Source organism: Bacillus sp. 491mf (assembly GCF_900112415.1).
In the GTDB taxonomy this organism is placed as follows: Bacteria; Bacillota; Bacilli; order Bacillales; family Bacillaceae_G; genus Bacillus_A.
Genome location: NZ_FOLV01000024.1, coordinates 1 through 54,034 on the forward strand (window position 1 = coordinate 1; position 54,034 = coordinate 54,034).

At 34.1% G+C, this 54,034-nt stretch carries 51 protein-coding genes, 8 pseudogenes and 1 other annotated feature; of the genes and pseudogenes, 42 read left to right on the forward strand and 17 right to left on the reverse strand.

The window, feature by feature from the left end:
* Nucleotides 1-572 precede the first annotated feature (572 nt).
* From BM211_RS17950 to BM211_RS17980, 7 genes are all read left to right on the forward strand, one after another.
* Nucleotides 573-1,994 carry a zinc dependent phospholipase C family protein gene (locus tag BM211_RS17950; protein ID WP_035430766.1) on the forward strand — a complete coding sequence of 474 codons (1,422 nt, stop codon included), beginning with the start codon at nt 573-575 and terminating at the stop codon, nt 1,992-1,994.
* Between the two features lie 51 nt (nt 1,995-2,045).
* Nucleotides 2,046-2,882, forward strand: coding sequence for an endonuclease I family protein (locus BM211_RS17955; protein ID WP_035430765.1), 837 nt, complete (start codon nt 2,046-2,048; stop codon nt 2,880-2,882).
* A 199-nt stretch (nt 2,883-3,081) separates the two neighbouring features.
* On the forward strand, nt 3,082-3,951 hold the full coding sequence (locus tag BM211_RS17960; protein ID WP_090998869.1) for a helix-turn-helix domain-containing protein: 870 nt from the start codon (nt 3,082-3,084) through the stop codon (nt 3,949-3,951).
* 45 nt (nt 3,952-3,996) lie between these two features.
* Nucleotides 3,997-4,377: a VOC family protein gene (locus BM211_RS17965; protein WP_090998870.1), complete on the forward strand. Its 381-nt coding sequence runs from the start codon at nt 3,997-3,999 to the stop codon at nt 4,375-4,377.
* Between the two features lie 109 nt (nt 4,378-4,486).
* On the forward strand, nt 4,487-5,116 hold the full coding sequence (locus tag BM211_RS17970; protein WP_090998872.1) for a LysE family translocator: 630 nt from the start codon (nt 4,487-4,489) through the stop codon (nt 5,114-5,116).
* A gap of 284 nt (nt 5,117-5,400) precedes the next feature.
* Complete coding sequence (locus BM211_RS17975; RefSeq protein WP_090998873.1) at nt 5,401-5,838, forward strand: MarR family winged helix-turn-helix transcriptional regulator; 438 nt, start codon at nt 5,401-5,403, stop codon at nt 5,836-5,838.
* Between the two features lie 325 nt (nt 5,839-6,163).
* Nucleotides 6,164-7,339, forward strand: coding sequence for an MFS transporter (locus BM211_RS17980; protein WP_371261889.1), 1,176 nt, complete (start codon nt 6,164-6,166; stop codon nt 7,337-7,339).
* A gap of 130 nt (nt 7,340-7,469) precedes the next feature.
* On the opposite strand, the gene BM211_RS17985 is transcribed toward BM211_RS17980, so the two are convergent.
* The 3 genes from BM211_RS17985 to BM211_RS17995 all read right to left on the reverse strand — a co-directional run bounded on the left by BM211_RS17985 (nt 7,470) and on the right by BM211_RS17995 (nt 9,458).
* The gene (locus BM211_RS17985) at nt 7,470-8,204 is read right to left on the reverse strand and encodes an alpha/beta fold hydrolase (protein WP_035431022.1); all 735 of its coding nucleotides are present in this window, start codon (nt 8,202-8,204) and stop codon (nt 7,470-7,472) included.
* A 353-nt stretch (nt 8,205-8,557) separates the two neighbouring features.
* Nucleotides 8,558-9,022, reverse strand: a complete 465-nt coding sequence (locus tag BM211_RS17990; RefSeq protein WP_035430760.1) for a DMT family transporter — start codon at nt 9,020-9,022, stop codon at nt 8,558-8,560.
* 13 nt (nt 9,023-9,035) lie between these two features.
* Entirely contained in the window at nt 9,036-9,458 is a 423-nt protein-coding gene (locus BM211_RS17995) for a DMT family transporter (protein ID WP_035430759.1), read from the reverse strand.
* A 96-nt stretch (nt 9,459-9,554) separates the two neighbouring features.
* Here BM211_RS17995 and yeiL point away from each other — a divergent pair, with 96 nt between their 5' ends.
* Together yeiL and pssA are read left to right on the forward strand one after the other, a co-directional pair.
* Nucleotides 9,555-10,253 (forward strand): transcriptional regulator YeiL, encoded by a 699-nt coding sequence (gene yeiL, locus BM211_RS18000; protein ID WP_035430758.1) that lies wholly within the window; start codon nt 9,555-9,557, stop codon nt 10,251-10,253.
* 371 nt (nt 10,254-10,624) lie between these two features.
* Nucleotides 10,625-11,116, forward strand: a complete 492-nt coding sequence (gene pssA / locus BM211_RS18005; protein WP_090998877.1) for a CDP-diacylglycerol--serine O-phosphatidyltransferase — start codon at nt 10,625-10,627, stop codon at nt 11,114-11,116.
* A 263-nt stretch (nt 11,117-11,379) separates the two neighbouring features.
* On the opposite strand, the gene BM211_RS18010 is transcribed toward pssA, so the two are convergent.
* The gene (locus tag BM211_RS18010) at nt 11,380-12,558 is read right to left on the reverse strand and encodes an MFS transporter (protein WP_090998879.1); all 1,179 of its coding nucleotides are present in this window, start codon (nt 12,556-12,558) and stop codon (nt 11,380-11,382) included.
* Nucleotides 12,558-13,124, reverse strand: coding sequence for a PadR family transcriptional regulator (locus BM211_RS18015; protein WP_090998881.1), 567 nt, complete (start codon nt 13,122-13,124; stop codon nt 12,558-12,560). The genes BM211_RS18010 and BM211_RS18015 overlap by 1 nt, the downstream gene beginning before the upstream one ends.
* A 225-nt stretch (nt 13,125-13,349) precedes the next feature.
* Nucleotides 13,350-13,605: a binding site (T-box leader), on the forward strand.
* 83 nt (nt 13,606-13,688) lie between these two features.
* Here BM211_RS18015 and lysS point away from each other — a divergent pair.
* The 4 genes from lysS to BM211_RS18035 all read left to right on the forward strand — a co-directional run bounded on the left by lysS (nt 13,689) and on the right by BM211_RS18035 (nt 16,588).
* Nucleotides 13,689-15,239, forward strand: a complete 1,551-nt coding sequence (gene lysS / locus BM211_RS18020; RefSeq protein ID WP_090998883.1) for a lysine--tRNA ligase — start codon at nt 13,689-13,691, stop codon at nt 15,237-15,239.
* A gap of 229 nt (nt 15,240-15,468) precedes the next feature.
* On the forward strand, nt 15,469-15,675 hold the full coding sequence (locus BM211_RS18025; RefSeq protein WP_035430753.1) for a helix-turn-helix transcriptional regulator: 207 nt from the start codon (nt 15,469-15,471) through the stop codon (nt 15,673-15,675).
* Nucleotides 15,672-16,103, forward strand: coding sequence for a hypothetical protein (locus BM211_RS18030; protein WP_035430752.1), 432 nt, complete (start codon nt 15,672-15,674; stop codon nt 16,101-16,103). Before BM211_RS18025 ends, BM211_RS18030 begins: the two co-directional genes overlap by 4 nt.
* Nucleotides 16,104-16,348: 245 nt before the next feature.
* A complete protein-coding gene (locus BM211_RS18035; RefSeq protein WP_035430751.1) occupies nt 16,349-16,588 on the forward strand; it encodes a DUF3977 family protein in 240 nt (79 codons plus the stop codon).
* 220 nt (nt 16,589-16,808) lie between these two features.
* On the opposite strand, the gene BM211_RS18040 is transcribed toward BM211_RS18035, so the two are convergent.
* Nucleotides 16,809-18,578 (reverse strand): M3 family metallopeptidase, encoded by a 1,770-nt coding sequence (locus tag BM211_RS18040; RefSeq protein ID WP_035430750.1) that lies wholly within the window; start codon nt 18,576-18,578, stop codon nt 16,809-16,811.
* Nucleotides 18,579-18,773: 195 nt separating this feature from the next.
* Here BM211_RS18040 and BM211_RS18045 point away from each other — a divergent pair, with 195 nt between their 5' ends.
* Complete coding sequence (locus BM211_RS18045) at nt 18,774-19,679, forward strand: winged helix-turn-helix domain-containing protein (protein ID WP_051957225.1); 906 nt, start codon at nt 18,774-18,776, stop codon at nt 19,677-19,679.
* A 784-nt stretch (nt 19,680-20,463) separates the two neighbouring features.
* Here BM211_RS18045 and BM211_RS18050 read toward each other — a convergent pair.
* The gene (locus tag BM211_RS18050; RefSeq protein WP_035430748.1) at nt 20,464-21,042 is read right to left on the reverse strand and encodes a TetR/AcrR family transcriptional regulator; all 579 of its coding nucleotides are present in this window, start codon (nt 21,040-21,042) and stop codon (nt 20,464-20,466) included.
* A 212-nt stretch (nt 21,043-21,254) separates the two neighbouring features.
* Between BM211_RS18050 and BM211_RS26545 the strand changes: the two genes are divergently transcribed.
* From BM211_RS26545 to BM211_RS18080, 7 genes and pseudogenes are all read left to right on the forward strand, one after another.
* Nucleotides 21,255-21,419: a hypothetical protein gene (locus BM211_RS26545; protein WP_218160816.1), complete on the forward strand. Its 165-nt coding sequence runs from the start codon at nt 21,255-21,257 to the stop codon at nt 21,417-21,419.
* Nucleotides 21,412-22,602: an MFS transporter gene (locus BM211_RS18055; RefSeq protein WP_035430747.1), complete on the forward strand. Its 1,191-nt coding sequence runs from the start codon at nt 21,412-21,414 to the stop codon at nt 22,600-22,602. Before BM211_RS26545 ends, BM211_RS18055 begins: the two co-directional genes overlap by 8 nt.
* Nucleotides 22,603-22,956: 354 nt before the next feature.
* Entirely contained in the window at nt 22,957-23,400 is a 444-nt protein-coding gene (locus BM211_RS18060) for a MarR family winged helix-turn-helix transcriptional regulator (RefSeq protein WP_035430745.1), read from the forward strand.
* 231 nt (nt 23,401-23,631) lie between these two features.
* Nucleotides 23,632-24,510: a LysR family transcriptional regulator gene (locus tag BM211_RS18065; RefSeq protein ID WP_035430743.1), complete on the forward strand. Its 879-nt coding sequence runs from the start codon at nt 23,632-23,634 to the stop codon at nt 24,508-24,510.
* Nucleotides 24,511-24,568: 58 nt separating this feature from the next.
* Nucleotides 24,569-24,652: pseudogene (locus tag BM211_RS27595) on the forward strand (DDE-type integrase/transposase/recombinase); the annotation flags it as partial.
* A gap of 92 nt (nt 24,653-24,744) precedes the next feature.
* Nucleotides 24,745-24,930 (forward strand): annotated as a pseudogene (locus tag BM211_RS27600) (IS6 family transposase); the annotation flags it as partial.
* A pseudogene (locus BM211_RS18080) lies at nt 24,923-25,117 on the forward strand (DDE-type integrase/transposase/recombinase); the annotation flags it as partial. The pseudogenes BM211_RS27600 and BM211_RS18080, both read left to right, overlap by 8 nt.
* A 51-nt stretch (nt 25,118-25,168) precedes the next feature.
* On the opposite strand, the pseudogene BM211_RS18085 reads toward BM211_RS18080, so the two are convergent.
* The 5 genes and pseudogenes from BM211_RS18085 to ycaC form a co-directional block, all read right to left on the reverse strand.
* Nucleotides 25,169-26,252, reverse strand: a pseudogene (locus tag BM211_RS18085) (low temperature requirement protein A).
* A gap of 441 nt (nt 26,253-26,693) precedes the next feature.
* Nucleotides 26,694-28,529, reverse strand: coding sequence for an amidohydrolase (locus BM211_RS18090; RefSeq protein WP_141771666.1), 1,836 nt, complete (start codon nt 28,527-28,529; stop codon nt 26,694-26,696).
* A gap of 13 nt (nt 28,530-28,542) precedes the next feature.
* Nucleotides 28,543-29,136, reverse strand: coding sequence for an antibiotic biosynthesis monooxygenase (locus tag BM211_RS18095; RefSeq protein WP_035430737.1), 594 nt, complete (start codon nt 29,134-29,136; stop codon nt 28,543-28,545).
* Nucleotides 29,133-29,777 (reverse strand): hydrolase, encoded by a 645-nt coding sequence (locus BM211_RS18100; RefSeq protein ID WP_035430735.1) that lies wholly within the window; start codon nt 29,775-29,777, stop codon nt 29,133-29,135. Before BM211_RS18100 ends, BM211_RS18095 begins: the two co-directional genes overlap by 4 nt.
* 147 nt (nt 29,778-29,924) lie before the next feature.
* The gene (ycaC, locus tag BM211_RS18105) at nt 29,925-30,569 is read right to left on the reverse strand and encodes an isochorismate family cysteine hydrolase YcaC (protein ID WP_090998886.1); all 645 of its coding nucleotides are present in this window, start codon (nt 30,567-30,569) and stop codon (nt 29,925-29,927) included.
* A 485-nt stretch (nt 30,570-31,054) separates the two neighbouring features.
* On the opposite strand from ycaC, the gene BM211_RS18110 reads away from it, so the two are divergent.
* A complete protein-coding gene (locus BM211_RS18110; protein WP_035430731.1) occupies nt 31,055-31,891 on the forward strand; it encodes an alpha/beta fold hydrolase in 837 nt (278 codons plus the stop codon).
* Nucleotides 31,892-32,142: 251 nt separating this feature from the next.
* A pseudogene (locus BM211_RS18115) lies at nt 32,143-32,412 on the forward strand (IS4 family transposase); the annotation flags it as partial.
* Nucleotides 32,413-32,710: 298 nt separating this feature from the next.
* Here the strand turns inward: BM211_RS18115 and BM211_RS18120 are convergent.
* A pseudogene (locus tag BM211_RS18120) lies at nt 32,711-33,908 on the reverse strand (condensation protein).
* 473 nt (nt 33,909-34,381) lie between these two features.
* Between BM211_RS18120 and BM211_RS26795 the strand changes: the two are divergent.
* The 8 genes and pseudogenes from BM211_RS26795 to BM211_RS18150 all read left to right on the forward strand — a co-directional run bounded on the left by BM211_RS26795 (nt 34,382) and on the right by BM211_RS18150 (nt 39,821).
* The gene (locus BM211_RS26795) at nt 34,382-34,531 is read left to right on the forward strand and encodes a hypothetical protein (protein WP_218160817.1); all 150 of its coding nucleotides are present in this window, start codon (nt 34,382-34,384) and stop codon (nt 34,529-34,531) included.
* Between the two features lie 167 nt (nt 34,532-34,698).
* Nucleotides 34,699-35,318, forward strand: a pseudogene (locus tag BM211_RS18125) (recombinase family protein).
* A 149-nt stretch (nt 35,319-35,467) separates the two neighbouring features.
* The gene (locus BM211_RS27235) at nt 35,468-35,602 is read left to right on the forward strand and encodes a hypothetical protein (RefSeq protein ID WP_256217141.1); all 135 of its coding nucleotides are present in this window, start codon (nt 35,468-35,470) and stop codon (nt 35,600-35,602) included.
* A gap of 1 nt (nt 35,603) precedes the next feature.
* On the forward strand, nt 35,604-36,302 hold the full coding sequence (locus BM211_RS18130; RefSeq protein ID WP_035430730.1) for a response regulator transcription factor: 699 nt from the start codon (nt 35,604-35,606) through the stop codon (nt 36,300-36,302).
* Nucleotides 36,295-37,401, forward strand: coding sequence for a HAMP domain-containing sensor histidine kinase (locus BM211_RS18135; RefSeq protein WP_035430729.1), 1,107 nt, complete (start codon nt 36,295-36,297; stop codon nt 37,399-37,401). Before BM211_RS18130 ends, BM211_RS18135 begins: the two co-directional genes overlap by 8 nt.
* 82 nt (nt 37,402-37,483) lie before the next feature.
* Nucleotides 37,484-38,344, forward strand: coding sequence for a M15 family metallopeptidase (locus tag BM211_RS18140; RefSeq protein WP_090998887.1), 861 nt, complete (start codon nt 37,484-37,486; stop codon nt 38,342-38,344).
* 483 nt (nt 38,345-38,827) lie between these two features.
* The gene (locus BM211_RS18145) at nt 38,828-39,181 is read left to right on the forward strand and encodes a hypothetical protein (RefSeq protein WP_090998888.1); all 354 of its coding nucleotides are present in this window, start codon (nt 38,828-38,830) and stop codon (nt 39,179-39,181) included.
* 193 nt (nt 39,182-39,374) lie between these two features.
* Nucleotides 39,375-39,821, forward strand: coding sequence for an aminoacyl-tRNA deacylase (locus BM211_RS18150; RefSeq protein WP_090998890.1), 447 nt, complete (start codon nt 39,375-39,377; stop codon nt 39,819-39,821).
* 492 nt (nt 39,822-40,313) lie between these two features.
* Here BM211_RS18150 and BM211_RS18155 read toward each other — a convergent pair whose 3' ends face one another.
* Nucleotides 40,314-41,567, reverse strand: a complete 1,254-nt coding sequence (locus tag BM211_RS18155) for an MFS transporter (protein ID WP_090998892.1) — start codon at nt 41,565-41,567, stop codon at nt 40,314-40,316.
* Nucleotides 41,560-42,168 (reverse strand): ArsR/SmtB family transcription factor, encoded by a 609-nt coding sequence (locus BM211_RS18160; protein WP_090998894.1) that lies wholly within the window; start codon nt 42,166-42,168, stop codon nt 41,560-41,562. The genes BM211_RS18155 and BM211_RS18160 overlap by 8 nt, the downstream gene beginning before the upstream one ends.
* A 154-nt stretch (nt 42,169-42,322) precedes the next feature.
* Here BM211_RS18160 and BM211_RS18165 point away from each other — a divergent pair.
* Nucleotides 42,323-43,753, forward strand: a pseudogene (locus tag BM211_RS18165) (IS4 family transposase).
* Nucleotides 43,754-44,006: 253 nt separating this feature from the next.
* Entirely contained in the window at nt 44,007-44,930 is a 924-nt protein-coding gene (locus BM211_RS18170; protein ID WP_090998897.1) for a choline-binding protein A, read from the forward strand.
* Between the two features lie 513 nt (nt 44,931-45,443).
* Here the strand turns inward: BM211_RS18170 and BM211_RS18175 are convergent.
* On the reverse strand, nt 45,444-45,887 hold the full coding sequence (locus BM211_RS18175; protein ID WP_035434719.1) for an Lrp/AsnC family transcriptional regulator: 444 nt from the start codon (nt 45,885-45,887) through the stop codon (nt 45,444-45,446).
* 154 nt (nt 45,888-46,041) lie between these two features.
* On the opposite strand from BM211_RS18175, the gene BM211_RS18180 reads away from it, so the two are divergent.
* Nucleotides 46,042-47,340 carry an APC family permease gene (locus BM211_RS18180; protein WP_256217142.1) on the forward strand — a complete coding sequence of 433 codons (1,299 nt, stop codon included), beginning with the start codon at nt 46,042-46,044 and terminating at the stop codon, nt 47,338-47,340.
* A 189-nt stretch (nt 47,341-47,529) separates the two neighbouring features.
* A complete protein-coding gene (locus BM211_RS18185; protein WP_090998901.1) occupies nt 47,530-48,195 on the forward strand; it encodes a DUF1349 domain-containing protein in 666 nt (221 codons plus the stop codon).
* 289 nt (nt 48,196-48,484) lie between these two features.
* Here the strand turns inward: BM211_RS18185 and BM211_RS18190 are convergent, their stop codons facing one another.
* Complete coding sequence (locus tag BM211_RS18190) at nt 48,485-48,892, reverse strand: ribosomal maturation YjgA family protein (protein ID WP_090998903.1); 408 nt, start codon at nt 48,890-48,892, stop codon at nt 48,485-48,487.
* Nucleotides 48,893-49,309: 417 nt separating this feature from the next.
* On the opposite strand from BM211_RS18190, the gene BM211_RS18195 reads away from it, so the two are divergent.
* From BM211_RS18195 to BM211_RS18220, 7 genes are all read left to right on the forward strand, one after another.
* Nucleotides 49,310-50,374, forward strand: a complete 1,065-nt coding sequence (locus tag BM211_RS18195; RefSeq protein WP_090998905.1) for a DmpA family aminopeptidase — start codon at nt 49,310-49,312, stop codon at nt 50,372-50,374.
* Nucleotides 50,375-50,551: 177 nt separating this feature from the next.
* A complete protein-coding gene (locus BM211_RS26125; RefSeq protein WP_256217143.1) occupies nt 50,552-50,695 on the forward strand; it encodes an aminoglycoside 6-adenylyltransferase in 144 nt (47 codons plus the stop codon).
* Nucleotides 50,689-51,219 carry a class I SAM-dependent methyltransferase gene (locus BM211_RS18200; protein WP_256217144.1) on the forward strand — a complete coding sequence of 177 codons (531 nt, stop codon included), beginning with the start codon at nt 50,689-50,691 and terminating at the stop codon, nt 51,217-51,219. Before BM211_RS26125 ends, BM211_RS18200 begins: the two co-directional genes overlap by 7 nt.
* A 39-nt stretch (nt 51,220-51,258) precedes the next feature.
* Nucleotides 51,259-52,155 (forward strand): PhzF family phenazine biosynthesis protein, encoded by an 897-nt coding sequence (locus BM211_RS18205; RefSeq protein WP_090998909.1) that lies wholly within the window; start codon nt 51,259-51,261, stop codon nt 52,153-52,155.
* Between the two features lie 42 nt (nt 52,156-52,197).
* Nucleotides 52,198-52,701: an NUDIX hydrolase gene (locus BM211_RS18210; RefSeq protein WP_090998911.1), complete on the forward strand. Its 504-nt coding sequence runs from the start codon at nt 52,198-52,200 to the stop codon at nt 52,699-52,701.
* Between the two features lie 20 nt (nt 52,702-52,721).
* Nucleotides 52,722-53,141, forward strand: coding sequence for a GNAT family N-acetyltransferase (locus BM211_RS18215; RefSeq protein WP_090998913.1), 420 nt, complete (start codon nt 52,722-52,724; stop codon nt 53,139-53,141).
* A gap of 753 nt (nt 53,142-53,894) precedes the next feature.
* A partial coding sequence (locus BM211_RS18220; protein WP_177206962.1) for a helix-turn-helix domain-containing protein occupies nt 53,895-54,034 on the forward strand: 140 nt, incomplete at its 3' end.

Consider the following 54,034-nt stretch of genomic DNA (forward strand, 5'->3'; position numbering starts at 1 on the left):
GCTGCGGCTAATATTTTACGAAAAGTAGTCCCGAATGCATGGACAAACGGGATAGAGGGGTTAGGCGTGGAACAGCTCGCTAGTGTGTTAACTCCACTGACGTTAATCGTCCGTTAGGTCGAAACGTTAGAAACCTTCACTTCAAGCTTTGCTAAGTGGGGGAGTATTCATAAAGAAATCTTATCAGATATTTTGATGAAAATTTATTAGTGACTATTTCCATAAAACACCTCAATTTACAACACCTTGTTCCTCTGTTTTATAAAAAGTTGGTTTTAACAAAAGACTTGCCAACAAAAGTTAATAATAGTGAAACTTTAATCATCAATTCACCTCATAACATGAAAAACGAGAGTTACTCTCGTTTTTATTATTTCGGTTCTAAATGATATACGTTTTGTTGTGTGGTTTTCTCTGAAGGTTTTTAACTAACAACTAAATATGTATAATTGCATAAATAAATTGAGAAATATAGGTTATTATTAAACTACATTTTTAATGTAGATGAGTATTCTCACTTAAATGTGAAGTCGTTTGCATTTTTGATGAAACTTTTGTATAGGAGAATAAATATGAAAAAGAAATTATGTACATGGGCTCTCGTAACAGCGATATCTTCTGGAGTTGTTGCGATTCCAACCGTAGCATCTGCTTGCGGAATGGGTGAAGTAATGAAACAGGAGGATCAAGAGCACAAACGTGTGAAGAGATGGTCTGCGGAGCATCCGCACCATTCTAATGAAAGCACGCACTTATGGATTGCTCGAAATGCGATTCAAATTATGAGTCGTAATCAAGATAAGACGGTTCAAGAAAATGAATTACAATTCTTAAAAATACCTGAATATAAGGAGTTATTTGAAAGAGGGCTTTATGATGCCGATTATCTTGATGAGTTTAACGATGGAGGTACAGGTACAATCGGTATTGATGGGCTAATTAAAGGAGGCTGGAAATCTCATTTCTATGATCCTGATACGAAAAAGAACTATAAAGGAGAAGAAGAACCAACAGCCCTTTCGCAAGGAGATAAATATTTTAAATTAGCAGGAGATTATTTTAAGAAAGAAGATTGGAAACAAGCTTTCTATTATTTAGGTGTTGCGACGCATTACTTCACAGATGCTACTCAGCCAATGCATGCTGCTAATTTTACAGCTGTCGACATGAGTGCAATAAAGTTTCATAGCGCTTTTGAAAATTATGTAACGACAGTTCAGACACCGTTTGAAGTGAAGGATGATAAGGGAACATATAATTTGGTCAATTCTGATGATCCGAAGCAGTGGATACATGAAACAGCGAAACTCGCAAAAGCAGAAATTATGAATATTACTAGTGATAATATTAAATCTCAATATAATAAAGGAAACAAAGATCTTTGGCAACAAGAAGTTATGCCAGCTGTCCAGAGGAGTTTAGAGAAAGCGCAAAGAAACACGGCGGGATTTATTCATTTATGGTTTAAAACATATGTTGGCAAAACTGCAGCTGAAGATATTGAAACTACACAGGTAAAAGATTCTAATGGAGAAGCAATACAAGAACAAAAAAAATACTACGTTGTGCCTAGTGAGTTTTTAAATAGAGGTTTGACCTTTGAGGTATATGCTTCGAATGACTACGCACTATTATCTAATCACGTAGATGATAATAAAGTTCATGGTACACCTGTTCAGTTTGTTTTTGATAAAGAGAATAACGGAATTGTTCATCGGGGAGAAAGTGTACTGCTGAAAATGACGCAATCTAACTATGATGATTATGTATTTCTTAATTACTCTAATATGACAAATTGGTTACATCTTGCGAAACGAAAAACAAATACTTCACAGTTTAAAGTGTATCCAAATCCGGATAACTCATCTGAATATTTCCTATATACAGACGGATACCCGGTAAATTATCAAGAAAATGGTAATGGAAAGAGCTGGATTGTGTTAGGAAAGAAAACGGATAAACCGAAAGCGTGGAAATTTCAACAGGCGGAATAGGATTTTCTATTATATATAGAGAAAATTAAATTTTAAAGGGGATTGGTGTATATGATGTTCCGAAATACAAAACTTGCTATTTTTACTATTTCTTCATTTTTTATTTTAGGTTCTGCATCCTTATCATTTACAGATACCGTGTATGGTGAAGGAGCTTCTACATCTTCAAAAGTAACTCAAGGGATAACTTCAACTAATTATGATGATACATATTATAATAGTGTGAAGGGGAAAACAGGCCTAGAGCTAAAAAAGGAACTTCATAATATTATTGATAATCATACAAAGATATCATACAGTGCAGTTTGGGAAGCGCTAAGAGATACTGATGAAGATCCAAATAATAAAAATAATGTACTTCTCTTATATACAGGGCGTTCGCAAGGGAAATTTACAAATGGTTCAGGGGTCGATAATTGGAACCGAGAGCACGTTTGGGCAAAATCTCATGGTGAATTTGGAACGGCTGCAGGACCTGGAACAGATCTTCATCATTTAAGAGCTACAGATGTATCTGTAAATAGCTCACGTGGAAATTTGGATTTTGATAACGGTGGTGTGAATCATTCAGAAGCAACAGGATGTAAATATGATAGTGATTCCTGGGAGCCTCGTGATAGTGTAAAAGGTGATATTGCTAGAATGTTATTTTACATGGCTACTCGTTATGAAGGGGATAACGGTGAAGTAGATTTGGAACTAAATGATAAAGTAAATAATAACAAAGCTCCGTATATGGGGAAACTATCTGTATTATTAAAATGGAATGAACAAGATCCTGTTGATGATATTGAGAGAAAGCGTAATGAAATCATTTATACAAAGTATCAACATAACCGGAATCCATTTATTGATCATCCGGAATGGGTAAATGCAATTTGGAAATAAGTAAAATCATAGTTTGAAAAAAATAAAGTGGAAAGGAGTGGTCATTTTGATCACTCCTTTCCACTTTATTTTGTAACTATTTATGATAGGTTTTAATAAAATTCATTAGGAAAGTAAAAGATTTTTATACTTAACTTTCATTATTATGTATAATTGAATTGTCTGAAAGTTATAATTGCATGCTAATGGAGACGGTATTATGAATGGTATGGATTCTACTAATTTTGCTTTACATGAAAAAAGTAAGCAGTTCTATTGGGAAGGGAATGGCCAATTATCTATTAAAACATTTTCTAATGGAAAAGCACATTACAAGACTACTAAAGGTTTTTTTGCTGTCGAGGAAAGCAGATATTTACTTCTTAATGAAGGGTCTTATACAATTTCAATTGATGAAAATAAGGAAGTTGAATCTTTTTGCATCTTTTTTAAAGACGGATTTGCAGCGGGAATTTTAAACTCATTACGAGAATCAAATAATAGGCTTCTTAACGATCCTTTTAAGGATAGGAACGATATCGGATTCTTTGAAAAAACTTATGATACAAGTAAAGCTTTATTGTATCAAATAACAAAATTTAAAGAGAAATTACCTATTCTTGAGAATGACCCAGTTGGTTATGAAGAACAATTTCACAAGTTAATGCAAATCATTCTCTTTGAACATTTTGACGCATGGAAAGAAGTTGAATCATTAAGTGCAATACGTAATTCGACAAAAGAAGAATTGTATAGAAGGATTAGTATTGCACATGAATATATAAGGGCCTATTATGACAAACCGATTAAATTAAATGAAATTGCCCAAGTTGCTTGTTTATCGCCAAACCATTTGTTAAGAACATACTCACAAATATATGGTAAAACACCTCATCGACATATATCAGAGTTTAGAATTCAGAAAGCGAAAAAGCTTTTAACACAACTAGATTTCAATATGACTGATATAACATTTGAACTAGGATTACAAAATCCTGTATCTTTTAGCAAAATGTTTAAACAACATGTTGGGATTTCTCCTATTGAATTTCGAAAAAAGGTGATTTTGGATAAGAAATACAAAGTATAATCGTATATTCTGAGAATGAAATGATATTTGAAAGGGGAACTCTCATTGAAAACTACTATGATTCAAAAAATCGGACAAATTGGGGTACCGGTTAAAGATTTAGATAGGGCAATTCATTTTTATAAAGACAAGCTTGGGTTATCACTTCTATTTAATAATGATAGTATGGCATTCTTTGAATGTAACGGGTTACGTCTCTTTTTAAGCCTTCCAGAAAAAGAGGAATTTGCTCAATCTAGTTCAGTCATTTATTTTCAAGTTGAAAACATGAAAGAGACTTACGAAGATCTATTAAGCAAGGAAATTATTTTCATCGATGAACCACATATTGTAGCGAAAATGGGACAATTAGAAACATGGATGACATTCTTTAAAGATATGGAAGGTAATACACATGCTTTAATGAGTGAAGTACAATGTCAATGAAAGAGGCCGTTGATAACGGTCTCTTTCATTACTTTCAGTTTTATAGCTTTTCACAGTAATGAGAATAAGACATATAAAAGGATAGTATTAAAATCGGAGGGAGAATAAGTTGGCAATTGAATTGTTTGTCAAAGGATTAATCATTGGGCTCAGTATCGCTGCTCCTGTTGGACCTATTGGAGTTTTATGTATACGACGCACATTGGAGTACGGAAAATTTATCGGTTTTATGTCAGGTTTAGGTGCAGCGACAGCTGATGGTCTATATGGGCTGATTGCTGGACTTGGTTTAACATTTATAACTAATTTTTTAGTTGAACAACAAGGATGGATTCATTTAATTGGTAGTGTGTTTTTATTATATCTAGGATTAAAAATTTTCGTTTCGAAACCGTCAAAAATAGCAGCTAAAGCCAATGGTAATAATGTTTTTAGTGCATACGCTTCAACCTTTTTTTTAACCATTACAAATCCAGTAACCATATTGTCTTTCTTGGCCATTTTTTCTGGACTTGGAATATCTAATTCGAATGATGATACGATAACTAACTTGGTCGTAGTATTAGGAGTATTTTTAGGTTCTGCATTATGGTGGTTCTTTCTTAGCGGTGTAACAGGAATATTGATGAATCGAATGGGAAATTTCCCTTTTAATATTGTGAATCGTATTTCTGGATTTATTATATTAATGTTTGGTTTATGGTCTATGTACAATTTAATGAAGGACCTTTTTACATAAAATAAGAGGTTTTAAGCTACTGGTTCTTGTTTTTGCTAGATTTTAATATATGAGTTAGTTAAAGATAGATAAGTTTGTAAAGAGTTATATTACAATATAACGAATTATTGACAGTTATGTATTGGTAACATATAATTCATATATGAAATATTTGTCAACTTTTAGAGAAATAAGGAAGATACATAGAAATAGTTGTATAACTTCAGATGAACGATTAGGAATAAATTTATTTCTATCTGACTTGTTTAGTGTAGAATTTGTTCTCTGCAGAAAGGGTGTTTAATATGCAAATAACAGCAAGGGAATTATATGCTTTAATTAGAGATGTATATCATCAATTACAAAATAATCTCGAGAATCAATTGAAACAATTCGATATTAGTATAGTTCAATTTGGAGTTATACAAGTGTTATCAGAATCAGAAAAAACTTCGATGTCTGAATTAAAACAAAAAATTGGTTGTGCTCCTAGTAATGTTACTACTATGATTCAACGGATGAAGAGAGATGGCTTTGTAACAACTACTAAAAACCCAGCAGATCAAAGAGAAACATTCGTATATTTAACTAAAAAAGGTAAAGAAACGAAAGAAAAAGTAAATGTTCAATACAAAGCATTTCTTAAAGAAAATTTTTCTTATTTTGATGAAGAAAAATTTATAACATTATCAGAAATTCTTGAAGACTATAAACGTCATTTATTAAACGTTGAAAAGAAATAACAAAAGTGTAACTATATAAATCCAAATTAAAAAAACGCCATAAAACCATTCTTTTTAGGTGGAAGAAAGCATCTGGCCATGCATAGAAGTTCTGCCACATGCGAAGTAAAAATAAAGGGAGAAAGCAAGTGTGGGCTCTTTTTTTTCTGCATAGCAGCAATGTATATGCTGAAAAATCAAAATGGATTTATATAATATAATAGTTGTATTTTTGTTCACATAAATATTTCATATATGAAGTATATTTTCGGGAATTTATTTCATATATGAAATAAAATTAGAAGCTAAGGGAGAGATTTAAGTGAGTGATAATGGAATGAGACCTATGTTAATTCTACTAGCAATTGTAGCATTTTTTATTGGAATGGATTCTTTAGTGGTATCACCTTTAATTCCTGATATTGCTAAAGCTACTGCAACACCAATGGAAAGGGGAGGGTGGTTAATTACCTCTTATGCGTTATTCTATGGATTAACTGCTCCATTTTTTGGCCCGATTTCTGATAAATTTGGGCGCAAACAAATGATTGTGACAGGAATGATTATATTTTCAATTGGAACTTTTTGTACAGGACTATCAGAAAATTTTAATACAATCTTAGTTTTTCGTGCATTAACAGGCTTATCAGGGGCTATGGTGATGCCAAGTATATTTGCGTTAATAGGTGATAAAATACCTTATAACATGCGGGGCAGTGCAATGGGAATGATTATGGGGGCTATGGTTGGTTCTACCGTGTTAGGTGTACCAATTGGGGCTTTTTTAACTTCTGTTGGTAATTGGCAGTGGACTTTTTATGGTATAGGGGTTTTAGCAATGTTGGTTGCCTTTATTATAATGGGCATCTTGCCTAAAACGCCACCAACAAATGAAATTCCAGTTTCTGCACCAGCGGCAATGGTTTCCGGGATAAAGACAGCCTTTACAAATACATCTGTGTTCTTTGCATTATTATCTACTTTCTTATGGACTGTTAGTTTACAAGGTATATTTTCTTATATTGGAGTTTACTACAAAGAGAATTTTGATTTTAGTGTAGAAAAAACAGGAATGGTAATTTTTTTGGCAGGAGCCGGTAGTATTATAGGCAACGTCATAGGTGGTAAATTAGCGGATCAAATCGGTAAAAAAGCAGTTGTTTCAATTGCTACTATTATTGCAGCAATTGGAGTTGTTAGTTTCACTTTGTTAACTGAACATGTAATATTTGTAATGATTGTACATGTATTATGGAGTACATCAATTGGGTTTGGTCAATCTTCATTAACAGCATTAATTTCAGAATTAAGCCCCAAAGTAAGGGGGACCGTAATGGCTCTGAATAGCTCAGCAATGTATATGGGAATGATGTTTGCCTCTGCAGGTGCTTCTTGGCTATTGGTAGGCGGACAAACATTTTTAGATATTGGTATATTGTGTGCAATTGCTAGCTTCTTAGTACTGCCAATTATTCATTTCTCAATAAAAGAGAATTCGATTATGAGGGAAAGAAGTTATTAAATAAGAAAGAGTAAATTTTTTTTGTTAAAAAAATAAAAGGAGAGCGTATATTATTTCATGTATACTATGTGTTCTCCTTTTACTAAACTAAAGAGCCTGAGAGATTAATAAAAAACATAACCAATTTAAGTTAGAAGTTATTAATTAATCGTTTTATTGCATCAATTACTACAAATGGTTCATCATTTTGTATATAGTGGGCACTATCTTTTGCTATTATAAGCTCACTTTTTGTAGATATCTCAAGAATCTCTTTTTGCATTTCATTCCATAATTCTTGAGATTTTTTAGAATAATGATCTTTTTTTCCTGCTGATAAAACAATTAAGGGAACATTTAATTGTTGTTTTGTTTGTTTTAGCTGCTTTAGACTTGCGGTGAATTCATCGTATGTACTTTCATAAATAAATTGGTTGTTATATGCTTGTTGAAATTCTTTTGACATTGTTGGAAGAAATCTTTCTTTATAATCTTCTGGTGTAGAATCAATTAAAAGTAATGCAGCGACGTTGTTAGGATGCTTTGTAGCATATATCCGCATGTTTACTCCACCAAAAGAATGGCCTACTAATATGTATGGGGGGTGTATCTTCATTTTTATTAGAAGTTGGTTCAATTCTTCTACCATCTCTTGGCTCGTTCTAGGATTAGGACTTTTCTCGCTTTTTCCTAATCCGGCTCTATCATAGACAAGTACTTCCGTTAGCATAGAAATTTCAGTAATTATGGAACTCCAGGCTTTAGAATAGTCTCCATACCCAGCATCCATTACAATAGTAGGTTTGTCTGTTTTCTCCCCATACAACTTTGTAAATAATTTGAAACCACTAAATTGAACAAACTGCTCTTTCTCTTGAATAGACATTTTTTCGCTACGTTTCACATTAATCCCCCTAGTAATTAACAGTATATTTTTTCTTTCTAAGACAGTATTAAAAATAAATGCATTTGACTAGAATCTCTAAATAGAATTGTAGCATATGCAAAAAAGATGTTAATTTTTATACTGGTTTAATCCTTCTTTAATAATCGTTGTTCAAGTCATTTGGAAAAATTAAACTGTTTGTAAGAAGAGGAGAATTGGAATTACTAAAGGACGTCTCTGTTATGATTTAAATTTAGAACGATTGAGGACAGAGAATTTGGATAGCGGTCAGTTGGTGTTATCCAGTTCAGATTTAGAAAATATTATGCAAATAAATTAATAAGAAACAAGCCTCAATAAGCTTGTTTCTTATTTTGAACAGGTATATCCGCCCGATCAATGACTAAATTATATGTCAGTCCCATTAATACTAACAGTCCACCTATTATTTTACCAATTGATATTTCATGTGAATTGAAAAAATCAAGGATAACACCCATACCTAATTGACCGATAAAAATGAGTAATGTCAAATAGAAGGAAGATATTTTAGGAATAATATAGTTCGATAACCCAATTACTACAACACCTACTAAACCACCTAAATAAGCAAGAAACGGTATGGACTGCAATGTGGTGTAGGACATGTTAAAAGATTCATTACTAAAAACTAAAAACAGCAGCGAAAAAGCGAGACCAGTAACATAGTTGAAAAAAGTACCTTGGAAAATTCCGATTTGAGTTGCTAAATTTGCATTTATCACTCTAGCAATTACAATAGAGCAGCCAGCTAAAATCGCAATACATATATATAACATCTTTTCTCCTCCATTAATAAATATTCATTACAATAATTCCAAAAGCGATCAGTAATAAACCGACCATTTTCTTTTTTTCAAACTTCACAGCCTTCATTCCTAATAATCCGAAATGATCGATGACAATAGAAGTAATCGACTGGCCGAGTAAGCCTAAAGCGATTGTTAAGGATACACCGAGTGTTGAAAAGCTAACATTGGTAAACAATACGGTGAATACACCGATAGCTCCCGCGCTATATAAGTAAAGCGGAATTCCTTTACGAATCTTAATTTTAAATTTACCCACTAATAAAATGATAATAACCGCAATTAATCCAACGATATGAATGAGAACACTAGCGTTATAATTTCCTATAACTTCTGCTAATATGCCATTTAGTGGAATCATCAGCGCGATGAGAGCACCGATAAATGCGGAAAGTAATTTATACATAGCATTTCCCCCTTGCATTTTTAAAGTTAATTTATCATGATTGAAGTATCGTGTATTATGACATATGTCATAGTAAAGAGGGGATTTGGAGAATTTATGAAAAAAATATATGATTCAAAGAAGTTAGATGAGTATATTCAAAAGAATAATATTGAAGATTTTTTTAGTCATGACATAAAGTCTGTGATGGAGTTGCTGTTATTTAAAAAGAATGAATATATATGTAGAGAAAATGAAACGCTTCATCATCTTTACTTTTTTGTAGATGGAAAAGCAAAGGTATATACGACTTTAAGTAACGGTAAATCGTTATTATTAACTTTTTATAATGGGTTTGAAGTTATGGGAGATGTTGAATTGGTTCGTTCTCAAAAAACGTTTTCGAATGTCCAAGTAATAAAGGACTCTTATTGCATTGGAATTCCATTAGAAAAAATTAGATTGCGTTTACTTCATGATGCAACCTTTTTAAGTTTTATTTGTGACTCTTTAGCACATAAACTTGCAAGACTTGCTCAAAATAGCTCCATTAATTTACTTTATCCACTTGAGAATCGCTTAGCGAGTTATATTCTTGCGACAGGTGAAAGTGTTGAAAATGAAAAGAATACAATGGTATTTCAAGGGAATTTAACCGAGATATCCGAGTTGTTAGGAACAAGTTACCGACATTTACTGCGAACATTAAATATTCTTTGTGATAAAGGAGTGTTAGAAAAGAAGGGGAGTTATTTTGAAGTAATAGATAAGCTTTTACTACAAGAGTTGGCGGCAGATGTTTATAAACAAAATTAAACATACAATGGAAGTTTTTAGTTTGTAAGGAGTCGTCACTTTTTTACCTAGTCAGTGAATCTTGAATTGCTGTTTTAAACGGGGCTAATTAGTTATATTTTGAAAAACGTTATGAGTCAAGACAAAAATGAGATCAAAGTCGTTAGAGGTTTACTAAAAGCCGGCCATTACCGATGTTAGTACTAACCTTTAAAAGAGGAATACAACAATTAGAATAATAAAAAGCCGATTTTCCTTAATGTACAGAAAGTCGGTTTTTTTCTTGTCAAATATGCTTAGCGTACACTAGTCATGTATTTTTCAGAATAACAGGAGAATATATAGAAAATGCTACATAAATAGGAAGTTTGATCAACTTAGGAGGGACAACTTTGTACAATTGGATAGTAAAATCTGTACCTAATTTATTTACAATTGGAAATTTATTGTGCGGTGTTTTTTCAATTACCTTAAATATGAGCGGCTTTTTGGAAACGGCCTCCATTTTTATTTTCTTTTCGGCTGTTTTAGATCTCTTAGATGGAAGGATTGCAAGAAAATTAAAAGTGAATAGTGAGTTTGGCGTAGAATTGGATTCTTTAGCTGATATTGTTAGTTTTGGAGTTGCTCCTGCACTTTTATTTCATTCGATAGCGGCACCATCTATTTTAACTTCTTTGGCATTTATCCTTTTCCCAACGATGGGTGCTTTAAGATTAGCTAAATTTAGTGTTAAACCAACCATTGGATATTTTAAGGGGTTACCTATTCCAGCTGCTGGATTACCATTGGCTGGTATGGCATTTTTTTCATATAGCAATGCGTGGATTACCTTAATCCTCGCTTTCTTAATGGTGAGTCCAATTAGGTTTAAAAAATTTTAATAGGGGTACAGTCCCATGCCGATTGAGTTAAGAGCTTTTAATACCCCAAACCTTTGGGATAACTCGTTCTTTTAGCTTGATGGCAATATGGCAGACCCCCTATAAGCAAACCAAAGATGTAGCCATGTTATAAGAAATATTGAATCGTAGTACATCCCAAATTACACTTAAATATACTGTTAATGAACAAAGAAGAAAAAGATAATTTCTTGGCTACATTTTTAATCTAACGTTAAAGCTTTTAAAAATACGTAATAGGATAGTCATGCTTGTTTTTTTGTTTTCCAAAAATACAGTCCAAGATAACATAGGAGAATAAGACTAAAGATGTATAGTGTGTTTGTTAATCCGAATAAATCCGATAGACTGCCGCTTAACGTTGGACCGCAGAACATGCCAATTGAGTATGCCGTATTATAGATTGCAAAGAGTGTACCGTATGCACGAATTCCATTTTTGTCTGCGATGTATGTCAGTTCTGGCAAGGCAGGTGCTAGTAAGAAACTGAAGCTAATTCCTAGGACAGCCAAAACAATTATTTCAGTGATTATATTAGGAGCAAGTGTTGTAAATGGAAAGCAAAGAGCAGCAATTATAAGTCCAATAATCATTGTTTGATTTCTGCCAAGCTTGTTTGAAAGTGTTCCTATTACAGGAGCAGTAAATCCATAAGCGAGTGTGGGAACAGCAAATAAAAGTCCGATTGTTCCTGAATTTGCGTTTAAAACATTATGTAAATATAAAGGAAGAGTCGGCTCTAAAGCGCTAGGCAAGGCAGATCCAATTATAATAATTCCGATAATCATAAATAAAGAGTGCATCTTTAAGATGGAACGATAAGAAATGCGTTGGTCAGTATCCTGTTTCGGTTCATCATGAAGCAATGTGATTCGTAATATACCATCAATAAGTGCGATTCCTGCTGCGAAGATAAATGGTAAGTGATAGCCACCCCATTGGTAGAGAAAACCACCGATAGTTGGACCTAATAGCATTCCAATTGCTTGGCCAGATAGAGCAATCCCCATTGCTTTCCCGCGCTCTTGCAGTGGGAATACATCAGCAAGAAGGGCTAACCCAGCTGTCCATGTTGCAGCGGCTGATATACCTTGTAGCATTCGTGCTAGAACCAATAACCAAAAATTGTTCGCAAATCCAAATAACAAAGTTGCAGCTGCTAATCCAAATAAACCTAGAATCATAGGGAGTCTTCTTCCTACTTTATCAGAGAGTACCCCTAATATTGGAGTTGCAAGAAGTAACGTAATGGCATAGCTGCCGAATAAAAAGCCAATTTCAGCTTGTGTGGCCCCAAGTGTTTTTGCATAGCTTGGAATGATCGGCACGATCATTCCGTAAATAAGCATGTCAGTAAAGACAGCTACTGCGACAACCCATAAAGCAGCTTTTTGTATTCGAGACATTTTTATTTGAGATTCCATCATTTTTCCTCCTCTCTGTTCTTTTCTTCTAATATAGATAACTTCTTTTCTAGCTTTTCGATAAAATGAAGCTGCATCTCACATTGTTCATAAATATTTTCAAAAATAAGAGTTACATGCTCAGGAACGTCGATCATTTTCTCTTTAATCGATTGTCCTGCTTTCATATTTTCGTACACGTCTACAATTCCTTTTTTTTGCTCCTGCAAAGCAACTATGATTTTCTCGACAGAAACTGCATCAGCTGTGAAAAAAGTTAGTGCTGTGTATAGATGAGTTGGGAAAGTTACCGAAGATTGCTGAAAAGATTCAATCATTAGCTTGTGAAATTCATCTTTTCCAGCAGGTGTGACACTATAAATTGCCTTGGAACGATTTCCTGTTTTTTCAACAGTATCTAATTCTACTAACCCTTCTTTGTCCATTTTTTTTAAAGCGTGGTAAATAGAAGCGGGGAAAACACCTGCCCACGTATCAGTTTGCGCAGATTGCATTGCTTGCTGTAATTCATAGCCGGACATAGGACCGTACTGCATTAATAAACCAAGTACCATTAATCTTGTCATTAGTATCCCTCCGTTAAAATAGAAAACATTTAATACTAAACGTTTAGTATTGATGTAAGCATATTGAATAAGTTCTGTTTTGTCAAGATTTGGTACGTAATTTTTTATTCAACTTAAGTACGCCACTGGTGAAGCGATGCAGCTTGATACAAATAATAATCAGAAAGATGATTGACAATAATCATTTTTCTGATTATTATTAATGCAATTAAAAAAATGAAAATATTAGCAGCAATGAAGAGAAGAGTAATTAAGAATTGATATGTAACAGAGAACTCCGATAGCTGAGAAGGAGAGATAGCGATCTTAATGAAAAAAGACTTGGAGCTTCGTATGGAACTAAGTTGATTAGGGATAATACGACGGATTCTCCCGTTATAGAGATAGGGTATACGCAATTTGCCGTACCCGAAGAGATTGGTATGGTGACATATCAATAAACTGAGGTGGTACCACGATGAGCACAACTCTCGTCCTCAAGATGTATAGTCTTGGGGGTGGGAGTTTTTTTATTTGGGAAAAAGGAAAAAGAGAATTGAAATGATTTTATGAAGAGGTGATAGTATGCACTGGGCATATAAAATAGCAAATGAATTAATTAATACGTATCCAAATAAAGATACTTTTGTGTGTGCGTCAGGAATTAGTCCTTCGGGATCAGTTCATATAGGGAACTTTCGGGAGATTGTAACAACACATTTTGTAGTGAAGGCGCTGCAAGACTTAGGGAAGAAAACACGTTTTATTTTCTCTTGGGACGATTATGATCGTTTTAGGAAAGTTCCTAAAAATGTTGATCCCTCTTTTGAAAAATATATTGGTTTGCCGTATTCAGATATTCCGGATCCTTTTGGGTGTCATACGTCGTATGCAGAACACTTTGAAAAAGAATTTGAAAAGTCTCTAGCAGCCTTTGGGATTGAAGTGGAGTTTCTATATCAGAGTAAGGAATATAGAACTGGTAGATATAACAAACACATTCTTCATGCATTACAACAAAGAAAAGAAATATATGACATAGTCATGAAATTTAAAACGAGTGATATTTCAGAAGAAGAGAAAAATGCTTTCTACCCAATTGCACTATATTGCGAGAATTGCGGAAAAGATCATACAGAAATAAAAAAGTTTGATGAAGAAAATAAAACGATTGAATATGTTTGTAGTTGTGGAAACCATTCAATATTATCAGTGATGAGTGCAAATAATATGAAACTGAATTGGAAAATAGATTGGCCAATGAGATGGATGGTTGAAGATGTCATTTTTGAACCTGGAGGAAGAGATCACTCATCAGAAACAGGAAGTTATAACGTATCAAAAGAAATTGCTAGGAGGATTTTTAACTATGAAGCCCCTAGCTATGTAGCTTATGAATTTATAGGAATAAAAGGCGATCATAAAAAAATGTCTAGCTCAGCTGGAAATATTATAACGCCAAATGAGCTACTGAACATATACTTACCTGAAATCATTCTATTTATGTTTTCGAAGTATAAGCCCAATGCACCTTTCAATATTGGCTTAGATGAAGATGTGATTAGAAATTACTCTGAATATGAAAGATTTAGAGACAGTTACCGAAATGGAACGTTACAAGATAAAGATATATGTTCGGCACTTAAGTTATCAAAAGTGAACGATGAAAATGAGATGTTACCGAAATTTAACCAAGTAGCAGGTGTCTTACCATTAGTAAACTTTCATGTGCAGGCATTACAAAGTGTGCTTAGTAAAACAGATGAAGAATATACCGTCACAGACATCAAGCAAATAAGCGATCGAGTAGAATTTTGGATTAAAAATTGGTATCCACAAAAAATGATTCGTATAAATGATAGGAAAGATAACGAATACTATGAAACATTAAATGAGATTCAGAAAAATTGGTTAAAAGAATTTTGTGACGTAATTCGTAAAAGTTGGCAGGCTGATCAATTAATGGAGAAAATATATGCAATTTGTCATGATGATGACAAGAAAACTATGAGAGCGAATCAAAAAATATTATTTAATATGATATATAAACTCGTTTTGAATAGTTCAAATGGACCGCGGTTGCCGATGTTGATTCAAGCGGTGGGGGTTGAGCGAATGCTTACTTTATTGGATTAGTAATACAAAGAAGGTTTGAATAGATAAGGGTGTATCTAAAGATATTTTTTTCAATTTATAATGATTGCTGGAGATTATTCCCCAGTTTCGGAAAAACTTTTATGAAATTAATACAATTCAAAATGACAGTTCCACCTATCTCGCGAGATATGGAGGAACTGTCATTTTTATGTAACTTATACTTTACATAAAGGAACATATATATTACATTTTAAGTGGAGGGTGTTAAATGAAAAATCATGTAAAGGTTGCTCGTGTAAAAGCAGACTTGACACAACAACAGCTTGCTGATGCAGTCGGTATTACAAGACAAACGGTTAGCCTTATTGAAAAAGGGAAATATAATCCGTCATTAAAGCTATGTTTACAAATTTGCTATACCGTAAATGCCAAACTCGATGAAATATTTTGGGTGGATAAGGAGGATTTTGAATGAAAAAAATTACAGATGAAAGACTGATTGTAAGGAATTTGCAAAATATTAAAATTGCATATATCGTCCAAACAATAGGGGTTTTATGTATTCTTGGCTACGACTTCATTCAAGGGGGAATGGAGAGAATGCGTGAAAATCCCCTTTGGATGGTATTTATGTTAACCGCTATTGTAGCTGCCTATTTATCGATGAGTATTAGTGTAGAACACGAAAAAGAAATAAAAGATCCTAAGAAATCATTTATTATTAGCATGGTAGTACTAACTGTATTTGGAACAGGTGTTGCATATCTTACTTCCATTACACCAAACTTTGGCTGGAAAGATGGTCTATTATTAGGAGCTATTCTATTTATTTGTGGTTTAATACCAGTTTACTATGTGTATAATTTAAGAGTGAAACAAGGACAAGATCTAGAAGATGAGTAGAATGTGTAAAAGCTAGGTGAACTGTATCCCGAAGCGTGGACACTTAAAAAATTCCATGATGCAGGGTACAGTTCAGCGCTTCTTGCGCGCTTGAGGTGGGGGTCTTCTCACCAGATATGATAAAAGAAGGATTCTACATTTCATTCATAGAACAAGTAGTATGGCCAAAAGAGAAAATCAATATAAGTAACATAATATAATTATGTTGATGAATTTGATAGATATTTTGATAAGGGGAATTACAATTGAAGTATATCGAATTTGGAATCGGAAATAAGTGGCTTGTTAGAACAGAAATTGAACATGACGATGGAACTGAAACGGAGCAGCGTGGTATTGTGAAGCCAATTCATTTTGAATCGGCGTATATGAGATGTTGGGTAGGAAAAACATGCTTTATTGTAGATACAAAAGAAGGTTTTAAGAAAATGACAAAGAACCGAAATGAACTCAAATTCATTTTTGGAATTGTAAGTAGGAAATAAGTAGAGAGTGAGAGATATAAGGGCTTTAACATATTAGTCATGTATAATATGTTAAAGCCCTTTGTTTTTGGCAATAAATTTTGAAACTAGATTTGAATAGTATTTTGCTCTATTTGAGTAGAAATAAATAAAATTCCATAAACGACCGTTTATGGAACTTGGAAATTTACTATCTTGGGCACAAAAAAATTATGCTACCTTTGAAATGAACTGGATTAAATTAACTATTTGAAAGATGAATATATTCTTCTATATCCTTAATAATTTGATTAATAGATTGCTGCCAAAATTTTGGGTTAGAAAGATCAATATTAAAGTAGTCGTATACTAATTCTTCAACTGGCCTTTTTTCAGTTTCACCTAAGAACCTTTTATATTTCGAATTAAATTCACTACCATCCTGTTTTGCAGTGGCTAACAGACCTAGACTTAATAGATAGCCAAAAGTATAAGGATAATTATAAAAAGGAATGTTAGGTTCATAAAAATGCCCATATTTTATCCAAACAAAAGGTTGATACTGTTCTAGGCTATCACCATAGGCTCTTTTCTGAGATTCGATTGATAATTCCTCTATCTGAATAGGACTTAATGGACCACCTTTACTTTCTTCATAGAAAAGTTGTTCAAATATAAATGATCCTCGAATTGCCATTAAATAATTTAAGCTACTTTGTATTTTATAGTTAAGCAAAGATTGTTTAACTTCCAAATCACTCGTAACGGTAATTAAATGATCTACAAAAATTAATTCAAATAAAATAGATGAACACTCTGCGATACTCATTGGAAAATGTTCTTTTAAAAAAGAAAGTGAAGGAGCATCTTTTAACTGTTTAAAATGCCATGCATGTCCGATCTCATGTGCTAGTATCCTTGCACTCTCTATCGTTCCGTCGTATCGTAAAGAAATTCTAGATTCTCCCTCACTTAGAAAAGGAGCACAAAAACCTCCAGGAGGTTTATTCGCTCTTGGCTCTGCATCTACCCAACCATCTGTTATTACATGAAGTGCAAATTGAGCAATTTCATCGTCAATAATTTTAAATGAATTGAATATTTCTTCTACGGCTTTTGAAAAAGGCATTTTTCTTTGCTCATTTTGTTGAGAAGTCATTAATTGATGCCATGTTAGCTTTTCTACATTATTCTTTTTAAAGTCTAGAAAACGAGTTAAATTTTTAAAATTCTTATCTATTGTCTCCCACATTGTAAAGAGTGATTTTCGAGAAATTCCATTTAAATGAAGAGAATCTGATAATATATCGTCTTTTTGTAGGGCATCGTTTTGAGACAACCGTAATCGTGCAAAGTTATTAAAAACGGTACCAAAAAGATCCTTTTCCTTGTCCAATTTACTTGTTAGAAGCTCAAACGCTTTCATTCTATTGATAGGGTCATCATGATTCATAGCTAAATCATTCACTTCACTAAAAGAAACTACTTTTTTATTATCATCATCAATAAATTCAATCTCTAATTTGTTTTTAAGCTGAGTGTACATGTCTTTCCAATGATTCAATTCATTTCTTGTAAAGTTTATCACTTGTTCTTCAATACCAGTATAAATGTTAGTAGATAAATCAGAAATAAAGGGTTGCACAAAAGGAAGGCTATACCATTCCTTTTGGATTTCAGCAGGAAGTTTATTTATATATTTTTGCCAATCTGATAATAAAGAATGAGCTTCATCTTTGAGGGAAGTTATTTTGTTATGCAATGAAGTAGGAGTAGAATAATCTTTTGATTCGGACATAAGACAGTAACAATAGTATTCCGCTTTTTTAAGCCTACTGCGGACATCGGAGAAGCTCTGCAGCATTTTTTTATCAATAAAACTTTCAGTGTTAAATTTTGAATACGTTTCTTCTTTTAAATAATGAATTAAAATTTTAATTTCATTTAATTCATTAGATAAAGTTTGATCACATTCATTTGGATATAATCTTTGTAAGTCCCAGCGTGTAGGTTTATGAGGAATTTGATTCATAAATACAACCTCCAATAGTATTATAGTATCAGTTCTTCAAATTAAGAACTGAATTACAGTTCAATATTATCAGAAAAATATAAAAATGAAAATAAATTCAGAATGATTATTCTTGTTCGAATGTTGTATATTCTGATATTCTATACTTAATAGCTTAATAGCTTAATAGCTTAATAGCTTAATAGGAGGTAAATAATGTCATATCGTGTAGCAGTGGATGATTCATTAGTTTATGAATTACTTTTAAGTTTTTTATTATATAAAAGAAGGAAAAATCTAAAATATTTGTATAAAGGTACTAGTTGGATTGAAACAGTTAATGCTAAACTAACTGATCAATATAAAAATAAACTTGAACAATTTGAAGATGTATCGTTTGGGGATGTGCTATGCTTGATAATTGAAGGATGTCCTCAAAAAGAGGATATTCATTCATTTTTAAATTGGTTCCAGAAAGCATCAATAACCACATTGTATGCATTACTAGCGCCACACTTAAAAAAAGAGGATTCTCATCTTTTGCTTGATTTAGAAAATCAAAAAAAAAATTATTTTTATTTCCTGTCGGAGTGGTATAACCAGTACTTTAAATTTGAGAATATAGAGAAAAAAATAGTTAACGAGGCTTCAAAATTTAGTGAAAAAGCTGAAACATATTCACCAGAAAAATTGGTAGAAGAGTTTGCGACTGGCCTTAAAATAGAAATTCCAACAATTAAGCACGTTGTTCTAATTCCTTCTCTTCACTTTTGTCCGCTCCATACTTTTAGCATTTTTAAAGAGAAAATGTTTGTGTGGTATCCTGTAAGTTTTGAAGAATCAAGAGAAAAAATATGTAACATTTCAAAAGCCCTTGCAGATCAAAAACGTTTAGATATACTCCAGTTTCTTTCAAGAGATAAATATAAATTTACGGATATTTTAAATTATATAGGCGGAGCTAAAGGAAACCTCCATCATCACCTGATGATATTGCGATCAGCAAACCTTATACGTGTACATCTATCTAGTAATAATCAATTTTATCTCAGTACACGTACAGAATTTGTTTCTGAATTAAAGGAGAAAATGATAGATTTTATTCAATATGCTGATGCATAGTATTGTCTGTGAGACCAAGTGCTAAATATGTGGATTTTAAATAAAGTTTAATCAAAAATAACCTCTTCGGATGTGATATCCGTAAGAGGTTATTTTTTTGGAAAACAGGTGTATTTCATGCATGAAGTTAAAAGGTTGCTTTGCTCAATCTTTTTCAAAGTGAGCGCTTTTTGTTTTTGGAGGTGCTATAAAATTTGAAGTTAATGGAGATGAGGTACCGCCCCATGCCCATCAACTTAAGATAAATTTGTATCCGTATAATGCTCCTCAATACTCTGTGAACTACATCTCCATTAAAATGGAGAGCTTCGGATTCCCAACAAAAGTCGGTACATCACGGGCGTACCCAACACCACTACTGGTTGTCACAAGACTTCCAGATACTTGGGATTCTCACAGGCTGAATATTTTACATGGTAGACCATTTCCTACAACAACCTCATATATTCAGTTTGTCGAAGAACAAATAGAATGTAGCTACCCAACTATTTAGCCTGTACCATGATAATCCATGCACGAATCATGATAAGAAGCACCTATGCATAGGCTGTTGGACTACAAGTACAGTATAACCTTTTCAGATGCTTGATAGGTAGTAAATACCTACCGCATCTACCCGAACTTTCATCTCCTCAATAAATTGAGGAGATGAAAGTTCGGGTTTCCTAAATTCACACCATCCAATTCATTAATATGGTTGGAAACTCAGTTTATCGGTCAGGTATAAATTCAAAAAGTGCTCTTCGATGCTCCGGTGGTAAATAAATTTTTGTTCGAATGTTATTCAGGTCAATCGGATTCCTTCAAATGCGTTCATCACCAAATGATGCACATAGGAATCATCCAATTTGTCGCCAGTTACGAGCAAACGATAGAAAATCGGTCCGTAAATGAGATCGATGCTTAATTCAATATCGAGAGTTTCTTTCAATTCTCCTCTCTGAATTCCCTTCTCCAGAAGATGCCTAGCTTGGAGTCGACGGGGCTGAAAATATCGGGTGCGATATTCCTCCGCCAATTTTGAATCAAACTGCCCTTCGCCTATTAACTCTGTAATAATGGTCCCTTCCCGACTTGTCAAAAACCTGGCTAAACTCGTGGCGTGAATTAGAATATCATTCAATGCCGAGCCCGTATCAGGCACAGGCAATTTGGCAGCGGCAACAGAAAGAAAACCATCCATTACCACGGCTGCCTTGTTAGGCCACCATTTATAAATCGTGGCCTTGCTAACTTTAGCACGATCTGCAATTTTATCGACCGTGACCGCTTTAAAGCCCTTTTCCAACAATAACTCATAGGATGCGGAAAGGATAGACTTATGCGTTTCGACATTACGCGGCCGACCTCTTTTACTTTGCACATGAATCATTCCTTCCAAAAATATAAACTATACGTTTAGTATACTTAATTTGAATAAAAAATAAAATAACCCATTTACAAAACTGAACGTTTAGTATATTATTTATTTTAATTAATGAACTAAACGTTTAGTATTTAATTGTTAAGAAATCTTGCAATGTTAACTGATGTAACTAAGCCTAAGACTTCACAAGAACTTACTACTAAAAATACATGGAAAGGGAGAAGAAAGAGATGGCCCAATTGAAAGTCTTGAAAGAAGAGTGGGATGCAGTTCAGACTCAATTTAGTACAATGGCCACTGATGTTGCCGTAGCATTTGCCAAGATGATTCAAGAACTTCGGGATAATGGTATAGGAGGAGTTAACTATGTCTAATTTAAAAAATCAAACAATTGATAAAGATATTTCAGCAGGGTTAACCATATTTCTAGCAACTGCATGTGGTATCATTGTAGCTAATCTTTACTATGCACAGCCCTTGGTTGGGTTAATTAGCTCTGCAATTGGGCTTTCTACTAGTAGTGCTGGGTTGATTGTAACGCTAACCCAGATTGGATATGTTGTCGGTTTACTATTTCTTGTACCTTTAGGAGATATTGTTGAAAACCGAAAGCTGGTAGTTATATCGTTACTTCTAAGTGCAGTCGCTTTGACTGCCATAGTATTTGTGAAACACGGAATACTGTTCTTAGCGGCTTCATTCTTCATCGGGTTGGGATCGGTCGCAGCACAAGTGCTCGTACCTTTTGCATCATACCTTGCATCAGAAGCTACACGTGGCCGCGTTGTTGGCAATGTTATGAGTGGTCTGTTACTTGGCATCATGCTTTCTCGTCCGATATCAAGCCTAGTAGCTGAGATCTGGGGATGGAATGCAATATTTGCCTTGTCTGCAGCAGTAATCGTTCTCTTAGCGATTATATTATCAAAAGTACTTCCTACTAGGAGGCCAATGGCAAACACAACCTATACCGCCTTACTCGGTTCAATGTGGCAACTGCTGCGAACTACTCCGGTCTTACGCCGTCGCGCGATTTATCATGCGTGTGTATTCGGGACTTTCAGCTTATTCTGGACTACTGTTCCGTTATTATTGTCTAGCCCTACTTTTCATTTTTCTCAGAAAGCTATAGCACTATATGCACTTGTCGGGATTGCGGGTGCGATAGCTGCGCCAATTGGTGGACGTCTAGCTGATCGTGGATGGACTCGGATGGCCACTGGGATAGCTCTCGCTGTTATCATCGCTTCTTTATTACTACCACTCATGATTCGGAGTAGTTCGCCTGTCGGAATAGCTGTTCTAGTAGTTGCAGCTATTCTGTTGGATATGGGAGTATCCGCAAACCTTGTGCTTAGTCAACGTTTGATTTTCTCTTTGGAGCCGGAAATTCGTAGTCGATTAAATGGATTATTCATGGCTATTTTCTTTTTGGGTGGTGCTATTGGATCCTCTGTTGGAGGATGGGCATACGCCTCAGGTGGATGGAGTGCAGCATTATGGATGGGAATCGCTTTTCCGGTCATAGCACTGCTTTATTTTGCCACAGAAAAATAGTTCTTTAATTAAACTTTAGAGATTAATTGCAATTGTTTTGAGGTTTTTGCACCAGAACCAGATTTTTTGTCTCTATCACTGTAAGGGTACAAAACTCACCATATAAAATGTTTCTGAATTCTATGTAGGCTATGATAAAAAAGAGCTTGTGTCAGAAAACAAGCTCTCTTTAAAAGAAATAACGCAATTGAGATTTCTATATATTACCAATTGATTTATTACGCCTCCGTACGTCTCATGTTGAGAAATAAATTATAAGTGGTTTGATCAAACTAAACTGAATTATTGACATAATATTTTGATAATCATATAATAAATCTTGAATTCGAGATATTTTGTAAATGATTGGTAATTATGAGTTTGATTAATGATGAGAATTTATCTTTAAAGTTATTTGTTATATTATCACGAGCAGCACAGTCAATCACAAAGCGTATTGAAGAAGATATAAAAAGTTATAGGCTTAATCCAACTGAATTTGCAGTTCTTGAGTTACTATACAATAAAGGCGATCAGCCTATACAAAAAATTGGAGACAAAATATTACTTGCAAGTAGCAGTATCACGTATGTAGTTGATAAGTTGGAAAAGAAGAGGTTATTAATACGAAAACCATGTCCTAAAGACCGCCGTGTCACGTATGCGTCAATTACTCCAGAAGGTATTGAATTGATGGATACTATTTTCCCTAAGCATAAACAGGCGATTCGACAAATATTTGGTGGTTTGGACTCTGGTGAGAAAAAAGTGATGATCGAACAGTTGAAAAAATTAGGCTATTATGCGCAAGAACTATAAATTTTTTGATAAATATCTCGAATTAGTAATATCCTAATTAAATATAAATTAATTAAAAATAAATGAACAGGAGGGGGGAAATCAAGAAATATAGTATATTTAATAGTATCCAAAATAGAGAAATCATGGAATTACAATTAGTATAAGAAGAAAAGATAATTGTTATAACAATGCATACATAGTGTTCTTTTAAGTGTGAATCTTTCATAAAGCGGAAGGTGGATATTAAGAATGGAACTACGTCATTTAGAGTATTTTATTCAAGTTTGTAATAATGGTAGTTTTACTAAAGCTGCGGAAGTTCTAGGTATTTCACAGCCAACTTTAAGTCAACAAATACGTGTGTTAGAAGGTGAAATTGATACACCTTTATTTCATCGAGTTGGAAGGGGTATCAAAATTACAGAAGCAGGTAAGTTACTATTGGATAAAGGTAAATTTATCATGCAGCTATTTGATGAGGTTCATAATGAGATCTTTGAATTAAAGGGTGTGAAAAGAGGCGTGATTACTATAGGAGGGTTATTAGAGGACCTCACCTATTTAACACCTTATATTATGCAATTTCAACAACATTATCCCAACATCTTAGTAAAAATCATAGAATCAGAAGTTACTGTAAATCAGATCGTTGAAAATAATATTGATATAGGGATCACACGTAGTTTTCAAACTCCAGACACATTAACAAGCACTCTTTTGTATAGCGAAGAGCTTGTCCTTGTGATTCCAAAAAATCATCCTTTGAATAAAAAATCATTTGTTTCTTTTCGAGAATTAGTAGGGCTGAGTAGAATAATGACTTCAAGCAGTTGTCGTGAATCAATTAAGATATATTGTGAAAATTTAGGGTTATCTTTATCTGTAGCAAATATAGAAACAAAATCTTCTATTTCTCTATTGAGTCTTGTATGCAATGGACATGGGGTTGCCATAATACCACTCTCACTGGTTGATTTTGTTAATAATGATTCCTTGAGCATAGTTCGTATTGTTGATCCAACACCAAGTCAAGATATTAATCTTATTCACTTTGATGATAAATTTTTAAGTTTTGCAGCACGTATCTTTATGCAGAAGTTAAATGATCCTGAAAAAGTATCAGTATAATAGAAACAATAATGATTCTAGTGTAAAAATTTCAGGAAAATTGAAAATAAACTATAAGTCTTGGGATGAGGACTATATTAAAGTCAAAGGGCAGTGGATTTATATGTGTGGTGTAGTCGATTCAAAAGGGAATATCATTGACTTTTTATTTAAGGAAAAATGGAAAAATCAAATCAGCCAAGTATCTTTTCATATGCACCTGTTCCTCATTTTATTAAGAGCTGAGCCCTTCCAATGTTAAGGTTCAAGTCTTTTGACACGGCTACATCTATTATTTTGAGATTAGCAGTCATGCATATGATCAAAAAAGAACAGATTAATTTACGAGATCAGTCTGTTCAAAATCAGAAAGCATTCATCCATCAATTATTGGGGTTTCAGCATAAAGTACAATCCCCTTTAGGGGGGCGGGGTCGCTAAAACATATATTAAAGTAAAAGGTCAATGGATGTACCTGTATCGTGCTGTTGATTCGAGAGGAAACACAATCTATTTTTTCCTAAGCAAAATAAGAGACTAGAAGGCTGCAAAGCGCTTTTTCAAGAAAGCTTTGCGGTCTTTTCATGTTTCAAAGCCTCGTGTTATAACAGTCGATAAGAATCCAGCTAGAAATATATAAGCTATATTCTCTTTTATTTTATCTTTGCACCAGAACCATTTATGTAGTTGTTAATTTAGCATAGATGATAAAAAATAGGGTTAATTGTCCTACACAATATTTGGTACTACTACAATCAAATTAATAACAAAAAAGACTGCTAAAATCCCTAAAAACAAGCATAAATGATAAATTTTCAAACGGTGTTGTTCAAACCTGTATTGATGAAAAACAATTGTAGTTGACAGGAAATAGAGCAATACAGAACCAAAAACAAAATATAGGATAAAAGAATAATAGACCTCATGTAAAAATAATAGTCTAATGGATGCTGCAACCATACTCAAAGATATTAAAATAAACAGATGATCGTAAATAATAATTTGACCGGAAGTTTGTCTAGACTTGTCGAGTTTCTTCTCCATGTTATCGAAATATTGCCACCACATCGAAATAATGAGGATAAATGAAATGATCGCAAAGCTTATTGAATCCTAATTTCCTTGTTTGGGTTGAATGACCACAAGAGTGCTTATAAGAGCTTCCCCAAAGAGAATAATGGAAAATAGACCAAATCTCTCTAACAAGTGGGCTGTATTTGTCGGAACCTTTTCTAAACACTTTCTTCCAAGCAGTGGGACAATAATATCGATAAGAATTCCCAAATACAACGCAGCATATCGAATCCAAGAATCAAAAAAGACGGATAATAATGAAATAACGACTCCAATCCAAAAATATCTTCCTAAAAAGAGTGCTGCTTTTTTTCGAGCTCCCTCTTCTATACGCTGGACAACAAGATATTGGATTGCAGTCACGGCCCTTAAGCCAATATAGCCAATTAAGAAAGATAATAAGGATCAAAATCAGCTGATAAGCTTGATGTCATTATTAGGACAAAAAACATTTGCAGGATCAAAAAGATTCGTTGATGAAATAAATCCTTTCCAAACCGGTTAACAAAGATGGTTTGTCCTACCCAAGCCCACCAGATCGGAATAAAAATTAAGACAAACTTTACTAAATACTCTGCATGGATATGACCATCTTCAACATGAAGTAAAACATGAGTCGCAGCCGTCACCGCCGCCACAAATAACAAATCATAAAAGAGTTCTAACCACGTCACTTTCTTTTCTTCCATTTCTGCACTCCCTCCTTATAGTTAATAGTACACTAGAAATATATGGTGATTGGAAGAGGGAATAATATAGCAAATAGGTAAGTCTTTTTTATTAAATATTACTCCAATTTTAATAAAACAAGAGAAAACAGATCCTTCAGGTTTCTTATTTGCATCCCTTGGTATAAAATAGGCGATTAAGATAGTGGATATAAAAAGGATAGACTTTGCAAGGAGCGAAGTCTGTCAAAAAACAAATCAAGTTAATCAATCAACTCTTCGGTCTTACCGTATAGTAATAGATTCCGTTAGGGATACACTGCTATTTCAGATCTACATATTATTTGCACCAAGACCCATATTACCATTATGATCTTAATACCATTACTATTTGGGTCCGTCCTCGGCCCCAAACCCTTATTGTAGAAAGAAAACCACCGGCATTAGACCGGTGGTTCTGACTTAGAAAGCAAAGCAAGTACAACCAATACCCCATTTAGTTCCATCTTTTCCTATTACGGTATGAGTATGTTGATGGAGAGGGTTACTGCAACTATGTAACTTGTGATCATGAGCATCGTGAGAAAGTATATTGTGGGCTAGGTTGGCACCACCATAACCATAAACTCCCGTCGGTGCCCAGTCAGGTGATGCTGGCGGCAATTCAGGTGATAAATTTTTAAATTCATCATTTCCATAAACAACCTGCCCACCCATAATGGTGAGTAATGATTCAAGGTCCTTGATTTCTTCTTCTGACACAGTAAAGTAGTCAGCAGACAATACAGCAATATCAGCAAACTGACCTACTGCAAGGGTTCCCTTTTTACCTTCATCACCAGAGAACCACGCACTTCCTTTGGAATATAGTTCCAGGGCTGCTTTTCTGTCAAGTCTATTCTTTTCATCGTATATTGAAAGACCACCAATGGTTTTTCCGGCAACCATCCAGTAAAGAGCAACCCAAGGGTTATAGCTGGAAACCCTGGTTGCATCACTACCGGCGCCAACAGGTATACCCAGGTCTAGCATACGATAAATCGGAGGAGTACGCTTTGCAGCTTCCTTTCCGTATAAATCAACAAAGTATTCACCTTGGAAAGCCATGCGGTCTTGGATGGCAATACCGCCATTTAAAGCCTTAACACGTTCCATACTACGATCTGAGATTGTTTCTGCATGGTCAAACCACCAGCGTAGACCATTAAAAGGAATTTCTCTGTTGACTTCCTCAAAAACATTTAAGAAACGTGTTATTGACTCGTCATAAGTTGCATGTAAACGGAATGGCCAACGGTTTTCTACCAATAGAGAAATTACTTTCTTTAAGTCAGCTTCCATCACCGTAGCTAGTTCGGGCCGCGGCATTTGAAATTTTTCAAAATCGGCTGCCGAGAATACTAACATTTCTCCGGCACCATTCATTTTATACTTATCATTTCCTTGACCCGGAGAAATAATTTTTGCCCATGAAGCAAAGTCTTCATATTCATGATTTGGATTTTGCGTAAATAGATTATACGCAATACGCAAAGTTAATTGATCCTTCTCGGCTAAATGTTCAACAACTTTGTAATCATCAGGATAATTTTGGAATCCGCCACCTGCGTCAATGGCACTTGTGATACCTAATCTATTTAATTCGCGCATAAAATGGCGAGTTGAGTTAATCTGGTCGTCAAAATCAAGTACTGGAGCTCTACCTAAACTTGAATAAAGAATAGAAGCGTTAGGGTTGGCAATTAAAAGACCCGTTGGATTACCTCGTTTATCCCGCTCAATTAAACAGCCCGGAGGGTCTGGAGTATCTTTTGTGTATCCCAGTGCACGCAGCCCTGCACGATTTACAAGTGCTCTATCGTAAAGATGTAGCACAAAGACAGGCGTGTATTCAGAAACAGCATTAATCTCTTCCAAAGTTGGCATCCGTCTCTCTTTAAATTGAAATTCAGACCAACCTCCAACTACTCTTACCCACTGAGGAGCAGGTGTACGCCTTGCCTGCTCTCTAAGCATTTCCAGAGCAATAGCAAGTGATGGCACACCTTCCCAGCGCAATTCCATATTATAATGAAGACCGCCACGAATAACGTGTATATGAGAGTCATTCAAGCCCGGAATAGCTCTCTTTCTTTTAAGGTCTATTTTTTGGGTTTTTTCTGTGGCACTATCAAGAAGTTCATCTCCACCTACTGCAGTGACTAAACCTTCAGTTATGGCGATAGCCGATACCTCAGGTTGAGATGGGTCAAGGGTAGTGATTTTTCCGTTATATAAGATCATATCCGGTAAATTCATGTTCACACCTCGTCTACTTCCTATTATTCTGTAACCATGGATGAAATATTTTACCGAGAATCGGCATTACTACCCATGATAGCAAGGACACTATACATACAGAAACAAAAAAAGCTGAAATAATAGGATTCATATTTTTTATAATAGGTCCTATCACTTTAGGAACCAACATGCTAAGAGGCCATACACCAAGAACGGTAACAATAGACATTTTCCATTTTGGCGGTGGAACTGGCGTTTTAGGAGTAACAAACCAATAAGCCAAACTGCTTTCAGTTTTGTAAGTTGGATTAGTAGCTTGAAATTGTTCTGCCTTTTTTAACAAATCTCGACGAATATCTGATTCTTGCCAAGTACGTAGATGCTCATACGTATCAAAGCGAAAAATAACAGTATACTCTCTGGATCCGTTATTGGGGACTATTAGATTTACGCCTAAATGCCCTGGGAATTTAGTAGCGGCAGCTTCGATTTCATGTCTCCATGTTTCAAACTGTTTTTCTCTACCTTCTTGAATTTCCCATGTAACAATCGTTGTTACTGGACCGCCAGCATTCATCGTGTTCCCTGTATGAGTTTCTCCGGCAGTTACTTTTTCTTGTTTCATATTTTCCTGCTTGGAAGCGCACCATGTACCATAGTATATGCGTATTCCACGCCTTGACCATAAGCGCCAGTGTGTTCTTTTACAATTTCCATAACAGCATCATAAGTGTCTTTGCGTGCCCAGTCACGTTGGTATTCAAGTAAAACTTGAATTGCTGTCACTGGAATTGCTCCAGCTTGTTCTACACGACGCATAGCAGCGCTATGTGCTGTCAAACTAGTACCACCTGAAGCATCATCAACTGCATAAACTTCATAGCCAGCTTTAATTGCTTCAAGCACAGGGAATGCAAGGCAAACTTCAGTCCAAAGTGCTGCAAATATCAATTTCTTTCTACCTGTTGCCTTAACTGCCTCAACAAATTTTGAATCTTCCCAAGAGTTCATTGAACTACGTTCTATAATTTCATGGTTTGGGAATATATCAAGAATTTGTGGCCAAAAATAACCAGAAAAGCTACGTGTTTCAACTGTAGTAAGAATAGTAGGTACGTTAAAAGCTTTTGCTGATTTAGCAAGCAGCATAACGTTATTAATCAATGTTTGTCTGTCAATGCTTGCAACTCCAAAAGTCATTTGAGGCTGAAAATCGATCAAAATTAATGCACTGTTCTCCGGAGTTAACAATTCTAAATTACTCATAATAAAACTCTCCTTTTTTAAAATTGTTTCAAATAAAGTTTTTTGAAACAATTATATTTTCTATTAGTTTTAGCTGTAATCGTAAAAATAAAAGCTTTGCAATATTTCTTAATTTAAAAAGGAGCGCTGATTTAGCCAGCGCTAAATTTATGCATTTTGTTTACTAAGATCCCGCTGAGCTCCCATATAGCTTCCAATTATATTTTGATAACCTGGAAGATTACTAGCAAGCAAATTGCCAAAACCTTCGACATCGTTGCGCCAATCGCGCTGTAATTCGCACGCTACGCTAAACCAGTTCATAAGTTGCACGCCACTATGTGCCATACGCGTATTGGCAGCATCTGCAACTTGTTTACTGAAAGTTCCTGAAGCATCAGTAACAGCAAATACTTCATACCCAGCTTTTATAGCGGAAAGTGCCGGGAAAGCAACGCAAACATCCGTAACTACGCCCGCGATGATAAGTTGTTTTTTTTCAGTTTCTTCGATTGCTTTTACAAAATCATCATTATCCCATGCGTTAATTTGTCCAGGTCGAGCTATTTTTGGTGCGTGAGGAAATAGATCAACCAATTCTTGCATTAAAGGTCCGTTAGGTCCGTGTTCAAAGCTTGTTGTTAAAATAACTGGTAAATCAAAAAACTTAGCAGTGTGAGCAAGAGCTAAAACATTGTTCTTGAATTCATCAACACCATAGTCACGTACTAGTCCGGACATAAGGCCAGTTTGATGATCCACTAAAAGAACGACAGCATCATCTTTGTTAATACGAGAATAGAGATCAGACATTATGTATTCCTCCTAAAATTAAGTAATCGAAGAAAGTTTAAACAGTGGAACATTATCATAAATTCCTAGTTTCGTTATATTAGTTATAGCAGCATTCACAGAACATGAAGCGCTATACAAATTTATAGTATTTGAAAACCAATTCGTTAATCAATTCTAAATTATCTATAATTTACATAGATGGTAACTATAGTTATTTTCACCATAAAATTGATTGGTTTTACCTATACATTCTATAGATAGAACAATATTGATAGTCACCTATTTTTGTTATTAGAATTGAATATGAGGAATGTTCAGCAATTATTTCATGATGAAAAAGGTATTAGATGGGGAATTGTTACAAAAACAGAAAATGAATTCAGCGGAACAATAGAGTTTCATGCTTAGAGTCCACAACATAGACGTGCATAAATAGGTTACGAGATTCATCCGGATTATTGGAGAAAAGGATATATATCAGAATATTTCTTGGAGGTAGAAGAATGGCGAAAATTACTGTAGGAACCGAAAATCAAATACCCATTGAACTATATTATGAGGATCATGGTACAGGAAAGCCAGTAGTATTCATTCACGGTTGGCCATTAAGTGGTCGATCTTGGGAATACCAAGTTCCTGCTCTCGTTGAGGCTGGATATAGAGTCATAACTTATGACCGTCGAGGGTTCGGGAACTCTTCTCAGCCATGGAACGGTTACGATTATGATACATTCGCTACTGATTTACATCTGTTACTAGAGCATTTGGATCTCCAAAATGCGACACTGGTCGGATTTTCAATGGGGGGTGGAGAAGTAGCTCGCTATATCGGAACCTACGGAACAAATAGAGTAGAGAAGGCTGTATTTGCGGGAGCTGTACCACCATTCCTTTACAAGTCAGCAGATCATCCTGAGGGGGTATTAGATGATGCAGCAATTCAAGGATTTGAAAATGGAGTAAAAAATGATCGTCTAGCATTTCTTGATGAGTTTACGAGAGGATTTTTTGCTGCTGGAGATCGAACTGACTTAGTCAGTGAACCGTTCCGACTTTACAATAGGGATATTGCAGCGGGTGCATCGCCTAAAGGAACACTAGATTGTATCGCTGCTTTCAGCAAAACGGACTTCAGAGGAGATTTAGCCAAGTTTAATATACCTACCCTTGTTATTCATGGTGATTCAGATGCAACTGTTCCATTTGAATATAGTGGAAAACTGACACATGAAGCAATTCCTAATTCTAGGGTAGCTTTAATAAAGGGTGGTCCACATGGGTTCAATGCAACACATGCCAAAGAATTTAATGAGGCACTGCTATCATTTTTAAAGGGCTGATTACCAATGAATATTTTTTAACTGATAGAACAGGGGTATTTTACCTTCTCTGAAAAGGTTGTTGATAAGCGATTAGTTACACTTAATTCTCAAATGTTAATAGGTGCAAACATACACTTTCATGAGGAAAATGATATCTTGGAAGGGAGGAGATACACACATCCATCAACTTAAGAATTTTATAAAGCTCCCAAAATGAAAAAATACGTTATTCTTTCTGTAGAATCATAGGAAAGGATGGCGTTTTTTGTATGTCTATTTCTATATCTGATGAATTACAACTATTTGCTCAAGAAATTCAAAGCTTTTTATCTCCAAATATCTTATGAGATCTTGCTAGAGATGTTGGTTTCATGCAACGAACCAGTAAATACCAAGCAAAAGATTTAGTCGCTTTATGTGTATGGATGAGCCAAAATATCGCTACGACTTCTTTAACTCAATTATCTAGCTGTTTGGAAGCATCAACAGAAGTGCTCATCAGTCCTGAGGGATTGAATCAACGATTTAATCAATCGGCTTAATTCAAAAAAATGAAACTCGTTAGGGTTTATTTCGTATGCAAATCTTTAAATTCCCTACACGTAGCCTTTAGAAAAAAGAAGCAACCTCTACTATGATTGACGTTGTGTGAACTTAGCTGGATAGCAATGAGATACGGCCACATATCTATCCAGCTAAGATAAATTTGTACTCACATAAACAAAAAATGCTATTCTTTTTGTAGAAATATACAGAAATGATGGTATTTTTGTATGAATCTATTGATGCAATAATTCTGATCAAACTTTGGTTTAGCAACAAACCAAAAGCCTCCATTTACAAGTATGTTAGTTGACTGACCACACTTTCTAAAAATTGCTCTACTTTTTCTTTTGATGTATCCGGCGTATGATAACCAATCGTAAATGTAAGTCTTCCATTATAAGAACTTACCCCCATTGTAAAGAATGGGGCATACATAATAGGTGATGTCATATACCCGTCATCGGCTAGAACTTCACCAAACTTAATAGGTTCATCTGCTATCACCCCGAAATTTGTAAGTAACGGCAACGCCATGCCCATTTGTAAAGCCTGTTCGTATTGCTGCTTATACATTTCTTTCACCTCAGATAGCTTTAGACCTGCCAGTAGCTCCATTCCTGCGGCTGAAGAGAGACCTGGATTTTGAGATTTTATTTTATCCATTGATTGTTTGACTCGAACTAGAGTCTGATTAAATAATTTCATTATCTTCCATTTTAATCACTGGCATTTCCATACCGGATAAATTGCAAATAGCACCAGTTGTATGATTGGGAAGATATCGGCGTAAATCAATTGTTAAACCGATCATTTTTTCTGCAGTGCGAGGTTCTGCATACACAGTGAAATGTGATAAAGATTGGAAGTATGCAGTCATGATGACATCATTCAAGGTAGCCTGTTGTGCTTGGCTAGGACGATACGCACTTTTTACGTCTGGTATTCCAGCATATTTGAAAACAGGTGATTGATCGCGAAACCCCTCATTCCTCGCACAAAATCCCTTTATAATTTGATCCTTAGACTGTCCTAGGGAAAGCTGAGTATAAATTGCTCCCAGCAAATTAATATATTCCTTGACTCCTGCACCATCTGAACAAAGATGTGATAATTTAACAATTAACATATTTGTTGTAGTGCCTTGTAATAATTTTGTTTGAACCATTGGCCCCTGAATATGATTTTCAGGTTCCTTAATAAAATCTATCGCCATCATTTCAAGTTCTTGATCATTTCCTTCTGCAAAAAAACAAGTCGTTGATTTAGTACTAGATGTATGTTCCTTCCAGTAAGGAATATCACTTTCTACAAAACGGCTGTTCAAAACTGGCTGTAATTGTAACGTTATCCTTACTGATTGTTCAAGTATTTTCATTGATATACCTTTAGAAAAATAAAGAACGGCATTAATTTGTTGATTTGCAGAATAAAGACCTAATATATAATTCATTCGATCTTGAGGTGTTACTGGATACTTTCTTTGTCCCATAATTTTATCCCCTTTTTAAAACTATTTTTGATTATAATCTCGTTCCTCGTATGGTTGATACTTTCTTCAAGGGCTAATAATGCTTCGTTTTCGATTTTTAGTATATCAATTTTGAAAGCATCTTTTCCGTACTGGTTCCATTATTTTGCAGCACTTTGTTGGTGGAATACCTATTCTTTTATTGTTATTAATATCCCCTATCAATTTAAAATATGAGTAAACATAAAATGATTTCGTTTGCATATATACAGACAGTTTATAATAATGTTTATGTATTATCAATAAAAACAAACGGATCATTTTTATGACTGTTAATAAAAGAACAAAACTATTTTACGTTTAGAAAATTTTAACGATGTATTGTAAGAGTAAAGAAGAGATTTGTTTGATGTTAATACGGATTCTTAGAACGTGTCTATGGTTCTGTTGCAATACTTGAACATTCACAAGTACCGTCAAAAAATGCAGAGGAAATGCTAGTAGAGAATAATGAAGTGACAGTAAAACGAGAGCATAAACAGGCGAAAAGCACGCCATATACTCAGGAAATTTATAAGCAGTTACAAATGGTCATAGTTGATGGGCATGAACCTTTAGATACATTTTTTACTTTCATGTATTAAGTGTTAAGTGAATCTCTCAATTCATCTGTAAAAGTATACCTTTACAGATATATAGAAAACTATAAAAAACCACATCTATAAATGTTCATTTCTACCTTTACAGACATCCGTTTATTTTATATATCTTTACAGACATAATTGTTATCATTATCAATGAGGTGTAGCATATGAAACATAAAAAATTTGGATATGTGCGAGTTTCGAGTAAAGATCAAAACGAAGAACGACAAATTCAGAATATGAAGAATTTAGGGATAGAAGAACGGGATATTTTCATAGATAAAGAGTCTAGAAAAATATGGAGTGAGATAATTATCAAATGCTAAAACGTCTTGTTCGTACAGGAGATACCATTGTGTTTGATTCCTTGACAAGACTCGGAAGAAATATGAATGATACATTAGAAGAATTTAGATATTACGAAAAACATAAAGTAAATTTACAATTTATAAAGGAACCATACATTAACGTCAATTACACTGGGGAAAGTACAAATGATGTCATTCAGAGCGCAATTCAAAAAGCAACACTGACAATATTATCTGCCTTTGCAGAAAAAGAGCGCATTGATATTAAACAACGTCAAGCTGAAGGAATTGCTCTTGCCAGAAAGCAAGGTAAACGTTTAGGATGTCCTCCTGTCGAAATAACAGAAGAATTTACGGATGCTTACAAGGAATGGAAATCTGGTTCAATTACAGCGGTAGGAGCTATGAAAAAGTATGGCATCAAACGTTCTTCTTTTTATAAGCTCGCTAAACAACATGAGGAAAAAATAAAAGAATAGTTTGCCTTGTTAACATTTTAATAGAAAGAACTTGTAGTGATTTCTACAAGTTCTTGTTGTTAAACAATATGGTAGAATAAGCTGGAATGAAATCATATCAAGCCAAACCTAAAAAATAACAGGAAGTGATGATTTTGACTTTTTATATAATGATAGAAACTTATGGTAATTTTGCAGAACCAATGCAAAGAGTAGGAATGAAGAGTAATACATTTTATAGGAGAGTCAAAGAATACGAATACAGCTTAGAAAAAGCAAGCTTTCTTAAAAAGGAGGGGGAATAAAATGAAGCGTATTTCAATTTTAATAGCTGATGATGAGGTGGAAATTGCTGAATTAATTGGGATACATTTAGAAAAAGAAGGTTATCATGTTGTGAAAGCTACTGATGGAGAAGAAGCAGTTCGTATCATTCAATCACAACCAATCGATCTAGTTGTTTTAGATATTATGATGCCCAAAATGGACGGTTATGAAGTAACACGACAAATTCGTATGAAACATCATATGCCTATCATTTTCTTAAGTGCGAAAACATCTGATTTTGATAAGGTGACAGGTCTTGTACTAGGCGCGGATGATTATATGACGAAGCCTTTCACACCAATTGAATTAGTTGCGCGTGTAAATGCACAACTACGCCGATTTCTTATGTTAAATCAGCCGAAAGTAGAGGAGAATAAATCTGTTTTAGAAGTAGGTGGAGTTATTATTGATCCAGAGCAACGAACGGTAAATGTATACGGAGAGCAAATTGAATTAACCCCAAAAGAGTTTGATATTTTATATTTATTAGCTAGTCATCCGAAGAAAGTATATAGTGTTGAAAATATCTTTCAGCAAGTATGGGCAGATGATTATTACGAAGGTGGAAATACAGTTATGGTACATATTCGTACTTTACGAAAAAAACTTGGGGAGGATAAAAGGAAGAATAAGTTAATAAAAACGATATGGGGGGTAGGCTATACTTTCAATGGCTAAAATGATGAGAAGCTTTCGTTTTAAAATGATCGCCTTGTTTATGTTAAGTATGGTATTAGCAGCTGGCGTAACATATATGATTTATAAAGGATTACAGTTCTATTATAAAACGATGGTGCGCTATGAAGATCCTCTAGCTCAATTTAGGTCAATAGTAAGAGAGTTTGGAGATATTAATTTCTTTTTGATTTTCTTTATCCCATTATCTATTTTATTCTTTTTCTTTTTAACAAAACCATACTTAAAGTATTTTAATGAAATTTCTAACGGAATTCATTATCTCGCTAACGGTGATTTTACAAATAAAGTTCATATTTCATCAAATGATGAATTCGGAAATATTGCGCGTGAGATTAACTTAGCGAGCGAAAAGTTAAAAGAAGCGGTTGAAAGAGGAGACTTTGCGGAAAGTAGTAAAGATCAGCTAGTTGTTAACTTAGCTCATGATTTAAGAACGCCATTAACATCTATTTTAGGTTATCTAGATTTAATTCTTAAAGATGAAAATTTGACAAAGGAACAGATTAAACATTTTTCTACGATTGCATTTACGAAATCGCAACGACTTGAAAGTTTAATTGATGAGTTATTTGAAATTACGCGAATGAATTATGGCATACTAAAGTTAGAAAAAAAAACAATTGATATAAGTGAGTTACTTCTACAGTTAGATGAGGAATTATATCCGTTATTAGAGAAGCGAAATTTAGAAGCTAGATTGAATGTTGATTCGCATTTACTTATTAATGGTGACGGAAAATCGTTAGCTAGAGTATTTGAAAACCTTTTAACGAATGCTATTCGCTACGGATATGATGGGCAATTTGTTGATATGAATGGATATATTGATAATGGAGAAGTTGTCGTACAAATTATTAATTACGGAGATAGCATTCCAGAAGAAGATTTGCCATATCTTTTTGATATGTTTTATACAGGTGATAAAGCTAGAACGGAGCAACAAGACGGTACAGGCCTTGGTTTATTTATTGCAAAAAATATTGTGGAACAGCATAATGGGACGATCTCTGCTGAAAGTAATGTAATAAGAACAATATTTGAAGTGAGATTGCCAAAAGAAGATAGCTCGAGAATTTAATAAAAATTTTAAGTTTACCCCACTTTTTATTTTAATAGTTTTTTCTATCCTATACGTATGTTAGATAAAGGAGGAACTAAGAATGAAGAAGTGGGTATTTATTTCTCTTTTTATATTGTGCACAGTATGTGTTGGGATTTATATAGCACCGTTATTTCAAAAGGGGATAGATGTTAAAATCGTAGAAAAAGATGATAAAGTAAATACTGTGAATACTGAAAAGAAAGAGATTACAAAGGAACAAATTCATAAAGGGGATTTATTACTAGTTAATAAAGATTACCCTATTAAGAAAGATAGTATAAGGTCTGATATTATAAATGTATTTCAAAATGCTGAATTAGTAAGAGGGTATGTGATATTTGATAGAAACCTTCGCTTATCAATGGATATTGTGAAAAAATTTTTGAAGATTGTAGATGCAGCGGAAAAAGAAGGAGTACAGCATTTTTTGATGAATAGCGGTTATCGAGATTTTAAAGAACAAAGGAAGCTATATGAGAAAATGGGCTCTGATTACGCACTTCCAGCAGGATATAGTGAACATAATTTAGGGTTATCACTTGATGTTGGGTCTACTCAAATGAAAATGGAGAAAGCTCCTGAAGGAAAATGGATTGAGGAAAATGTATGGAAATACGGATTTGTTTTACGCTATCCGAAAAATAAAAGTAATATTACAGGAATTCAATATGAGCCATGGCATATACGTTATGTCGGTTTACCTCATAGTGCTGTTATGCAAAAAAATAATTTTACTTTAGAGGAATATTTGGATTTCTTAAAAGAGAAAAAAGAAATTTCAACGTATATTGAAGGTGAAAAATATACGATTTCTTATTATAAAGTTTCAGAGAATATTAACGTGAATGTTCCAGTGAATAAGCATTACGAGATTTCAGGGGACAATATAGGAGGAGTTATTGTGACTGTTATGATGTAGATTTAAAAGAAAATTATACCGTTTATAAAAAAGATAAACCGAATTGCTACTAACTTCTTTTTTTTCTTATTAGGGGTCACCTTACATGCCCATCAACTTAAGATTTTGAAATACCCCAAAACGAAAATTTTGTGTAGTATGCTTTGAGGTAACTCGTTCTTTTTAGCTTGATAGCGATGGGGTGGGGTAACGCCAGCATTTTGGAAAAAACCCACGCTAAGAGTATGCAAGATTTTATACAGTTTTTCGGCTAATCCAGTAACAAACGGGAACCCTGAAACCCGCGCCAGGATAGGGATGTATAAAAAATGAATAGAGTCATAGAAAAAGAAAAATGCGGATTCTTTGTGAAAGTAGAGATCATCCTTTTTCCTTGCTACCAATAATGAGACGTTATGTTAACCTGACATGAATATCCTTTTAATCCAAAATTTTACAAAATCACCCTTACTGATGGTACAATTAAAGTCATGGAGGGATATTATGGGGATTTATTATGTATCACTGTTTCTTATATTCGGCACTGCAATATTCTTATTTTTCTTGTCTAGTTCATCAAAAATTAAGGCTAAAAACCTATCATTGATAATGGTTTGTTTAGGAATAAATCTACTCATAAGTCCAGTGGCTTTTTTTATAGGCGGGATAGCTGATTATGCAGGTGTGGTGTCTAATTATGGAGCTTATGTTGCGGGCGATTCGGCAACAGCTCCTCCTCTAGTTAGTCATGTACTTTATTTTTTAGGAGGATTTCTCTTCATTCAGGGAATACCGCTCCTCATACTACTTTTAGCTGTTTGGAAGTTTACAAGAGCAAAGAAAACAAAACGAGTATAGAAGCACATAACAAATAAGTGGATGCCTTTTTAGAGGAGGGATCCGCTTTTTTCTTACTATCAATAATGTTGCGTTATGTTAACCGTTCATGTATACAGTATGCATGTGAAAAGGGTTGTTAGCTAACAATATTGATTTTCTTGCTAAACCAAAGGAGACGCATGTTAATATTTACCTTATAGGAGGGATAAAAATGAGGAAATTACAAGAGATTCTGGAGAAAAGTAAATTCTTATTTGAACTAATCCCAAATGATAAACCTATCCTTTCAGTACAAGATGGTGCGGATTATTTTGGGATTGAAGTCGGACAAACAGCTCCTTCATTGATACTAAAAACAGATAAAGGATTCTTTGCTTTAGTCATATCTGGAAGTCGTGGAAAAGTTAATTTTGAGGAAATAGCTGATATTTTAGGTTGTAATAAAGTAAAATTAGCATCTCCAAAGGAAGTCCAGAAAGTTACAGGATTTGAAGTAGGAAGTGTATCTATGGTTGGTCTTGATTTACCTTGTGTGATAGATAAACGACTTTTCCATTATGATTTTATTTACGGGGGTATTGGTCAATCAACCTTTACATTAAAAATTGAGCCGGAAGCCTTAAATGAATTAAATCAAGTCATAGCAATATTCGACTAACAAAAAATACTACTTTTTTTCAACAAACCAGTGCTAATAATAAACCACATGTAATTACTTCCGCTAACGAATTTTACGTCAACTAGCCCCTCGCAAGAGTGGCTAGTTGTTTTTACAGTAACAAAAATGAAGTTTTATTGTTAGAAAATGTCTTAGCGTATAAAATCCGCGTTTTACCGTCAGTACCCCATCGCTATCAAGCTAAGATTTTAAAGTACCCCCTAAACGAAAACTTTGTGTTTTTTATGGCACCGAAGTTCATTTTTATCGTTTTGGGGCAACCTGTTCTGTTAGGTTGATGGGCATGTCGTGTGACCCCTATATAAAAGATTTATTTGAAGTTACAATAAGTGCACCACCTTGTTTGTATTATTGTGGAAGATATTGGTTCTTGATTCATCAAAGGGAAAATAGCCTAGTTCGTCAATGATAAGAAGATCTGGCCGACTCCAACGTTTAAGATGTAATTTAGAATTTTACAATGCAAACATTTTAGTCCAATTCACGTAATATAGGTATTTTAAAATAAAGAATAAGTGTAAATATTAATAAAGATAACGCCCCAATAAATATAATGATTTGTATATGTATTCCAAGTGAAAGGAGTAATGATGTTAACCCATATGAGATTGGTGTAAGCCCCATAGAAGAAAGTGTTTGAATACTCATTACTCTACCAGTCATGTCTGAATCTGTTTCAGTTTGAATGAGTGAGACAGCGCATATGGAGGAAACAGTCATTGAAAATCCTAGAAAAATAGCAATAGTAATACTTTGCCATGATTCAAAAGAAAAGCTAAACAATAAAAAACAAAGTGCTAGTAGCATTGGTGAATTAAGACTTACAATACCTCTTTTTTTCTTAAGATTCAATATACTCAAAATGACAGATCCGATGACCATTCCTATAGCTAAACATGATTCAAGTAAGCTAAAATATAAAGTATTACCTTTGAGCACATTTTTAACGAAAATAGGAAGTCCAATAGTTAATGGACCTGTAAAAAAAAGATTTAAGAATAAAGTTTTTAAAACAAAAGCTTTTAAAACGGGTTTTTTTTGTACATAACTAATGCCTTCTTTTAAACTTTGAAGAATTGGTTGCTTATTTTCTATATTAGTATTTTTGCTACCAATCTTAATGAATAATACAAAAATACTCCCTAATAATAAAAAGCTAGCAACTAATCCAAAAATGCCTTTATAGTCAAAATTTACAATAATAATTCCGCTTACCATTGGTCCAAAAATAGAAGTGCATTGGCTAGTAGTCTGAATAATTGAATTAGCTCTTGTTAGAGAGTTTTTGGGAACAATTGCAGGAATAATTGAACTCGAAGCTGGCCAAAAAAAAGCATCTAGTACGCCAAAAATTAATGCAAAAAAGATTAAAGTCCACAAATGTATCTCACCTGTTAACATTAATAAAATGACAAGTGCCCCAACAATTAGTGATTTCGTAAAATCTGAAAAGAACATAACTTTGGATTGGCTCACTTTATCAGCCAATACGCCACCTAGCAACATAAGTGCAATCCTAGGAGTGGCACCTGCAATGTAAATGATTCCTAACGAAGATTCTAAATTTAACATCTTTACTACATACCAGGCTTCAGCAAAATAAAACATGCTAAAACTTAATCCAGTAAAAAACGTGCCAATCCAAAGTAAGACGAAAGAGCGTTCTTTTACTAAAGAGGTACCTTTTATCTTAACTTTTGTTTTTTGAAGAACAGATTCACTCATCTTTATCACCTTCCTTAAAATAAGGCTCGTCTACTTGGAATCCAACTGTGGCTAAATAAAACCATTCCGCGTCACTATTCTCAATTTCATCAATATCATGGAGTTCTTTTAAAAGATTATGATATTTAGCAACCCATTCTTCAAATCGATTTTTTGTTGTGCGAATTTCTATTTGACTTGATATTCTAGCCCATTCTTCTGGCTTTTCAGACTGTGTTAAAAAGGCACTTTCAGGAGCTTCTAAAGCACGACTCTTTGCTCTCTCTAAGGTTGCAATGGTTAATAACCTACGACTCTCTCCATATTCCGAATGAAAAGGTAATAAGTTATTAGAGGGGATAAAACTTTTAGCAACCGCTTGATATAGTTTTTGAGTCATATTTCTTTTTTTATTTTCCTCTACTATTTGGACTAAACCATTTTTTTCTAGATCACGTAAGTGATAGTGAATTTTCGAACGAGATAAACCAATAATTTGTGACAACTGTTGTCCTGAACGAGGTTCTTCAATCAAAAAAGAAAGAATTTGAACTCTTAAAGGATCACTTAATGATTTTAATTGTTCATAATCATTTAGAATTAATATATCTTTTTGTGTCATTTAACATGTTCCTTTCATCTGACTAGTCAGTTTTTGTTGACATGAATATAACAGTTTTTTCTGATTATTGTCAATAAAGAAATGAAACATTTTCTAAAAAAATAAAAAACCGTTATCCTATTTCTAGAATTATAGGAAAGGGTGGCGTTTCTTTATGAATCTTTCGATTCTTGACGAACTTCAACCGATTGCTGAAGAATTACAACGACATATGTCTCCTCATGCTCTAGAACACCTAGCCAAAGAAAAAGGATTGGTTCAGCAAAAGAGTAAATATCAAGCACAGGAGTTAGTTGCTTTATGTGTATGGCTTAGTCAACAGGTTGCAAGTACATCACTCACACAATTATGTAGCTGTCTTGAAGTATCTACAGGTGTTCTTATCAGTCCTGAAGGACTTAACCAACGATTTAATGCTTCCGCAGTACAGTTTCTTGAACAAGTGCTAGCTAAACTTCTAACTCAAAGAATTCATTCAACAAAAGAAATAATTCATCAATATACCACGACCTTTAAGCATATTCGGATCCTAGATTCTACAACATTCCAGCTTCCAGATAAGTTTTCTCCGCATTATCAAGGTTCAGGTGGAAGTAGCCATACGGCAGGAGTTAAAATTCAATTGGAGTATGACCTGTTGAGTGGAAAGTTCTTGCACGTTTATGTAGGAGAAGGAAGAGAAAATGATAAAACCTTTGGTTCAACAAGCCTACAAACCATTCGACCAAAAGACTTGTATATAAGAGATTTAGGCTATTTCGACTTACATGACTTACAGAATATCCATAATAAAGAAGCTTACTATATCTCACGTTTGAAATTAAATTCTCGAATCTATCGTAAGAATGATAAGCCAGAGTATTTTCGAAATGGAACCGTGAAGAAAGGATCACTCTATATTCAGTTAGATATGGAAGAACTCATGGATCAATTGCTCCCTGGTCAAACAATAGAGATTTCAGAGGCATACATTGGACAGTGTCAAAAATTACCAGCTCGTGTTATTATTCATCGATTAACAAAGGAACAAACAGAGAAGAGGCTGAAGGAACAAGCCAAAAAAGAAAAAAAGAAAGGTATTACCTACAAAGAACGAAGTAAACGGTTGAGTGGAATCAATGTGTATATTACGAATCTTTCTGTAGAAAATGTCCCAACGGAACATATCCATGACTTGTATTCATTACGCTGGTAAATTGAAATTTTGTTCAAAACATGGAAATCTTTCTTTCAAATTGACAAGTGCAAGGAAATCAAGAAGGAACGTTTAGAATGCCATTTATATGGGCAACTCATTAGTATTTTACTCTGTTCATCGACGATGTTCAAAATGCGTCAGTTACTCTTGGATAAGAAAAAGAAAGAGCTAAGTGAATACAAATCCATCTATATGATAAAGAATTATTATCTATTGTTTTATGAAGGATTACGGAAGGGCATCCATGAATTATTAAAAGTTTTACTGCGTTTGTTTTATCTTTTAGAGAAAAACGGGAGAAAATCTCACCGGTACAAGAAGAAAACAGTCTTTGATATTTTAGGCGTCGTATACGACTTTACTATGTCTCACAATCATGTAGCATAATCAAAAAAATTGAAACCCAATAGGGTTTATTTAGTATGCAAATCTTTAAAGAAGTTACACTGGACCTTTAGAAAAAAGAAAAAATCTCACCGGAAATTAAACTTATATAAGCTTAGCTTGATGGGCATGAGGCGATACCCCTAAATAGAATTTTCACTCAACTATTGATAAAGTTGTTCTTTGGCAGGTTTATCCAAACATATATAGAAATATGAAAAAGTAAATTTTAATCTGACCAAAGGAGATGAAGAAATTGTTTAAAAAAGTCGGTATAGGAGTATTTTCTACAGCAATTGTATTAAGTGCCAGTATAGGTTTTTCAGGTATTGTATCAGCAGATAGTCCATCTGCAAATGAACAAGTTAAGAATGGAGATTTTGAGGATGGGCTAAATAACTGGATTTTATCTAATCCTAATTCTTCTACCGAGAATATCGGCACTTCTGAACCAGGCAATCATTATCTGAAATTAATACATGCAGACACAGCCTATCAGCTTGTTACTGTAAAGCCGAATACAGAATATACATTAACATTTGATATAGCAGGAAGTATAGTTTCTCCATCAGAAGTAACAGTAGGTAATCTGAATGCCAATCAAGAAATCGTTCCATTAACAAAGAAGCAGTATACAGGATTTAAGCCCGAACATCATGAGATGAAGTTTAAAACAGGGGAAGACGTGTCAAACTTTGCTGTCAAACTTGCTTCTACAGCAAATGGGAGGGTTAAGTTTGATAATGTACAATTAAAGGAAAAGGAGAAATCTTATATTTTAAATATTGATTTTGACCGCAATTCAAGTTTAGAGATTTTTAAACCATATGGCGATGTAAATTACAATATTGAAGAGCATGTAGGAATAAATAATTCTAAAGGACTTCATTTAAGTGGATCAGGCGGTCTGTTGATGGGGTCCGTAACTTTGAAGCCTAATACTACATACATAATGTCTGTATTTGGAAAAATAACGACTCCTGGTAAAACAGTACTCGTGGGGGCAGCAACTAATGGAATGAGAACAGCTTATATGGAATTTACTTCCTCACAGTATGAACAAAAATCGGTCGAATTTACTACTCCAAATAATAATTATCCAACTAACGTCTTCTTAGATCCTATTTCAATGAAAAGCTTTGATGCCTATTTTGATGATATCGTACTAGTTGAAAAGTAGCCATAATAAAAAATATATTTCTATCATTGACACATAAAAACAATTCTAAAAATGAGCCGCCATATGCCTATCGACTTGAGACTTTGAAATGTATCTACAACGAAGTTTGTTCTTTCTACATTTATTTATGGGAATTCAGCTCGTTTTTCATTTTGGGGTATTTGCTATTCTTAGATTGATAGTGATGTGGCGAGACCCTATAATAGATAAATTATAAGTTTAAATGACTGCCAAAAACGATCATTATGTCAATCAGCTGTCCATATGGGCACTGATTGTATTTTTTTTGATTACCGTGGGGTTTTTCCAAAATGCTGGCGGTACCCCACATCCATCAAGTTAATATTGTAAAGTAACCCAAAAACGAAAATTTTCAATTTCTACAGTTAATGAATTAAAAAGTATCAACTGTTTTTTCGTTTTGAGGAGAAATACATTTCTTAACGTATTAATCATTCGTTCAATAACAAAAACCTGAATTTATAGAGTGATACCTTTCAATTTAAATGAAACTTAGCAATCATGAACAGGGAGTAAAGGGCGATACATAATAGGTGATGAAAGTACTACAGATGTGTTTAATTGTCCGAAAGGAATAAGTCGATCTACGAGGGCTGTTACATCTTTCATTGAGGCAACTGCCACCTTCATAAAATAACTATTTGTTCCAGTCACTCTATGACACTCTAGAATATCCATTTCCTCTTTAATTATCTCCTCAAATCGGTGGCACTCTATTTTTAAGTTTCCTATTTGAATGATTACAAGTGTGTCTTTTCCAATTGCCTCATGAGAAATACGTGCTGTAAAACCTTGAATGACCCCATTTTCTTGTAATCGCCGCAATCGCTCATTTACACTAGGGCGACTAAGATTCAATTTTTTCGATAACTGAATAATTGTTATTCGGCCATCCTCCTGAAGGAGTTCTACTATTTTTCGGTCAATGTTATCCAAAGTTATCCTCTCCTCTTCCTAATTGTAAATAATTATATTGTTATTTATTCAAAATATAAAGTTTAAACAGTCTAAAATATTCAATAGTTTATATAAAATAAGGAAATAACTTTCTATAATGAAATTATACATAAATAGTAAGGAGAGGATGATTTTGTCACAATTATTGAAGCAAACCATTTCAGTTCCACAAGGCATCGCCTTATATGTGGGAGCTGTTTTAGGATCAGGAATTTTGATATTGCCCGGTATGACAGCGGGTATTGCGGGTTCAAATGCATTAGTTTCATGGATAATAATGATACTTCTTAGCATTCCATTAGCCTGTACATTTGCTTTTCTTTCAATCGATTTCCCTAGTTCAGGAGGAATATTGACTTTTGCAAACAAAGCTTTTGGGCATTATGCAGGTGCTCTCTCTGGATGGTTTTTTTTCATTGCAGGAAGTGTAGGACAAATCATTGTCTCATTAACAGGTGGGACTTACATAGCTTTTGCATTTAACTTGCCACATTTTGCTGCTTATGTCATTGCAAGTGTATTGCTCATCATTGCGGTTATCGGAAACTATGTGGGATTACAAACAAGTGGGAAAGTTCAATTATGTTTGGCCGGGCTTACATTTTTCATTCTATTGAGCACATCAGTGTTAGCTTTTCCAGTTATTAACCTTGAGCGCATAACACTCCATATTACAAAAAGTAGCCTCATTCCAATTGGTCAATCTGCAATGCTCATTTTTTGGTCATTTTTTGGATGGGAAGCTATCTCCAGCTTAGCACCAGAATTTAAAAATCCAAGAAAACAAAACATCATGCGATCTACATGGGGAGCTATTGTTATAATCGGTGTTTTGTACTTTGGCATTATTTTGGCTGTAATTGGTACGGAATCCTATTCAACAGGAGAACAAACTGTTAATCAGGCTATGAATAATGCAGCACTAGCCCAAGTTGTGGAAAAAGTTGCAGGGGTAAATGGTGCCTGGGTAACAGCGATTCTCGCTTTTATTATATGTTTAGGAACAAACAACGCGTTTGTTGCAAGTATGAGTCGGTTAGGTTATTCCTTATCTCATGAACACCTAGCACCCTCATGGTTGGATCACATGAATAAAAAATATTCAACCCCTAGTCGTGCGGTTTTATTAGTAGGATCGATTGCAGCAATGGGTTTATTGTTAAGTTTTATTTTTGACATTGGGTTAGAACAGTTAGTATTTATTCCTAACTCATTAGCAATCGCCACTTATGTTGTTGGCACGGCAGCTGGAGTGAAGTTGATTACAAATGTCTTGGGGAAGGTGTTAGCTGTAATAGCTTGTATACTTTGTCTTGCGGCTTATCCTTTCATCGGTTCTTTTATCGCGATTCCAATCATTGTAGCCGTTTCATGTATTGTATATATCACTTGGAGAGAAAAAAGGGAGAAATATCGTGAAGAAGAAGCGTAGTTCCTTTCCTTTCATTTTTAAGAACGTTTGAACTCAGCTACACGAAAGTTCAGTTTATTTCCATCCTTAAGTTGATGGGCATGAGTAGAAGAACAAGAAAGAAATTATGAGACATTTTATGTTTATTGGAATATTTGATAAAATCATTATTATGGTAATAATTGAGAAGAGTTTAGGGGGATATATTCGATGAGTTCATTAGCATTATATGAAACATTTCGAAGTGATACGATTCATTCCGAATTAAAGTGGTATTGTCAACCAAAGAATTGGAACATAAAAAAGGAAAATGCGGGCCTTATCATTGAACCTAATAAGAGGACTGATTATTGGCAAAAAACTCATTATGGCTTTGTTGTTGATAATGGGCATTTTCTTTATACAGAAATGAATGAGGATGTCATTATTACGACTAGAGTACGATCATATCCTGTGCATCAATATGATCAAGCGGGACTAATGGTTCGCTTTTCTAAAGATTGTTGGATCAAAACATCCATTGAATACGAACCAAATGGCTCATGTAAACTTGGAGCAGTTGTTACAAATCATGGATACTCAGATTGGTCTACTCAAAATTATACTCAGGGGCCATTAGATTTATATTTTCGTATTCGTAGGGAATCTGGAGATTATATCGTCGAATTTTTGGAAGTTGAAGATGATAAAACGCCTTCTCTAAGTGAACTAATGGAACGAGAGTGGAATCAACTACGAATTGCTAGATTAATGGAAGATACAGAGGGACAAGTATTTCAATGTGGGGTATATGCTTGTAGTCCACAAGGAAAAGGTTTTGTGGCCGAATTTGACTTTTTATCTATCGAAAAAGGAGTTCTGGTACAAAAAATATGAAAGAACAAGAATAAGGTATACTTGTACTGAAATGATACCTTATGTTATAAGTCAAAACACTGGATACATAAAAACTTCGTGTTATTTGAATATGAAATGAATATAAACATGCATAAAGACAACCGGTTATTCGAATGTTTGTTCAATCGTTGTACTGAAAAAGCAGAAGTAAATTATTTCATTAAACGACGTAGAATGTATATTAAATGTACAATGGGCTAATACATGGAAAATCGAAGCTACATGTATTAGCCATATGTACGAATACAGGTCTAGAGGTTAGTTATATCTATATCAGTTTGCTAGGTTTTCGAATCCATATAAATAACATTTCGCTTATCACACCTACTCCAATGCCTATCGCATAAGCTAATAAGTCACTCCATAAAAATCCATAACCTAATATCAATCCACCTAAAGTTGTTTCGCGAATATGGTCAATCCAACTAGCGTGATACAATTGGCTGAACTCAATGATATAACAAAATATTAAGGCGAGTAACGCAATAACTTTTGTTTGAGCACTTTTAAAAATAAAACCAAAACCAACAAAAATCATTAACGCCCACAGTGCATCTCCTAAGTATGTATTCAAAATATGTGGTAACACATGCGCTATTTTTCTTGATGTTAGCCCTAATATAATTACAATGATGGTCATCATTGCGTATAATAATCGATTGCGTTTAAATGTCATATGCAAATTGCTCCTTAAAGTATTTTTTCAAAAATGAATAGATGAATGATTTATATTTTTTGCTTATACATTAAAATGGTGCACGTGTTGCAAATATGTTCTTTTTATGAATACAGATTGTAGTTTATATCGTTTCTGTAATGAGAGGATTTTTATATAGTATAAGATGAATAACAATAAAAGGAAATGTTCGATCGTTGTTTCTATATAGTGGATTAGTGGTGTGGAACGTATAAAAGGAGTTGCTTCGTTATTTTTTGCAGTTGTATTTTTTTCTGTGGTTTGGATATATCTTCTTTATTGAAAGAATTAGCAACAAGTTTCTTTAGGATCTGTCCTAAAGAATATTTTTCATAAAAATAGAATCAACTATAATCTGATTTGAACACATTTGTTTGGAAAAATGGAGGTTTATTTATGTTAAGGCAAAAAAGAATAAGAGATTATGGTGTGAAAATAGGACGCTTAGAAACAGGCTACTATAACTCTATTACAGATGTTGAAGGAGTTACTGTTGGGCATGTAACTCTTAGTGATAAGGATATACAAACAGGTGTCACAGCTATTCTTTCTCATCAAGGCAATATATTTAAGGAAAAACTAATTGCCTCAAGCCATGTAATTAATGGGTTTGGCAAGACTATGGGGACCATACAAATCAATGAGCTAGGTACATTAGAATCTCCCATAATTTTAACGAATACATTAAGTATCGGAACAGCTGCAGATGCATTAATTGAATATATGCTAGAACATAATCCAGAAATTGGACGAACGACTGGAACCGTTAATCCAATCGTATGTGAATGCAACGACATGCTATTAAACGATGTTCGAGCTAGATTTATAACTAAAGAACATGTTATGCAAGCATTAAATAATGCCTCATCCGAAGTTCAAGAGGGCACTGTTGGAGCAGGTACTGGAATGCTGTGTTATTCATTAAAAGGTGGTATTGGTACTGCCTCCAGACGAATGAGAATGGAACATGGAACTTATACGATGGGTGTTTTAGTGTTGTCTAATTTTGGAGTTTTGAGTGATTTAAAAGTGAATGGAAAAGCTGTTGGAGAAGAATTGAGAGATGCTATCCTTCAGTCACGCGAGGAACAAGATAAGGGTTCAATTATCATAATTGTTGGAACAGATCTTCCCGTATCAGAAAGACAGCTAAACCGGATTATAAAAAGAACGATAACAGGCTTATCACGTACTGGTTCTATCATTACAACCGGAAGTGGTGAGGTGGTAATTGGTTTTTCAACAGCTACAAAAATATCCCATGAAAAAACTGCACATTGCATTTCGGTTCCAATGATTCACGAAGAAGATATAGATGTAGCATTTCGAGCTATTGGTGAGGCTACTGAAGAGGCTGTTTTGAACTCATTAGTGACTGCTACACATGTTATTGGACGAAATGGAAATGAAAGACCCGCTTTCAAAGATTTATTAGATAAATACGACATTCAGTTAACGTAAGAAAGTGTAAAGTTTTTTTATAAGTGATATTCCTTCCTAATTACCGATAACACTTATTATGCGAAGGGACTTTTAAAGATTTTGTGATACTTTGGTTTTTCGTTAGCAAAAAGTGTTTTCATGTACAGTAAACATCTTTCAGTCTAATGCTTTTTTTCTATAGTTTAAAACATTTTTATCAGACAATTTGATGAGATGGTTTCTTGGCAGATTGATATAAAATATGATTTCGAAGTTCTAACTGGAAAAACTGGAAAGTATTTTAAAAACTTTCTTCTTGAATCGTATGGGGGGATGCAGGAGATGAATCAGCTATATTAGATTATGGATGTGGATATGGAAGAACGTTACTTGGGCTAAAAGAAAATCAATTTATAAATTTGTACGGTGTAGATTTTTCAGAAGAAATGATTAAGCGAGCAAAGTTACATAATAATGACATCCATTTTGAGATTATTGAGAGTGGGAAAATTCCTTTTCCGGATCATTCCTTCGATGCCGTACTGTTATTTGCGGTATTAACTTGTGTCTATAACAATGAAGAACAAGAATCCATATTGCAAGAAGTGAAAAGAGTATTAAAGCCTGGTGGAATTATTTATATTAACGATTTCTTATTGAATGATGATGAAAGAAATATAAATCGATATGACAAATACTTTGAAAAGTATCATACATACGGTGTATTTGAATTACCTGATGGAGCTGTGTTACGTCATCATACTGAGGAACGAGTAAAAGAATGGACAAGTGATTTTCAACAATTAGAATTTGAAAAAGTAGAATATGTGACAATGAATGGAAATCGCTCTAACGGATTAGTATATATGGGAAGTTTGACGTAATAGATTTTTTGAATTTTATGTGATGAAGGGATGAATCTAGTGAATATAGTAACTGTCTATCATTATGATGCATTTAGCGATAAACCAAATAAGGGAAATCCGGCAGGTGTTGTTTTACAGGCTGACAAGTTAACTGATGATGAGATGCAGAGTATAGCTTATAAAGTCGGATTTAACGAGACTGCCTTTTTAATGCAGTCAAGCGTAGCAGACTGGAGAATTCGTTATTTTACGCCGGGATATGAAATGGATCTTTGTGGTCATGGAACTGTAGCTGCTATTTACGCATTGCAAACTAGAGGCTTAATCAAAGAGACAGGAAACTTTACAATCGAAACGAAAGCAGGTGTTTTACCAATACAAGTGGAGCTAGATCCCGATAGAAGACCATACATAACGATGAAGCAAGCAAATCTACAGTTTCAAAAGTTTGATGGTTCAAGAGAAGAGTTAGCTGCTTCCATAGGTCTACATGAGAATGATTTAGAAGAAAACTTACCGATTGTATATGGAAGTACAGGGAATTGGACTTTATTGGTTCCTGTGAAAAATCTAGCGTCGTTTAAAAAGATGAAACCGAATAATAAGATATTTCCATCTATCTTAAAAGAAATGCCTCGAGCTTCCATTCATCCGTTCTGTTTCGAAACATACGACTCAAATGCTCACATGCATGCACGTCATTTTTCATCAGCATATGCGGGTACAATAGAAGATCCAGTAACGGGCACAGCTTCCGGAGTTATGGGGGCATATTACGTTACATTTATTGATGAAGAGTTTAAAGAGAAAAAAGAACTTTTAGTAGAGCAAGGGCACGAAATAGGGAAAGATGGACGAGTGAAAGTAGTGGTGAGAAAAGAATGGAATGATAGTTTAGAAGTGGAGATTTCGGGAAGTGCGGTGTATGTGGACGGGTTTGAAGTTACTTTATAAAAAATGAATTATTTGATTTAAAAGAATGGAGGTATTCAGATATTGAATGCATTATTGGGAATTTCGGAAATTGATGAAAGTAAAGTTAAGATCAACTACAGAGAAGCTGTTAGAGCTATTATCATTCAAGACAATAAAATCCTTCTCGTTCATTCTAACTTAGGAGATTATATATTTCCTGGAGGAGGGGTTGAAAAGGATGAAAGTCATGCAGAAGGATTAATGAGAGAGGTAACTGAAGAGACGGGTTATCTTAACTGTGTAATTAGAGATAAAATGGGTGTGGTCGTTGAAAGGTATATAGATAAATATGATGAAAATGCTATCTTTCAAATGACTTCCCATTATTATTTTTGTGAAGTGAATGGCGAGAAAATCGCTCAAAAATTAGAAGGTTATGAGATTGAACAAGAATATACACCTCAATGGGTGAAGCTTAATGATGCAATTAATCAAAATGAAAAAATCATTAACCAATGTGAACAAAATTGGTGGATACATCGAGAAAATTTTGTTTTGAAGGAACTGAAAAAAATCAAAAGATAAAAGAAAGTGAGAGTGGAAATTTGAATATTAGAGTAGCAAATGAATTAGATTATCCTGCTTTAAGAAAAATATATTTAGAATCACGTCGTAAAAGTTTTCATTGGGCTGATATAGAAAAAATGACTCTAGAAGATTTTGATAAGGATACTGTGGAAGAATATATTATTTTAGTAGAAGAAAATAATCATATTCTTGGATTTGCTTCTTTATACTTGCCAGAAAACTTTATACATAATTTATTTGTTCATCCCGATTTTTTCGATAAGGGTGTTGGTGGTACTTTGCTTGGTGCCTCTATAGAAAAAATGAATAAGCCACTAAGATTGAAGTGTGTATCTGAGAATAAAAAAGCAATGAAATTCTATGAAAATAAAGGTTGGAAGAAAGTTGTTGAAGAAGGAGAACCCGGAGAACGATATTGGGTTATGGTATTTGAATGAAAATATATAAGGAAGAGCCTGTTGATTAGGCTCTTTTTTGTTGAACTTATGTTAACTACGTAAGATGGAAACACAAAATTACACTGCTAATCCTTAATCACAAATAATTTAGGGGGGAGAGGCATTGATACATGCCATCAAGTCACGAATTTTTTATAATCATTTGCTACTTTGTCCCAAGTTACAAGAACGCTGGTACTGGGCTAACAAAACAAAATCCCCCCTAAAACGTTAAAAATTTTTTTCAGGTGTTGCGGGTTATTCTTTGAATTGTTGCTGTCCACTTACAGGAAGCCAGTTAATTTATGCTCAAAATGTGTCTAAACGTGCACGATTTTCCTGAAATAATATGTGCCCTCAATAGACTAGGCACAAAAAACAATCTTTAACTCTTCTTTTCTCATAACCTAGTTGGTTTTAAAATTACGAATAGATATTATTTTTTAACTATTTTTTGACAAAAAACATCTTTTGTGGAAAAATATACATTGTGATAAATTTCTAATTTAACATATTTCCAAAAGAATTCCCCTTCCTCAAGGAATGAGAAGGGTGAAGCCCAATGAGTAGGGAGGGGATGAATTTTGGTTGGCGTAAGCCAAAAGGTTGAAAAAGGAATTTCCTCAAATTAGATAGAATGTATGTAAAGAATACTTTTGATCTCAAGGTTATTGTTTGCTGGCTGTGGGCAGTTCGCTATTAGAAATGCTAAAACAATACATCGAAACTTAAGGACAAAACTAACGGGGGGTGATGACAATGTTGTTGAATCAAAAATATGAAATCTTCCCAACAGAGGCACAAAAAGAAGTGTTAGACCGTTGGTTGCAATATTGTCGTCAAACCTATAATTCTGCCTTGCTAGACAAAGAACGGAAATATAAGCAAAACAA

What these genes read in the sequence shown, in the direction of transcription:
- BM211_RS17975 (WP_090998873.1), top strand. Translation starts at nt 5,401, where the DNA reads ATGCAAATAACAGCAAGGGAATTATATGCTTTAATTAGAGATGTATAT.
- BM211_RS18145 (WP_090998888.1), top strand. Translation starts at nt 38,828, where the DNA reads ATGGGGATTTATTATGTATCACTGTTTCTTATATTCGGCACTGCAATA.
- BM211_RS17995 (WP_035430759.1), bottom strand. Translation starts at nt 9,458, where the DNA reads ATGTATAAATTACTTTCCGCATTTATCGGTGCTCTCATCGCGCTGATG.
- BM211_RS18025 (WP_035430753.1), top strand. Translation starts at nt 15,469, where the DNA reads ATGAAAAATCATGTAAAGGTTGCTCGTGTAAAAGCAGACTTGACACAA.
- BM211_RS17990 (WP_035430760.1), bottom strand. Translation starts at nt 9,022, where the DNA reads ATGTTATATATATGTATTGCGATTTTAGCTGGCTGCTCTATTGTAATT.
- BM211_RS18065 (WP_035430743.1), top strand. Translation starts at nt 23,632, where the DNA reads ATGGAACTACGTCATTTAGAGTATTTTATTCAAGTTTGTAATAATGGT.
- BM211_RS18030 (WP_035430752.1), top strand. Translation starts at nt 15,672, where the DNA reads ATGAAAAAAATTACAGATGAAAGACTGATTGTAAGGAATTTGCAAAAT.
- BM211_RS17980 (WP_371261889.1), top strand. Translation starts at nt 6,164, where the DNA reads ATGTTAATTCTACTAGCAATTGTAGCATTTTTTATTGGAATGGATTCT.
- BM211_RS18130 (WP_035430730.1), top strand. Translation starts at nt 35,604, where the DNA reads ATGAAGCGTATTTCAATTTTAATAGCTGATGATGAGGTGGAAATTGCT.
- lysS (WP_090998883.1), top strand. Translation starts at nt 13,689, where the DNA reads ATGCACTGGGCATATAAAATAGCAAATGAATTAATTAATACGTATCCA.
- BM211_RS18110 (WP_035430731.1), top strand. Translation starts at nt 31,055, where the DNA reads ATGGCGAAAATTACTGTAGGAACCGAAAATCAAATACCCATTGAACTA.
- BM211_RS26795 (WP_218160817.1), top strand. Translation starts at nt 34,382, where the DNA reads ATGCTAGTAGAGAATAATGAAGTGACAGTAAAACGAGAGCATAAACAG.
- ycaC (WP_090998886.1), bottom strand. Translation starts at nt 30,569, where the DNA reads ATGTCTGATCTCTATTCTCGTATTAACAAAGATGATGCTGTCGTTCTT.
- BM211_RS17960 (WP_090998869.1), top strand. Translation starts at nt 3,082, where the DNA reads ATGAATGGTATGGATTCTACTAATTTTGCTTTACATGAAAAAAGTAAG.
- BM211_RS18015 (WP_090998881.1), bottom strand. Translation starts at nt 13,124, where the DNA reads ATGACAAGATTAATGGTACTTGGTTTATTAATGCAGTACGGTCCTATG.
- BM211_RS18040 (WP_035430750.1), bottom strand. Translation starts at nt 18,578, where the DNA reads ATGAATCAAATTCCTCATAAACCTACACGCTGGGACTTACAAAGATTA.
- BM211_RS27235 (WP_256217141.1), top strand. Translation starts at nt 35,468, where the DNA reads ATGATAGAAACTTATGGTAATTTTGCAGAACCAATGCAAAGAGTAGGA.
- BM211_RS18140 (WP_090998887.1), top strand. Translation starts at nt 37,484, where the DNA reads ATGAAGAAGTGGGTATTTATTTCTCTTTTTATATTGTGCACAGTATGT.
- BM211_RS17950 (WP_035430766.1), top strand. Translation starts at nt 573, where the DNA reads ATGAAAAAGAAATTATGTACATGGGCTCTCGTAACAGCGATATCTTCT.
- BM211_RS17985 (WP_035431022.1), bottom strand. Translation starts at nt 8,204, where the DNA reads ATGTCTATTCAAGAGAAAGAGCAGTTTGTTCAATTTAGTGGTTTCAAA.
- BM211_RS18195 (WP_090998905.1), top strand. Translation starts at nt 49,310, where the DNA reads ATGTTAAGGCAAAAAAGAATAAGAGATTATGGTGTGAAAATAGGACGC.
- BM211_RS18190 (WP_090998903.1), bottom strand. Translation starts at nt 48,892, where the DNA reads ATGACATTTAAACGCAATCGATTATTATACGCAATGATGACCATCATT.
- BM211_RS18095 (WP_035430737.1), bottom strand. Translation starts at nt 29,136, where the DNA reads ATGAAACAAGAAAAAGTAACTGCCGGAGAAACTCATACAGGGAACACG.
- yeiL (WP_035430758.1), top strand. Translation starts at nt 9,555, where the DNA reads ATGAAAAAAATATATGATTCAAAGAAGTTAGATGAGTATATTCAAAAG.
- BM211_RS18160 (WP_090998894.1), bottom strand. Translation starts at nt 42,168, where the DNA reads ATGACACAAAAAGATATATTAATTCTAAATGATTATGAACAATTAAAA.
- BM211_RS18010 (WP_090998879.1), bottom strand. Translation starts at nt 12,558, where the DNA reads ATGGAATCTCAAATAAAAATGTCTCGAATACAAAAAGCTGCTTTATGG.
- BM211_RS18060 (WP_035430745.1), top strand. Translation starts at nt 22,957, where the DNA reads ATGAGTTTGATTAATGATGAGAATTTATCTTTAAAGTTATTTGTTATA.
- BM211_RS18135 (WP_035430729.1), top strand. Translation starts at nt 36,295, where the DNA reads ATGGCTAAAATGATGAGAAGCTTTCGTTTTAAAATGATCGCCTTGTTT.
- BM211_RS18045 (WP_051957225.1), top strand. Translation starts at nt 18,774, where the DNA reads ATGTCATATCGTGTAGCAGTGGATGATTCATTAGTTTATGAATTACTT.
- BM211_RS17955 (WP_035430765.1), top strand. Translation starts at nt 2,046, where the DNA reads ATGATGTTCCGAAATACAAAACTTGCTATTTTTACTATTTCTTCATTT.
- BM211_RS26545 (WP_218160816.1), top strand. Translation starts at nt 21,255, where the DNA reads ATGGAAAGGGAGAAGAAAGAGATGGCCCAATTGAAAGTCTTGAAAGAA.
- BM211_RS18090 (WP_141771666.1), bottom strand. Translation starts at nt 28,529, where the DNA reads ATGAATTTACCGGATATGATCTTATATAACGGAAAAATCACTACCCTT.
- BM211_RS18185 (WP_090998901.1), top strand. Translation starts at nt 47,530, where the DNA reads ATGAGTTCATTAGCATTATATGAAACATTTCGAAGTGATACGATTCAT.
- BM211_RS18155 (WP_090998892.1), bottom strand. Translation starts at nt 41,567, where the DNA reads ATGAGTGAATCTGTTCTTCAAAAAACAAAAGTTAAGATAAAAGGTACC.
- BM211_RS18055 (WP_035430747.1), top strand. Translation starts at nt 21,412, where the DNA reads ATGTCTAATTTAAAAAATCAAACAATTGATAAAGATATTTCAGCAGGG.
- BM211_RS18100 (WP_035430735.1), bottom strand. Translation starts at nt 29,777, where the DNA reads ATGAGTAATTTAGAATTGTTAACTCCGGAGAACAGTGCATTAATTTTG.
- BM211_RS18150 (WP_090998890.1), top strand. Translation starts at nt 39,375, where the DNA reads ATGAGGAAATTACAAGAGATTCTGGAGAAAAGTAAATTCTTATTTGAA.